Here is a 57671-nt window from a genome sequence, read left to right as displayed (position 1 = left end):
TAACTGCACCAATTAAATTAACCGTTAATCTTAAAGCCCATCCTTCAGGCTTTTCGCGAAGCCATTTTAATACCATCCCTGTTTGAGAAAGTGTAAATGGAATAAATACACCTACTGCATATAGTGGAATTAAATGTTCTGTTTGTCCTTGGAAAGCTACAATTAAAATAATCGAAGCAACTCCAAGTATAATAATACCGTTTGAGTAACCTAGGCGGTCTCCTCTAATCGTAAACATTCTCGGTATGAATTTATCTTTTGCAAGGTTAACCGCTAATAAAGGAAATGCAGAATAACCTGTATTAGCAGCAAGAATTAATATTAAAGCTGTTGTACCTTGTATGAAATAGTACATGAAATTACGTCCAAATGTTTGTTCAGCAATTTGAGAAACAACTGTTACTTCTTTACTCGGAGTCACTCCGTAATAATAAGCTAAAAATACAATTCCTGAAAATAACACAGCAAGTAATGCACCCATTGCAAGCAATGTTTTTGCAGCATTGTTTGGCGCAGGATCTTTAAAGTTCGGAATTGCATTTGAAATTGCTTCAACACCTGTTAAAGCCGAACTACCTGATGCAAATGCTCTTAGTAATAAAAACAAACTAATTCCTGCAACTGGTGTACCAATCGGCGCATGTAAAGTGGGTGAAACATGACCAGTTAAAATATTATATATGCCTACACCAATTAATATAAATAGTGCTAAAACGAATAAATAAACAGGATATGCTAAAACGGAAGCTGATTCCGTTACTCCTCTTAAGTTTAATATTGTAATTAATATAACAAATATAACCGCAATAATGACATTGTGTGCATGTAAGCTAGGAAACGCAGACGTAATTGCATCTGTACCAGCGGACACACTTACCGCAACAGTTAAAATATAGTCAACTAATAAAGATCCTCCAGCAATTAAGCCTGGATTCATTCCTAAATTTTCTTTTGATACAACATACGCTCCCCCGCCATGCGGATAAGCAAAAATAATTTGACGATATGATAAAATAAGGGCTGTCAATAGTACTAATACCCCAACAGCGATCGGAATGGAATACCAATAAGCGATCGCTCCAACACCTGCTAAAGCAATTAAAATTTGCTCTGGACCGTAAGCAACTGATGACAATGCGTCAGAAGATAAAATAGCTAAAGCTTTCGTTTTATTAAGCTTTTGTTCTCCAAGCTCTGTTGATTTTAACGGTCTTCCAATTAAAAATCTTTTAATAGATGAAACCAATGCTGTCCACTCTCCAATAATTTTGTACGAACTTTTCTGCTTGTTACAGCCAGTAAACTATTTCTTCAGAAAACAAAAAATGTCTACAAGCCATAGCGAAATAGACTTGTAGACATTATTTTTTTTGTCGCACAAGCTCCACCTTCCTTCTCAATATAACGCTTACGAGGTTAGCTGTCGGATTCGGGCCTATGAGTAGCCCTACCTTTTTCAAGGATTCACCCCATCGGATTATGTACTAATCCGTAAAAACGGGTCCCCCGTACCATGCGGTTTCAGCGATTTAGAAAATTGAAACTGTGGATTATAATACTCCTTTATTTTCAAAAAGTAAACAAAAATTTTTAATAAGAAAAAAATTAAAATGATTGTGCATAATCCACTGAGAAATATACATAATGAATACTAAAAAATTCGCAAAGGAGACCCATATGTCTAAAGAAAAGAAGCCTATTTTTTCCGATTCATATTTAGATGCAGTAGTAAGTGAAATTAATCAGTTATATGGTAAACGTGAACAGGAAATAAATTTGACAGATAGAACGAAAAGAAATAAATAATTTGTCATACAAACAATAAAAAAGATAGCAATACACTTATATATTGCTATCTTTTTTATTTTTCATACATCTAATTCTATTACAGATCTATTAAAGGTCCTCTCTTCATACACCTTTAAATTTTGATATATAGTGCCTAATAATGGTGCCGCTATAGAAAATTGCTCTGCTACATCCAGTAAATATCCTTGCAAGTGCTTCCCTTCAATAAACGAACTCTTTTCCATATCACGTTGCATCGATGACTTCATATCATACGAAATTTTATCAATCGTTTTCATATGTTCCTGGGCAATATTTTCCTTTATTGGAGCTCCTAATACTCTCATGATTTGTACAGATTCCTCAAACACATTACGGATAAAATCACGGCCGCCTTCACTTTCACGGATTGGTCCAATTGGTGCACGCATTAACGTTGTCACACCTGACATTACAGTAATAAATAAATATTTATGCCACATATCCTGCGTAATATTTTCACTTAAAACAAAACTAGATTTCGTACCTGCAAATGCTTTAGAAATATGCTTTACTCTCTCTGAATTTTGAGACTTAATTTCTCCAAACACAAGTCTGTTGGCAGCGCTAGTTTGTACAATTTCTCCTTGATCGTTTAACGTCGTCTCGATAAAGCATAAACCGCCAATTACTTTTTCTTCGCCGAATTCTTTTTGTAATAGTGATAAATGAGCGATACCATTTAACAATGGAATGATTACAGTACCTTCGCCAACAAACGGCTTCAAATCTTGAATTGCCTCGTTTAAGTGATACGCTTTTGTTGAAAATAAAATGACATCAAATGGAGAAGTTCTCTCTTCCTTCGTTATTAATTTCGGTTGAAAGGAAAAATCCCCGTTAACACTTCGGATTACAAGTCCTCTTTCCTCTAATTGTTTTTTTCGTTTATTACGAACAAGAAATGTAACATCTTCTCCCTTTTCGACTAATCTGCCACCAAAAAATCCTCCGACTCCACCAGCGCCTAATACTAAAATCCGCATACAGCATCCCCCTCTTCAAAATACAATTTTATAACTTTTAGTATACATAACATTATACATGTCCTCTGCTAAATAAGCTGAATTTTCACTCTCAATCGAGTGTAAAACAGTGGTTATTTTCAAATAAATTTGGGCATGTTGTTTCTATAGCATATATGGAAAGGAAACAATGTAGATGGAGGCAATACAAGCAATTGAGGAAAAAGATGTAGCAACAGCTATATTTCAATTTATATTCCCGTTTTCGTTTAAAGCTGGATATGAACAAGAGATGTTCCCTTTCTTACAAAAAAACGATTTTCGTCCTTTTCGGCTCGATCATCTCGATGATGAAAATACATATTATGGGGAGTTTAAAGTTTCACATCAAAATATGGAAGCATACTATCTTTCATTTACCAATAAAATTCTCTTTCCTCACTCAGAGCATCAAAAGGGCTTGCAACGTTATTCAAAGGACCTTAACTTAACTGGACATTTAACAACAAACCTTACTTCAATCCAATTTAATATACACTCTATTGATGTAACACTTTGTCCTTATGAACTTGGCTTCTTAACAATTCGAACAGAAGTAAACACTGCTCCAAACATGAATTTATCTGAAGCAATCGAATTCGCTGCCCGCTTCCGTGTACTTGAAACTAAAAATGATACAAATGAGACTATTTGTATTGAATGTAACGGAAAAAAGTATTCCCAAGTTGAAAAATTCATTTTTGGTTATTTATTTCATGGCGTAACTGATTTCTTTGAAAAGAAGAGATTAAGAAGTTCATACTTTCAAACCTTCCCATTCTTTGAAGACCAAAGAATGTACGTTCAAACTTTATTGTCACTAAAAGAAGGTATGGAACTTAATGAAGTGGATGTTTATCGTACTTCTAGTCTTTCCGGATTAACAAGTGATGGTAAGCCATATGTGAGTGCAAATAACCTTCCTTACATTCATGACTATTTAAAAAAACACGCTTACCAGAGGTGGGCTCCAAATCGTTATTTCATAATGGAAGAACACATTTTTACATGTGTAACAAATGAAGGAGAACGCGAAATTGCTAAACTTGCTAGTCAAATGTATGGGGAATTTTATTACGCTTTATTATTAAATCTATTCCATAAAATTGTTTTATTAAAAATGGCAAACGCCTATGCTGAGCTAAATATTGAACAAGATACTAATGAAATAGAGAAATTAATTTATTCGATCAATTCGTTCACTGCTAATTATTTTTCTTTAGAATTAGTATCCCAATCACAGAGTGAAGATATTTTCTTCCGCTTAAGAAAACTTTTTAATATTGAGGTTCTATACTCGAACGCGAAACAAAATCTTGATAGTTTGTTTAAATATCAAGAAAACGTCGCCTCTAAAAAAGATAGCCTTTTATTATTAATTTTAACGCTCTACTCTGTAGTGGGCCAAATGTTAGGGTTTACTATGATTGACCTTTTAAGAAACACCGATTCAAACAAAATATCGTCACCTCTTGAATTTTTCGCTCTATTAATTGCGATTAGCGGTATTGTCATTTCACTTATTTTAGGAGCCCAAAGTTTATACCAATGGGGTCTACAACATAAACGAAGAAAAGCTTGGGTAAAACAAACTGTACTTTCTGCTGTGAGAGAGAAAGACGATAAGAAGTAAAGAAGATTATTTTTAAACTACAAATACGTAGTACAATTCAGTAAGTGAAATTTTTATCAGCGATTTTCAAATTATATCGGCGCAACTCGAAATATATCAGCGATTTTCAAATTATATCGACGCAAATCAAAATATATCAGCGATTATTTAAACATATCGACTTACCGACAAAAAACGACAAAAAAGAATCGAATATGAAAAAGGCTAATCCAAAATAAAATTTAGATTAGCCTTTTTCCTCTTACTTCCCTGCTTCGATTTGCTCTAATGCAGCAGCTACTTGCTCTTCCGTTAATTCATGTTGTATTACGTAGCGGTTACGTGGACTTACACGACATTCATGAGAACATGCACGTAAATATTTCGCTTCGTTTTCTTCAGAACATAAAATTTTCTTATTACATTCTGGATTTGAACAGTTTACATAGCGCTCACAAGGTTCACCTGTAAAGTGGTCTTTACCAACGATAACATGTTCTTTTTGGTTTACTGGTACAGCGATACGCTCATCGAACACGTAACATTGTCCATCCCAAAGCTCACCTTGTACCTCTGGATCTTTTCCGTACGTTACAATTCCGCCGTGAAGCTGACTTACATCTTCATAGCCTTCACGAACTAACCAACCAGAAAACTTCTCACAACGAATTCCGCCTGTACAATAAGTTAAAATCTTTTTACCTTCAAGTACTTCTTTATTTTCACGAATCCAATCTGGTAATTCACGGAATGATTCGATATCAGGTTTAATCGCACCTTTGAAGTGGCCTAAATCAAACTCATAATCATTTCGTGCATCAATGATAACTGTATCTTCTTGTTTCATTGCTTCATAAAAATCTTTTGGCTCTAAATACTTCCCAGTTATTTCGTGTGGGTTAATGTCATCTTCTAGACGAAGTGTAACTAACTCTGGACGAGGACGCACGTGCATTTTCTTGAATGCATGACCATCAGCTTCATCTATTTTAAATACGATACCGTCAAAACGTGGATCATTGTTCATTGCTTCCATGTATTTCTCTGTTTGTTCTACAGTTCCAGAACAAGTTCCGTTAATACCTTCTTTTGCTACAAGAATTCTTCCTTTTAATTCAAGTGAATTACAAAATGCTAAATGCTCTGCCGCGAATTCTTCTGGGTTTTCAATTGTTGTGTACATGTAATATAGTAATACTCTGTATGGTTTTGTAGTTGCCAATGTATTTCTACCACCTATCTAATTTTTAAAATCATGTATAAGTTAACGTTCATATCAAAACATATATAATAAGAAAATGAATCCCATTTTCTTTTCTTTATACTATTTTCTATCAGTTAACAAAAATAAAAAACAAGATTACACATCAAAACACTATGGTTATGTTGTAATCCCAATATATTATATATCATACAAATGCAATTCCATCAATTAATATGCTGGATTATCGGCTTTATGTTCACATAAATTTCAAAATTGACCCTTTAATTTATTATGTTTCCCTACGTCATCACACCATAAACTCCCAATTTATTTTACATTATCACACCATCCATTGCATAAAGGCATATAATTTGCATTAAGGAAACTTTTGTGTTCAAATGAAATTATCACATAACATATTTAAATGTATTGAAATAATGAGTAAGAATACATACAATAATTTCATCAAGTTAACATTTTAAAGGGGAAAACTACTATGAATAAAGATATAACAAAAGATGAACATCTCCCTTCTGAAAGTACAACTGTACAATCAGCTCACTTAGCTTTAAGTGGAGAAACAAAAGGTTGGAAAAGACTGTTACCATTTTTAGGACCCGCTTTTATCGCATCCGTTGCTTATATTGACCCTGGCAACTTTGCTACAAATATCGCAGCTGGTTCACAATATGGATATTTACTATTATGGGTTATACTCGCTTCTAACTTAATGGCTGTATTAATCCAAACTTTATCAGCTAAATTAGGAATTGCTACAGGAAACAATTTACCCGAAATAGCTCGTGAAAACTTTCCAAAGCCTGTGTCTATCGGTTTATGGATACAAGGTGAACTAGTTATTATGGCTACAGATTTAGCGGAATTTATTGGAGCTGCTTTGGGGCTTTACTTACTATTTGGAATCCCGATGCTACCTGCCGCTTTAATTACTGCAGCCGGATCATTTATTATTCTTGAGTTTCAACGTAGAGGATTTCGTCCACTAGAAGCTATTATTACAGGAATGATTTTCATTGTAGTAATCGCTTTTGGAATTCAAGTTTTTTATGCAAAACCAGAATTAAGTCCCCTTCTTTCAGGACTATTTATTCCAAGATTCCAAGGTGTAGATAGTATATTACTTGCAGCAGGGATTTTAGGTGCGACAGTTATGCCGCATGCAATCTATTTACATTCCGCCTTAACGCAGCGGCGCGTAGTCGGAACAAATGATGAACAAAAGAAAAAGATTTTCCGCTTCGAGTTTATCGATATTATTATTGCAATGGTTATTGCTGGAGCAATTAATGCAAGTATGTTAATTGTAGCAGCTGCTCTATTCTTTAAAAACGGCTTGCACGTTGAAGATTTAGATGTTGCTTACACTCAATTTACCAATTTAGTAGGTCCTGTATCGGCTGCATTATTTGGGATTGGACTTTTATCAGCAGGACTATCTAGCTCTTCTGTCGGTACAATGTCGGGTGATATTATTATGCAAGGTTTCATTCGAATGCATATTCCGTTATATTTACGCCGATTTATTACAATGATTCCACCATTAGTTATTATCGCTTTAGGTGTAAATCCAACTTACGCTCTCGTTATGAGCCAAGTCGTCTTATCATTCGGTATTGCATTTGCATTAGTACCACTTATTATGTTTACAAGTAATAAAAAGATAATGGGTGCACTCGTTAACCACCGCATAACAACATTTATCGCATGGATAATTGCTATACTTGTTATCATTTTAAATATTTTCTTACTGTATCAAACTTTTGTAGGGTAATGAAAAAGGGTATTCCAATTTTAATTTGGAATACCCTTTTTGGATGAAATGATTTTCTTCTAGTTACCACTTATGTATGTCCCTCTTTCCGGCATCATGATACCATTTTCAGTTCGAAAGTAAAGTGGCAATCCTTCCGCAAAAAACATACTTACCTTGGACGGATCTTGCCTTTGATGATGAATATGTAAATGCGGCTCACTTGAACTTCCTGAGTTACCGACTTGAGCAAGAACCTCTCCTTCATTTACATGTTGTCCTTCCCTCACTTTAATTGATCCTTTCTTTAAATGGGCCAGAACCATAAATGTCCCTGATTCATCTAGTCGTAAATAAATATGATTACCCGCCATTGACTGAAAATCATCCTCTCCTGGAACTACATCTTTTTCATCATTATTGATAGATACAACTGTTCCAGAAGCTGGTGCCATTACTTCCGCTCCATATATTCCATAATCCTCTAACTTACTACTTTTCACTTCAGCAGGTGGAATAAGAACATCATATGCCCAGCGTTCATTTGGTTTTATAACATGATAGTTCGTTTCTAATCGATCACCACCCCATCCCACTAATGCTCGTTCATTCAAAGGAAAGCGAACTACTGCTTTAGGATTCATAGAATGTACATCTGCTGGATAAGCAAGTCCTCCTATGTTAGCAAACCACCCTAAAGGCCAAGCTCCAATTATAGAGAAAAGAACGATGAAGAGTAGCGCTCTATCTATTCGCTTTCTGAAAATCCCTTTCCACACAAATAGTAAAACTGATCCTATCAAAATAAAGAGTGATACTATGCTAAAGGCTTGTATACTCCACCAAAAAATGACTGATATAACGCCTTTAGCTACATAAACTAAGATCCAACTTATAATTAAAAAAGAAACTATAATCACTAATAAAAATTTCTTCCACATGTCGCATCCCTACTCTCATATCCTTTTTCTCAATGATACAAAGTAAAAATTACGACATATAAAAGAAGTACTTACGACTTTCTTACTTTTTTATACTGCGGTAATTTCACAGTGAAAACTGTTTCTTTATCGTTACTACGTACAGTTAGATCCCCTTGATGGAGCTCGGCTATACTTTTTGAAATTGCAAGCCCCATTCCTTTCCCACCAGTATAAGAACTACGTGATTTTTCACTACGATAAAATTTCTCAAAAACGTAAGGAAGGTCCTCTTCCGGAATACATTGTCCAAAATTTTTAATTTCTACTTCAACATTCATTGTTTTATTGGAAATTCCAATTGCAATTTCCTTTCCATCTTTTCCATACATAATACTATTACCTATTATATTTTCAAATAGTCTCACTATAAGTGCCACATCAACTTCTACATACAGCACTTCATCACTTTTAATATAAAAGCTCATATTAGCATCATCTAATTGTGGTACAAAGCCAATCATGATTTGTTCAATTAATGCTTTCATATCTACTTCATCTTTATGTAATTCAATCTCTCTATAATTTATTTGACAGTATTCTAATAAATCATCTACTTGATGTTTTAATTCATAACTTTTTCGCTTTAATATACTTACATACTGTTCACATTCTTCTCCATTCGAATGGAGTTTATTTCCTAACAGGTCCGCATAACCGATTAAAGATGTTACTGGCGTTCGTAAATCATGAGAAATATTACTAATCATTTCATTTTTCATTTCCTGTGATTTTTTTTCATTCTCGATAGACTCTTTTAAACTTTTGACCATTCTATTTACATTCGTCGCTAATTCACCAATCTCGTCATTTTTTGAAATAGGTATATGTACTTCAAAATTACCATTACTTATTTCCTTCACGTTCTTATTAATTTCAGACAATCTTTTCATCATTGTTTTTATCATACATGCAAAGTATGTCGTAGTAAAAATCAAAAAAACTATAAAGTATAAAAATGAATATTTTTCTTCTAACGCATTAACATGACTATATATATTTCCAACTAAAATTTGAAGCACTATTATACTTACAGTCGCTAACAAGATGCTACATATGAAAGCTAAAAAAAATTTCGCCCTAATACCCTGTAAAGATCTAATCTTCAATTTTATATCCGACTCCCCAAACATTTTGTATAAACTTCGGTTCTTTTGGATTCTCTTCAATTTTATTTCTTAATCTTGCAATATGAACCATTACTGTATTATTACTTTCATAGGCCCTTTCTTTCCAAACGCTCTCATATATTTCTTCAATAGTAAATACACGATTCTTTACAGCGGCCATTAAGTACAAAATATCATATTCAGTTCTCGTAAGATTGATTGTTTCTCCATATAACATTACAGTTCTAGACACTTCATCTATTTCTAAACCTCTAATGTTTATTTTCTTTTCTATTTCTTGGGCAGCATTTTGATTGAAATATGTATACCTTCTTAATTGAGCTTTCACTCTCGCTATAAATTCAATTGTACTGAACGGCTTCACAATATAATCATCTGCTCCAGTACTAAATCCTATTACCTTATCTACGTCCGATGATTTTGCGCTTAAAAACATAATTGGTAAACTATGTTTCTCTCTAATCCTTCTACACAATTCTATTCCATCCATTTGTGGCATCATAATATCCAAAATAGCAAGTTGAATTCTGTTATTATTTATTATTTCTAAAGCCTCTTCTCCATTATGAGCACTAAAAACTTTAAAACCTTCTTGCATTAAATTTACGTTCACAAATCGAACAATATCTTGATCATCATCTACAATTAAAATTGGATTTTTCTCCATATACAAACCTCTTTTTGAAATATATTCCACAATCAATTTTATCATAAATTAAAACCGTACTTCTCACTTGAATAATCTTTATTTTCAGACTAGATTATATAATAAAAACACATTCTAGTTTCAGAAGAAATGGAGTGAAAGCATGTTTCCTATATTGAAAACCGACCGACTCATTTTACGAGAACTTAAAGAAGAAGATGCACCGAGTATACTACAATGCTTTTCTAATACTGACGTACTGCGTTATTATGGCCAAAAATCATTACAGGATCTTGATCAAGTGAGACAAATTATTCATAACTTTAAGCTGAGTTACAATGCAAGAAGCGGTATAAAGTGGGGAATTGAATTAAAAGGCAAGAAAGAACTCATCGGAACAATCGGATTTCACGATTGGTCTTCTGAGCATAAACGAGCCAATATAAGCTATGCCTTCCTCCCTGAACACTGGGGAAAAGGATATGCGACGGAAGCTGTTTCTGAAGTTATATCGTACGGTTTCCACACACTTCATTTAAAACGGATCGGAGCAATTGTATTTCTTGAAAATGAAGCTTCAAATAAGGTGCTATTAAAATTAGGATTTGAAAAAGAAGGAGTTCTAAAAAATTATATGTATCAAGATGATATCCCCTATGACACGAATTTTTATTCTTTATTAAAATCGGTTTAATAGAATTCATGTGTAAAAAACCTTACTTTTAAAAAGTAAGGTTTTTTGTATTTATTCATTAGCAATATAAGCATTCTTATAAGTATAAATACCACCAAATTGGTGCTTCTCAATTCCTTTTACATAATCCTTTTGTACATATGCTGAGCCAATATGATAGAGTGGAGCTACAGCTGAATCTTCTAATAATACCTGCTCAGCTTCTAGCAATGCTCCCCATCGTTTCTCTGGTTCTAGTACAAAATCAGTTTTCGCTTTCTTCATTAATTCATCGTAATGAGAATTAGAGTAATTCATTTTGTTATTTAGATTACCCGTCGTAAATATCTCTAAGTAACTAATTGGGTCTTTATAGTCAGGTCCCCAATTTGCCATAGTTATATCGTAATCACCTGTTTGTTCTAACTGTAATTTTTGCTTAAATGGCTGTTGTTTAATTTGTATCGCGAGTCCTTGCAAATTCTTTTCTAAATCACCTTTTATATATTCTGCCATCCGTTTTGCATTATCTTGTTCAAACGTTAAAAACTCGAGGTTTACTTGCTCTACTCCAAGTTCTTTTTTCGCTTCTTCCCAAAGCTTTTTAGCATTTTGCAAATCATATGAGGAAATATCGCCGTTTTCTTTTCTAAAATCTTTACCAGTCACTTCATTTACATGACCAACTGGTACAAGTCCACTTGCAGGTTTTGCTCCGTTATTAATAAAGTGAGCAACGAAATCATCTTTATTTAACGCTAATGAAATAGATTGACGCACCTTTTTATTTGCTAACGCGGTATTTTTTTCATTAAAACGAAGCATAGCAATTCCAGGATCACTCGACATATGTAATTCCTTATTCCCTTTATACTTGTCTACAACTTGCGAATTAATAGGTACTCGATCCAAATCTCCGGCTTCATATAAATTTACAGCTGTCATTGTATCCTTTACGATATGAAAGTTTATTTCGTCTAATTTCACTTTCTTTCGATCCCAATATGTAGCATTCTTCTTTAATTGAAACTCTTGTTCATGCTTCCATTTCTCTAATACAAATGGACCGTTATATATGAGATTACTAGGTTCCAATGCATAATTGTTTCCTTGTTCTTTCAAAAATGATTCATGCTGTGGTAAGTATATAGGTAGTGCTAACAACTGTAAAAAATACGGAACTGGCTGTTCGAGTTCAACTTCTAACTTATAATCATTTATAACCGTAACTCCAAGTTCATCTAGAGATATTGCTCCCTTATTAATCTCTTTCGCATTTTTCACATAAAAGAGCATAAACGCATATTGAGATGCTGTTTCAGGGTTAATTGCACGTTTCCACGCAAACATAAAATCGTTTGCTGTTACACTGTCTCCATTTGACCATTTTGCATCTTTACGCAAGTCAAATGTATATTTCTTACCATCTTCACTCCTTTTAAACGATTTTGCTATGGCTGGAGTAGGCTGATCTTGATCATTTAATACATATAACCCTTCAAATATATTCTGCATAACGTGTGCTGATGTACCATCCATCGTTTTAGCAGTGTCCAGAGAAGGAATTTCTTCTGATACTGTTACATTTAACACTTGTTTTTTAACCTCTGTATCACTTTTATTTGCTTTATTATTACAAGCTGTTAATAATAAAGATGTAACAAGTGCCATTACCATTAAATGGATCTTTTTTCGCTTCATGAGTTGTTCTCCTTAAATATAAAATATTATAAAGCGTAATATATTATAGCAGAAATAATAACAGAAAGATGCGACATTCTTTTGAATATTTATTCGTTCAAGAAAAAAGCTATCCTTTTAAAGGATAGCTTTTTTCAACTGCCACATAATTATCTATCTTTGCAAACCTCGTTTATAACGACTTGCTTCAAATATAATACGCTCTTCATCTAACGTTTTACATTCGCCATTCCAAACGACACGGTTTCCATTAATAATGACATCGCTAATATCTTTTCCACTGGCAGCATATACAAGATGCGATAACACTTCATCTGCTGGTTGTAAATGCGGCTTATTAGATGGGTCAATCGTAATAAAATCGGCACACTTTCCAACCTCAAGTAATCCTGTTTGTTTCATGCCGATTACTTCAGCAGCTCCTTTAGTCGCAAGTGTAAGAGCTGTTTCAACTGGTAACGCTGTTGCATCTTGGTGAATACCTTTTTGTAGTAAAGTCGCTATGCGCATTTCTTCAAACATGTCTAAATTATTGTTAGATGCAACACTATCTGTTGCAATTCCTACTTTTATTCCTGCTTCTAGCATCGCTTTTACATTCGCTATACCAGAACCTAGTTTTAAATTACTATTCGGATTATGAGCTACTCGAACGTCATGTTCTGCTAAAAATGCACGCTCATCATCATTTAATACTACACCGTGTGCAATAACTGTTGGGCGTTTAAACAATCCGCAGCTCGCTGCATATTCTACTGGACGTTTTCCGTATTGCGCTTCAATATCACGTACTTCACGGTCTGTTTCAGAAAGGTGGATATGAACCATCGTTTGATTCTCTACTGCAATCCGTGCGCACTCTTCTAACAATTCTGTACTACATGTATATGGACTATGTGGTGCAACCATCGTAGTTAACATGCCACTTTCGTTATAGTAACGCTTCACATATTTCTCAGCTTCTTCAATCGCTTTCTTTTCATCGTCTTTCGTTCCGAAGCTAAATAAAGTCCTTGAAACAGCAGCTCGCATCCCGCTCCTTGATACCGTTTCCATAATTGCATCTTGATCTACTCCAATTGGATTAAACATGTCAGAGAATGATGTTGTACCACTTTTCACCATTTCAAGTAATCCTAGTTCCGTACTAGCGACCGCAATTTGGGGAGTAAATTGACTTTCCAGTGGCCAAATTCTCGTCTCAAGCCATGGTTGTAATAGCATATCATCTCCAATACCTCTTAGGAGACTCATTACAACGTGTGTATGTGTATTTACAAGCCCTGGTAAAACCCATTTTCCTTTCATGTCAATTACTTCATCTACTTCAAAATCATTAGCGAATTCTCCGCTCTTTACATCTATAATTTGATCATTTTCTACAATGATATATCCATTTTCTATCACTTCGTTTTGTTCATTCATCGTTACAATTGTAGCGTTTACATAAGTTGTTTTCAAAAGTATTTCCCCTTTCAACTCTATGAAGTTCCCTTTAATAAGTTACCACCATTATAGTAACTTATTAAAGATTAAGAGTCAAAAGATAATTTTAATTCTTTTGTTATTTTTCCCTTCAAAATGCTATATTGCTTTTCATTTGTATCTGCAAATGCTTCTTCCCGATTTGATTCCACATCCAAATAATTCAGGTTTTCATTGAATTGAACCTCTGTAAAATCAAACCTCTGCCCATCTATAAAGTTATAAAAATGCCACACGCTCCCTATTTTTGTCTTTTTAATTTTCCCTCCGTATATGTCTTGAACGACTAGAGCTGTAACACCACATTGTCCCTTTGCTGGATTTTCAATTGTCCACTTTGAGCTTGTTTCAATCGACCACGATCTTATTAGTGCTTCATATATTTGCTTTCTCTTTACATGATCCATTCTCAGCTTCTCCTACTATTAATTGTTTTACACATCATATTTCAAAAGGGGCAGTAAACGATTCTTAAAAACAGTTGATGGTGTTTCTCCGATTAACTGTGCTCCCATTTTCAGGTAATATCCTTTTGCATTCGGATCACTATCAATCGTAAAACTTTTTAAACCTAGTTCATTTGCTTTTTCTATTACATACTCCCAAAGTATTTTCCCGTAGCCTTTCCCTTTGTATCGGGGATGAATGTACAGGAAATCGAGAGCTTTATCATTACGTAAAAATGAGAAAAAACCAATCTTCGTATTATCGTTTTCTAAAACATATACAAAGTTATTTTTTATGTACTCTTCTGTAATTGTTAAATCTTCCTTACAAGCAAGTATGAATTCTTCACTATAATTCCACGTTGCTTTTGAGTGTAGTGCGAGTTCACTCAATTCATTTGCTTCACTTAATAACGCTTTTCTTATCTTCATGATTCTTTCTCCTCACCTTCGATATATACACTATAAAATGATTCGAAAATTAATTTAAAAAACCTCTTATTTCCGTAAATAAGAGATTACTTTTATAATTCTTCATAATAGATAATAATTTTTTAAAAGAAAAAAACGCCATTCCTGAAAATTGGCGTTCTTTTCTTTCAATCTTTATAGCATATTATTCTAAGAATCATTCTTATATTTCTATACAGTTTCTACTACCGCTTCAAGCATTGTTCCATTTTTAGCATAATTCGTATGCCAAGAAAAAGCTTTTTCTAAAATATGAGGAGTTTGTCCACCTCTTGTTTTTGCTTCTTCGTAATAAGCACGTAGTTGATCACGATACATTGGATGTGCGCAATTCTCAATAATAAGTTCCACTCTTTCTCTTGGCGCAAGTCCCCTTAAGTCGGCATACCCCTGTTCAGTGACAATAACATCTACATCATGTTCAGTATGGTCTACATGCGAAACGAAAGGAACGATACTTGAAATGTTACCACCTTTTGCAATCGATTTCGTAACAAAGATAGCTAGGCGTGCATTTCTCGCAAAATCACCAGAACCACCAATACCATTCATCATTTTTGTACCTAAAACGTGAGTAGAGTTAACATTTCCGTATATATCTAATTCTAAAGCCGTATTAATTGAGATTAATCCAAGGCGACGAATGATTTCAGGATGATTGGAAATCTCTTGTGGACGCATCATTAATTTGTCACGATATTTTTCAAAGTTAGAAAATACTTGTTGCATTTTCTCTTCAGAAAGCGTGATAGAACAACAAGAAGCAAAATTGACTTTTCCAGCATCCATAAGATCAAAAACTGCATCTTGTAAAACCTCGGAATATACTTCTAAATCTTCAAATTCTGAATCTAACACTCCGTGCAATACGGCGTTAGCCACTGAACCAATTCCTGATTGTAACGGCGCTAAACGATTTGTTAATCGGCCTACTTTGACTTCTTCTCGAAGGAATTCTATTAAATGCTGTGCCATAATAACAGTTTCTTCATCCGGAGGAACAATTGTCGATGGCGAATCCAATTGATTCGTAAACACAATTCCCTTCACTTTTTCAGGATCAATTGGAATACCGATTGTTCCAATTCGGTCATCTGTTTTCACAAGCGGAATTGGAAGTCTCTCCCCTTGTTTACCTGGTTCATATAGATCGTGTAGCCCCTCTAATTGCGCGGATTGAGCCATATTCATTTCAATAATAATAGACTTAGCATTTAAGGAAAACGCTAAGGAATTTCCAATTGAAGTGGTTGGAATAATCATTCCGTCCTCTGTAATCGCAACCGCTTCCAAAATAGCAAAATCTATATCCAGAACGTCTGCGCGGAGTAACTCTGCTGTATGAGACAAGTGTTGATCCACAAATAAAAAGTCTCCGTTATTAATTCCTTTTCGCATAGTCGCGTCAGCTTGGAAAGGTAATCTTTTCCCTAAAATTCCTGCCTCAGCAAATAATTTGTCTACATCCGAGCCTAAAGAAGCCCCAGTATAAACATTTACTTTAAAAGATTCATCATTCTTAACTCGGTTTACAAGCGCAAATGGGACTGCTTTTACATCACCTGCACGTGTAAACCCACTTAAGCCTAAAGTCATTCCACTTTGAATCCAAGAAGCTGCTTCTTCAGGTGTAACTACCCGATCTTTTAGACGTTGATCTCTGATTCTATCTAAATTATTCTCCATATGTAATCCCTCTCTCATTGAATATTCATAATTATTTTACACATTAACACTATCAAAATAGGGATTTTAGTATACAATGCCGAAAATTCAGACAGAACAGCAAATCTAGGTTCTAAAGCAGAAAAATTTAGAATCCTAGAAGCTTACGGAAATAACTAGCGTATGATTGACTAACTGGTACTCTCTCACCATTATCCATCGAAAGTACAAAAGTAGAATGGGTATCAGGATAAATCGCTTTAATATGATTAACATTTACAATAAATGAGCGGTGACATCTAATAAATGAATCTTTAGGAAGCAAGTATTCGAATTCTTGCAGAGAGTATTTATGTGTTCCTGATAACTCTTCTGAATTCACATACGTCTTTTTATCTTTAGCCTCTAAATACATAACCTTTGAAAAAGGAACCGGAATCCAGCCGTCTGTTGTTTTTAAAGTAACGACTGACTTTCCATCCGTTAAAGCTGGATAAATTGCCGTTACGCACCCTTCAAGCTTTCCATTGTTGGAAAATGGTACAGCCATTCCATGATAAGGAATACCAAAAACATCCCGATTCATAAACTCAGAGGTTTTTTGATTCATCACCATCGCTTTATGAGCAATCGTTCCTTCCTTTATGGGATCCCCGGCACTAATCTTTAAATCAATTCGTTTACTTGGCCGATAGTAAATATATTCTTTCGTATTCGAAACAGCAATTGAAATTTCATCTGAAAATAATTCCCCAACAACATCTAGTAATAAACCTAATGTTCTATCTTCCATTCTATTAACACCTCATTCACTATTATACTACTATTATGAACAGGCATCTGTTTCTTTATAAATAGTTTGATTTTAAGTTATTTTTAAAATCAGTTTTATTCACTATTACTTCGTTACTACAAAAAACCTCACTTCAGAAAATTGAGGTTTCCTCTCATACAATATTTCTTTATTTTTTAACGACTATAGAATAAGATTTATTTTTTATTAAGTAAAGTGAATTTAAGAATTTATTGCCCGTATTTCTGTAAAATAGATAAGCCCAAACTGTAAACAGTTTGGGCTTATCTTTCTCATTTATTATGCGCATTTAACCACGAAATTAAATCTTTAAATACTTCATCCTTATTTACTTCATGAAACATTTCATGTCTACCATTTTCATATAAACGTAGTGTCACGTCTTTCACACCACATTTTTTATAGTTTTCATATACTTCTTTTACACCTTTCCCCATATCGCCAACAGGATCACGATCACCAGAGAATATATGTATTGGAAGATTCTTTGGCGTCTTCTTGTATTCTTCTAGTTTATTTACTTCTAATACACCAGAAAATAATTCTCGGTAAAAACTCGTCGTACAAATGAAACCACATAACGGATCCGCAATATATTTATCAACTTGATTATTATCTGAAGATAACCAATCGAATTTTGTACGATTTGGCTTAAAGTTCGAATTGAAGTTTCCGAAAGATAAAAAGTTTAACATTGGACTTTTCGTTTTTGCCCCACGCAACTTCATCTCAATTGTTGCTACTTTATGACCAATAACTCCTAAAAGCCCTGGATTTCCACCTGTTCCTGAAATCAAAAATCCATCGTATAGTTCACCCCTAAGTTGTACAGCACGTCTTGATAAAAAAGAACCCATACTATGTCCTAGTAAAAACAAAGGACTTGACTGCTCTTCTTTTATCCTTTCTGAAACAAAGATAACATCCGATACAACTTGATTCCACCCTATATTTGGTTCAAAATGACCATAATCTTCTTCTCTCTTCACCGTTTTCCCATGACCTTTATGATCATGTGCATAAACACCATAGCCTGCTTCTAATAAAGCATCAATAAAGTCTGTATAAACACCTGCATGTTCTGTCATACCATGTGCAATTTGAATAATCCCTTTCGGTTCACCTTCTGGTAACCACTTACGCAAATAAATTTCCGATCCATCCAATGCCGTAACGAAACTTTCCTGTACGTTCATTTCGTCAGCTCCCAACTCTATTATGTATCTTTAAAAATGAATATCCATTCATTATTCTTACTATGTATTATATGCAATTGCCTTCATTATGACAAATGACTCACTTTTCTAATTAGCTCTTAAATTAATATGTTGACGAACCATCCGTAAAATTATATAGTTACTTACATAAAGTAATTATTATATTTTTGGGAGGTTTCTATTATGATGCCATCACTATTTTTAGCACATGGTTCGCCTATGCTCGCTATTCAAGATACAGACTATACACGATTTTTAAAAACACTTGGAGAAACATATAAACCGAAAGCAATTGTTATTTTCACTGCTCACTGGGAAAGTGAAGTATTAACGATTTCCTCATCAGATAACGAGTATGAAACAATTTATGATTTTGGAGGTTTCCCCCCTGAGTTATACGAAATCAAATATCGTGCGAAAGGCTCTTCTAGCATTGCATCTATGTTAGAAACAAAATTTAAGAACAAAGGTATTCCAGTCCATCATAATATGACGAGAGGTTTAGATCATGGTTCATGGACACTTCTGCACCGCATGTATCCAGAAGCAAATATTCCTGTCGTGCAAATATCAGTAAATCCATTCCTTTCTGCAAAAGAACAATTTGAAATTGGAGAAGCATTTAAAGGACTTGGACAAAAAGATATTTTAGTAATCGGTAGTGGCGTTACCGTTCATAATTTACGAGCACTGAAATGGAATCAAACTACACCTGAAAAATGGGCAATTGAATTTGATGATTGGATTATTAAACATATGCAGAATAACGATAAAGATGCATTGTTTAATTGGGAGAAAAATGCTCCTCATGCACAATTAGCAGTACCAAGAGCAGAGCATTTTGTTCCTTTGTTTATTGCAATGGGAAGTGGCGAGAACAGCGGTGAAGTCATTCACCGTAGTTATGAGCTTGGTACATTAAGCTATCTATGTCTTAAATTTTAAAGAAAAGGATGAAGCAATCATTGCTTCATCCTTTTTTCATTCACTTAGTTAACTAACTTCCAAATGTCGTTTCTCTGATACCTCTTCGTTCTTATTATGAAAATAAACCCAGATACATGCAATAAATAATAGTGATGATGTAGAGAGGAAAACATATTGAAAACCTGCATGCGCTGCAATTTGTCCCCCGAGCACTGGACCAATCATATTTCCTAAAAACTGAAATGATTGATTATATCCAAATATTCGTCCCGTAACATGGGTTGGTGTATGTTGTTTTAGTAGAGTTTGTACGGAAGGTAATAATCCTGCTTGTGCGATACCTAATAAAAATCGAAGAATTAATAGTTGCCAAGCTGAGGTTACAAATGCTTGCGGGATAAAAATAATTCCTGCAGCAAACAACGCTACAACTAACGTTTTTTGAGGACCGATATGATCTGATAATCTTCCTAGTCTTGGTGCTGCTAAAATAACTGCTAATCCTGTTGCTGACATAACTGCTCCCGCAATTGTCTCAATATGTGCAGTATGAGGACCTACTAAATTTTTCACGTACAATGTAACAATTGGTTGAACTGACATATTAGCAAGTTGAATAATAAATGTTGTAACAAACAAACTAATAATTAAATGCTTCGCTGGGACCATCGTCCATACTTTTTTCGGCTGTGTTTTTTTTGCTTGAGCAGAGTGATTTTCTTCATGCAGGAAGAAAAAAACGATGAGAAAGGAAAGGAATAAAAAAGCTCCTGTAACAAGAAAGACATGACGCATTCCAATTAATTCAGACAAATAACCTCCAAGTAACGGGCCAAGTAACGAACCGCTCACACCACCAGTTGAAATTGTGGAAATCGCCCAACCTGAATGTTCTTTCGGAGTTTCTGCTGCAATAAATGTCATCGCTGTTGAAAGGAAACCAGATACTGCTCCCATTAAAAATCGTAGTGCGACTAGTTGATACACATCCGTTACAAACCCCATAAGCGTCATAATAACCGCCATACCGAGGCTAGCACGAATAAGCATCAATTTCCGTCCATGTATATCACCAAGCTTTCCCCATATTGGCGATACGATCGCACCCATTAAAAATGTTACACCAAATGCAAGTCCCGACCACTGTGCAATACTTGAAGTGCCAGTTACTCCTAATTCCTCAATATAAAAAGATAAGAAAGGAATTACTAAACTCATACCGGCTGCAGTGGTAAAACAACCTAGCCAACAAATCATTAAATTTCGTTTCCAGCTGGCCATTTTCACACCTTCTTTCTTTAGATACCCATTCTACACCCTTTCTTGTAAAAAGTTTAGTAATCTGCTTTACTCGTAAGATTTACTACAAAACCCGCTATTTTCTAGTAAAAATCACTACATCTCTACATCATTTTCATAATAAAACCAACTTCCCTAGATGAAGTTGGTTACTTATTATCTATCGGTATTAAACGAGCATTACAATTTCTCTCGTAAAACTCAATGGGACCCGCTTGTCCAATAATCGCATATTCATATCCATTTTGTTTCATATTATATAAACAATGATGCAATAATTCTTTTCCTACACCTGTCACACGATTTTGTTTCGCTACGCCCATTGGACCAAATAATCCTTTCTTTCCTCTCACTACATCGTAACAGGCGAAACCAATTATCACTTCCCCCTGCTGTGCAATATAGATAGGTAACTTTTCATTATATGTCCGAAATCCGTAATCAACCGACTGTAACCACCGTTCACCAAATTCATCCGCCACAAATCGTGATAACTTATCAAAATCAGAAGGTCTAGCTCTTCTTACATGACAAAATAATGTGTTATAAGTAGGTTTAAAACTATTTAAATCAACCGCTAAGTCTCTTGGTGCAGCTGTAATACGTAATATATCTTCTTGCATTTGTGTATGTATAAATTCGCCAATATCTGTATCTACACGAAATAATGCATACATAATATGTCCTTCATTGATTACTACTTGCTGAAAGCGTTCCATACGTTTCTTCGCTATTTGTAAAATTTCTATCGCCTTATAAGATAGCTTATATTGCCCTATTTTTTTATACTCTTGATTATGTAAATCGAATCGTTTTCGTAACGAAAGTTTTTCTGAAAAATCTCGACCGACTTTATGAAACAAATACATATATAACTCAGCGCAAACTCCTGTACCTTCTTTACACATACCTATAAACAGGTGGACCGGGTGAATTATGTTATACTCACTCTCTTCTGCTGCAATCTCCAATATTTTATGCACACGTTTTGTAAATTGAAATTCCTCCATATGTATTTCCATCCCCTACTACTTTACTATTAAACTGTAACCATAAATAATTGAAACAATTACACCCACTACCAATATACCTGGAAGTAAATTTGCCACTTTAATTTTAATAAATCCGAGTAAGTTTAATCCGATAGCAGATATCATAATGCCGCCCGCAGCCGTCATCTCCACTATAAATTGGTTCATTAATTCTTCCGGGACAAAACTATTAATTTGTGTTGCAAAAACTGCAATACCACCTTCATATAAAACAACTGGAATCGCCGAAAATACTACGCCAATGCCTAGAGTTGTCGTTAATATAATAGAAATAAATCCATCGATAATCGCCTTTGTAAATAAAATATCATGATTTCCGCGAATCCCACTGTCAAGTGCACCAAGTATCCCCATCGCACCAATTGCAAAAATTAAAGTAGCTGTTACAAAACCTTCTGATATGCTGCCTTTTCCCTTCAATTCAACTTTATTTTCTAGCCAATACCCTAAATGTTTTAACTTTTCTTCTAATTGTAACCATTCCCCAATTACCGTACCAATCACTAAACTCAGTATGACAACAAGAAAGTTTTCACTTTTTAATGCCATTTGAAGCCCAAGCACAGTAACCGCTAAACCAATTGCGTGCATTATCGTCCCTTTCATACTTTCTGGGATCCTACTAAATAATTTACCAAGTAAAGTACCAAATATAATACAAATTCCATTTACAACTGCTCCTAATATAACCATTTCTCATTCTTCACCCTTCGAATTCTTTATTTCTATATTTTGGTTTATACATTGATTTACAGGTTACCTATATGTTAACTTAATATTGAGAATATTAACAAATGTTTTCCACTACATAACCCGCTATTTTTTTTGTAACTTTAATTACCTTTATATAGATTCAGTTTTAATTTAATTGCGGGATAATATTAAAAGGGAAGGGATATATGAAAACTTTACTAAAACGATTTTTGTTAATAGCCTTTTTCATTACACCGATTGTTTTATTAATCAATTACTCTTTTATTTCAAAAGCAAAAGACAAACCCGATTTACAAAACAAATCTAGTAAAACCGCTTCAAAAAGCGAAAAGAAAATAGAAGACCAAGAAATCACACTCACCTTCTCTGGTGATACAATGTTTGATTGGCAATTACGTCCTATAATCGAAAAGAATGGGGCTGATTACCCATTCCAACATGTAAAAGAAGAAATAAAAAAAGCTGATATTTCTTTTGTGAATTTAGAGTCGGCATTTACAGCGAAAGAAAAGAAAGCACCTGGGCAACTGTTTTGGATTAAAAGTGATCCCTCTACACTACAAGCCATTAAAAACACTGGATATGACATCGTAAATATTGGGAATAACCACACACTTGATTATGGGCAAGATGGATTATTAGATACGATTTCTCACGTAGAAAAATTAAAGCTCCCTTACATTGGAGCCGGAAAAAATGCGAAAGATGCATATACAGCACGAGAAATGACCGTAAAAGGGAAAAAGTTTAAATTTCTTTCCTTCGTTCGATTTATGCCTGATTCTAATTGGGTAGCTGGTGAGAATAAACCTGGCGTTGCGAATGGCTATGATTTAAATCTTGTAACAAAAACAATTAAAGAACAAAAACAAGATGCAGACTATTTAATCGTCTATATGCATTGGGGCGTTGAAAAATCAAACCGTCCGGTAGAATACCAAAAACAATATGTACCTAAAATGGTTGACGCAGGAGCCGACGCGATTGTCGGGAGTCACCCACATTGGTTACAAGGGTTTGAGTATTATAACAAAGTTCCTATCGCTTACTCATTAGGTAACTTTTTATTCCCAAGTTACGTGAGCGGGAAAAGCGCCGAAACTGGCGTATTAACTTTAACTTTTAAAGGAAAGGATGTTCAAATGTCATTCAATCCTTACATCATTCGCAACAACCAAATCTCCCCTATAAATAAGGAAGAAAAGAAAAAAGCTCTACAATATTTACAAACGATTTCAACTGATGTAGAAATTGATGATACAGGGAACATAAAAAACAAACGAAACTAGACAACGCAAGATCTATTTTTCTGTAACATACTTTACAGAATAGGTGATGAACATGCTGAAAAACTTATTAGAAAATGTAAGTTTGTTAGAAAACATTTATAAAATATCTATAGCCGTTCTACTTTTATGTTCATTTTTCTCTGTTAGACTTCTAAAAAAAATAAAACGCGAGCGAAAACTTACTACCTTTGAATTTACTATGTATGTAATCATTCGTATTGCGATACTCTTTTGGTTAACTAGCTTTATCCTTCTTGAATATGGAAAATAATTAGTTTAACTATAAAAAAGATAGAACAAGCAGCATTTCCCTTGCTTGTATCTATCTTTTTTTATTTGGATGCTAACTCTTTCCTTCTATTAAATAAGTAAATCAAACAAAACAGGGTTTTTATTAAGCTCCATAAATTGAATGTTATTTTCTTTAAAACGAGTAATTAATTGCTCATAATCCTCTTTATGTTTCAACTCTACGCCGACTAACGCTGGACCATTTTCTTTATTATGTTTCTTAATGTATTCAAAGCGCGTAATATCATCTTCTGGTCCTAATCCTTTATCAAGAAATTCTCTTAGCGCACCTGAACGCTGCGGGAATTCAATGATGAAGTAATGTTTTAATCCTTCGTAAATGAGCGAACGTTCTTTTATTTCTTGCATTCTATCAATATCGTTATTTCCACCACTTAGCGTACATACAACTGTTTTACCTTTTATTTCATCTCTATATAAATCAAGCGCTGCAATAGATAGGGCACCAGCCGGTTCAGCTACAATTGCATTTTTCTTATACAGTTCTAAAATCGTCGTACAAACTTTTCCCTCTGGTACTAAAACAATGTCATCAATTACATCTTTACAAGTTTCAAATGTTAACTTTCCGACCTTTTTAACAGCTGCCCCATCAACAAAACTATCTATTTTCTCTAATGCGACATTTTCATTTTGAAGAAAGGCCTCTTTCATAGAGGCAGCTCCCATCGGCTCTACACCAATGACTTTTGTAGCAGGACTAACACCTTTTACATATGTACCAACACCTGATGCTAATCCACCACCACCAATTGCTGTAAAGATATAATCCACTGGTTTCTCCATATCATGCATAATTTCAACTGCCACTGTTCCTTGACCAGCAACTACATACGGATCATCAAATGGATGAACGAACGTCATCCTATTTTCTTCACAATAGCGCTGTGCTTCTTGGAACGAACTATCAAATGTATCACCAACTAATACAATTTCCGCAAAATCGCCACCAAAAAACTGTACTTGCGATACTTTTTGTTTAGGTGTCGTTGTCGGCATAAATATCTTTGACGGAATCTTCAATAAATTGCACGTATAAGCAACTCCTTGTGCATGATTACCAGCACTTGCACAAACAACGCCGTTTTGTAATTGTTCTTCCGATAAACTTTGAATTAAATTGTACGCACCACGAATTTTGAAAGAGCGAATCAATTGTAAGTCTTCTCGTTTTACATAAACGTCACAATCATATTTCTCAGATAAAACTGTATCACGTTGTAACGGTGTTTTAATAATGATATCTTTCATGCAATTATGTGCCATTAAGATCTCTTCAATTTTCACTCTCTCCTTTACCTTCTGCACCATTATATATCATCCTTATCTTTTTTAAATTGGCTCAATCAAAATCCGGGATTTTTAGAACTGCACCTGTATTCGCCGATGTTACCATTTGTGCATAACGTCCAAGCCAGCCAGTTTTCACTTTCGGTTCTGGTCTTTTCCACTCTTTTTTACGCTTATTTAATTCTTCATCACTCACTCTTACTTCTAACAATCTTTCCTCAACATCGATACAAACGATATCCCCTTGTTCAAGAAGCGCAATCGTTCCGCCCGCAGCTGCTTCTGGTGAAATATGCCCTACTGAAATACCACGTGAAGCACCCGAGAAACGACCATCCGTTAATAGCGCAACATCTGCACCTAATCCCATACCAGCAATCGCTGACGTTGGTGCTAACATTTCTGGCATACCAGGGCCACCTCTTGGTCCTTCATAACGAATGACAACTACATCTCCTTTTTTCACTTTCCCAAGCATAATGCCAGCAAGTGCCTCATCTTGTGAATTAAAAATAACGCAAGGTCCTTCAAAACGCTTTACCTCTGTTGCACCGCTTTTAATAACAGCTCCATCTTTCGCAAGGTTTCCTTTTAATATACGCAATCCTCCTTCCTCACTATGAGGGTTTTCAAGAGAGTGAATAACTTCCTTATCTTTAATCTCTGCCTCAGCAATATTTTCTCTTAATGTTTGCCCAGTAGCAGTTATTCGATCAAGATGAAGTACTCCTTCTTTCCGGCTCATCTCTTTCAAAATTGCACTAATCCCGCCCGCACGATCAATATCTTCCATATGCCAATTTGAGGCTGGACTTACTTTACATAAATGAGGTACACGTCTTGAAACTGCATCAATACGATTCATATCATAATCTAGTCCTGCCTCTTGTGCGAGTGCTAGCGTATGTAATACTGTATTCGTTGATCCACCCATCGCCATATCAAGTGCAAAAGCATCGTCAATCGCTTCTTCTGTTACAATATCACGCGGCTTAATATCTCTTTCAATTAAAATTTTCAATTTCTCTGCTGCTTGTTTAATTAACTCTTCACGTCTTGGATCAATTGCTAAAATACTCCCGTTACCAGGAAGAGCTAAACCTAACACTTCACATAAACAATTCATAGAGTTCGCGGTAAACATACCCGAACAAGAGCCACAAGATGGACAGCCATGATCTTCAATATCTTTTAATTCTTCTTCTGAAATTTTCCCAGATTGATAAGCTCCTACTCCTTCAAAAACGGAACTTAAATCAACAACTTCTCCTTTAGATGTTTTTCCTGCTGCCATCGGGCCGCCTGAAACAAACACAGTCGGAATGTTAATACGTAGTGCAGCCATCATCATACCAGGTGTAATTTTGTCACAGTTTGGGATACAAATCATGCCGTCAAACCAGTGTGCATTTACAACCGTTTCTACTGAATCTGCAATAATTTCACGACTCGGAAGAGAATAACGCATACCGATATGTCCCATCGCAATACCATCGTCAACTCCAATTGTATTGAATTCGAATGGTACCATACCTGCCGCGCGAACTGCCTCTTTTACAAGTTTCCCAAACTCGTTCAAGTGCTTATGCCCTGGAATAATTTCAATAAAAGAATTACAAATCGCTATGAAAGGTTTATCAAAATCTTCATCTTTCAAACCAGTTGCTTTTAATAAACTACGGTGCGGCGCTTTATCAAAACCTTTTTTAATCATGTCACTTCTCATCTTGTCAAATCCCCTCTTACATATTTTTCATTTATACTCTCTTACTCTATTTCCTTACTAATTCTTTCGGTGCATGAATCCAGCTCATCATTTCACGAAGCTCTACTCCCACTTTTTCTAATTGATGATTTTGTTCTGCTTTTTTCATTGCGTTATACGTCGGACGCCCTGCTTGATTTTCTAAAATCCATTTCTTCGCAAATTCACCTTGCTGAATTTCTGTCAAAACACGCTTCATTTCTTTCTTCGTTTCATCTGTAACAATTCTCGATCCTGTTACATAATCTCCAAACTCTGCCGTATCTGAAATAGAATGGCGCATAGTCGTTAATCCACCTTCGTACATTAAGTCAACAATTAGCTTTAATTCATGCAAACATTCAAAGTATGCAATTTCAGGACGATATCCACCTTCCGTTAACGTTTCGAACCCGGCCTTCACAAGTGCAGTTACCCCGCCGCAAAGTACAGCTTGCTCACCGAATAAATCCGTTTCAGTTTCTTCTTGGAATGTCGTTTCAATTACACCCGCACGTGTACACCCTACACCTTTTGCATACGCAAGTGCTACATGTAATGCTGTTCCCGTTGCATCCTGATGTACTGCGACTAATGCCGGAACACCATTTCCTTCTTGAAATACACGGCGAACGAGATGACCTGGACTTTTTGGCGCAACCATCGCTACATCTACATAACTTGGCGGATTAATTTGTCCGAAGTGAATGTTAAATCCATGTGAGAAAAGTAACATTTGTCCTTCACGAAGATTCTCTTCTACCTCTGCTTTATACACATGAGCTTGCTGTTCATCTGGCAATAACATTTGTACAACTTGTGCGGTTCGAACCGCTTCTGAAACAGACATTACTTCAAACCCATCCGCTTTCGCTACTTCATACGACTTACCAGGACGAACACCAACTACAACTTCTACACCAGAATCACGTAAATTTTGTGCTTGCGCATGACCTTGTGATCCATAGCCAACTACTGCAACAGTTTTCCCTTGTAATAACTCTACATTTGCATCTTTCTCATAATACGTTTTCATATTCCATACACTCCTTATAATTTATTTACTTGCAGAACATCAATTAATTTTTTCAACTGACTAACAAGTAATGTCGCTTCATTTTCAGTACAAACTGCTGTGAGTTTCATTTCAGAAACACCACTAGTATCTCTTTCATTTAAGTGTAAAGAAGAAATATAATAACCACGCCGAGCAAAAACCCCACTTATACGTAATAAGACACTTGGCTCGTTATGAATAACGAGTGAAAAAGTATGACTCATTCTTCCCACCTCTTCATAATCATTTCGTTATTCCCTTTGTTTGGCGGAACCATCGGAAATACGTTTTCACCTTCTTCTACACAAAAATCAACTACGACAGGACCTTCATAAGCAAAAGCTTCTAACATCACTTGTTTCGCCTCGGTTGAATTTGTTGCTCTTAATCCCTTCACTCCATAAGCTTCTGCTACTTTCACAAAATCTGGCGATCCAATTTTTGATTCTGATAAACGATTTTCATAAAACATTTCTTGCCATTGCCTTACCATCCCTAAAAATTTGTTATTTATAATAAATACTTTTACAGGGATGTTATTTTCAGCAATTGTTTGTAGTTCTTGAATGTTCATTTGAAAAGAAGCGTCACCTGCAATACAAATGACAAGTTCTTCTTTTTTAGCTAACTGAGCACCAATTGCTGCTGGAAACCCAAACCCCATCGTACCTAATCCTCCAGAAGTAAGGAACGTCCGAGGTTTTCTTGCTTTATAGAAGTGAGCAGCCCACATTTGATGCTGTCCTACTTCTGTTGTGACAATCGCTTCACCATTCGTTAATTCACTTACTAAGTTGATCACATGCTGTGGTTTTAACTCAGATTCTTTTTGCTTATAAGAAAGTGGATATTCTTCTTTCCATGTCTTTACTTTCTGAAGCCATTCGTCTGTTTGTGTATAAATAGACATATGTAACAACATGTGTAACGCTTTTTTCACATCACCAACAATCGGATGCTCTACAGTTACATTTTTATGAAACTCAGAAGGATCAATATCAATATGTACTTTTTTCGAGTGTGGAGAAAAAAGTTCTAATTTTCCTGTTACACGATCATCGAAGCGAACACCTAATGCAAGTAGTAAATCACATTCTGTTACCGCCATATTAGCAGCGTATGTCCCATGCATACCAAGCATCCCTAGAAACAATGGATCCCCCGGTGGATATGCACCAAGTCCCATTAAAGTTGAAACGACTGGAATACGGTTCTCCCTTGCGAATCCGAAGAGTTCATCGGATCCACCTGAATGAATGACACCTCCTCCAATATAAAGAAGTGGACGCTTTGATTTTGAAATTGCTTTAGCTACCTCTCTAAGTTTCATGCTGTCTGGTACAAGTTCTGGTTTGTACCCCGGAATATCAACTTCTTCATTAAAGAAACTGGTGACTTTTGCATTTTGAACATCTTTTGGAATATCGATTAATACTGGTCCCGGTCGTCCGCTTTTGGCGATGTAAAAAGCTTCTTGCATAACTTGTGATACATGATTTACATCACGAACTTGGTAATTATGCTTCGTAACAGGTACTGTAATTCCGACAACATCCGCTTCTTGAAATCCATCTTTACCAATTAAAGGCGTTGCAACTTGGCCGGTAATGACAACTAAAGGAATCGAATCCATATAAGCGTCTGCTAAGCCCGTAACTAAATTTGTCGCCCCTGGACCAGAGGTAGCAAAGACTACCCCGACTTTTCCAGAAGCTCTCGCATATCCTTCAGCCGCATGAATGGCAGCTTGTTCATGACGAGTTAAAACATGTTTCAAACCACTTTCGTATAACGCATCGTATACTGGTAAAATCGCTCCGCCTGGATAGCCGAAAATGGTCGTTACACCTAATTTCTTTAAACATTGAATCACGTGCCCAGCGCCTGTCATTTCTTCATACTGTAACTTCTCATACGCTGTATACTGCTGCTTCATTTCAATTAACTCCTCTCCTTATTTATGCTAAGCTTTCCGTCAGCCCGGGAACACGTACTCCTCTTTCTCTCGTTAATTTTTTAAATTCTTCAGTCAATTGTTTCGTTACATTTCCTGGTTTCCCATCTCCAATTTCTCTCGAATCAACTTTTACAACTGGAATTAACTCCGCTGCTGTTCCTGTTAAAAATACTTCATCCGCTACATATACATCATGGCGAGTGAATGGTCTTTCCTCACACGGAATACTCAGTCGTTCACATAGCTCGATAACACTATTTCTCGTAATACCTTCTAATGCTCCTAAATAGGATGGCGGGGTTAATACTTTTCCATCTTTCACAACGAAAACATTATCGCCAGAACCTTCACAAACATATCCTTGTTGATTTAACATAAGAGCCTCTAACACTCCTGCTTGTGCCGCTTCAATTTTTACAAGTACGTTATTTAAATAATTCATTGACTTAATACGTGGATCTAACGCGTCTGGCGTATTACGTCTTGATGCAACAGATACAACACTTAACCCATTATCATAAAATTCTTGTGGGAATAAATTTAATTGTTCTGCAATAATAATTACGCTCGGCTTCACACAACTTCTCGGATCGAGCCCTAAGTCACCTTTTCCTCTTGAGACAATTAAGCGAATGTAAGCATCAGCATATTCATTTTTTTGGAGTGTATGTAAAACCGCTTCTTCCATTTCTTCTACCGTCATTGGAATTGTTAGTAAAATAGATTTCGCTGATTCATATAATCGTTTCACATGTTCTTTTAAACAAAATACATTTCCTCCGTAACTACGAATCCCTTCAAATACACCGTCTCCGTATAAAAAACCGTGATCATAAACTGAAACAACTGCCTTTTCTTTTTCTACAAATTCCCCATTCATGTAAATGTACTGGTTTCCCATCTCACATCGCTCCTCTTTTTTCTCTATTTTTGCAACCTATTTCTACATCGATTGCTGAGATGAGTATTTTTAACAGAATATTCAGTATATAAACCTTAAAAATATACTCGTCTCAACAATCGATTACATACATACTTGTAGCGATCCATTGCTGAGACGAGGGAATCGTGGTACCACTCAGCTTCCTTATACTTCTCACGAAATATAAGCTCTGCAAGTCCAATTAGACTTTTGTTTTTCTATCGGGAACAACCCCGCTACTTTTTACTAGTTTTCAAAAGTAGTGCTCCAAGGTGATTTTCAATGAGTGAATCGTTACCACCCTCACAGCCTCGGGGCAGCTCTCTGAAACAATCTTTATCATTTACTCTCCTCTTCTACGCATTCTCTTCTTCTATTTTAAAAAATAAAAACTCTCGCCTCAGCAATCAACTACTACAATTTAGTAGCTTTGATTGCTGAGGCGAGAGTTTCGCGTTACCACTCAGCTTCCTTATACTTCTCACGAAATATAAGCTTTGTAGGTCCAATCAGACCTCCGTCCTTTTACCGGAGACGATGCCGCCGCCCTCTACTCAGTTTCCCTTTCGCAAGCGATGCTCCGAGGTGATCTTCAATGATTCGATTGTTACTACCCTCACAGCCTTGGAGTAGCTCTCTGAAACGATCATAATCATCTACTTTCCTCTTCTTTGCATATACAATATATAAAGTTAGAAAATTCTTAATTAACTTTTATTTGTTACACGTATTATAGGACGTTGTTCTTTTCGTTGTCAACATGTTTTTTCGAAAAAATCAAAATTCATTCTATTTATTTTTTCTCAAATCAAAATTGGAATGCATTACTTACATACACTCATATATTACTTAAGTATGTTTGCATTACTACATAAAGAAAAACTTATAAAGTTTATGAGGAGATGAGGAAACTATGTTAAAAGGGAAAGTAGCGTTAGTTACAGGAGCAAGCCGAGGAATTGGACGAGCGATCGCTAAACGTTTAGCAAATGACGGTGCATTGGTTGCTGTTCATTACGGTAATCGAAAAGATGACGCTGAAGAAACTGTTCATGAAATTCGATCAGATGGTGGCCAAGCTTTTTCTATCGGCGCAAATCTAGAATCCTTACACGGTGTAGAAAACCTTTATAACGCTTTAGATACTGAATTACAAAAGTGCACTGGTGAAACACAATTTGATATTTTAATAAACAATGCTGGCATTGGTCCTGGTGCTTTTATTGAAGAAACGACTGAACAATTTTTTGATAGAATGGTTTCAGTAAATGCAAAAGCTCCATTCTTTATCATTCAACTAGCACTACCACGTTTACGTGACAATAGCCGAATTATTAATATTTCATCCGCTGCCACCCGCATTTCTTTACCTGATTTTGTTGCATATAGTATGACGAAAGGCGCTATTAATACACTGACTTTTACACTAGCAAAACAGCTTGGAGCACGAGGAATAACGGTGAATGCAATACTTCCAGGATTTATTAAAACAGATATGAATGCAGAACTCTTGAGCGACCCAATGATGAAGCAGTACGCTACTACTATTTCCGCTTTCAATCGCTTAGGTGAAGTAGAAGACATTGCCGATACTGCTGCATTTCTTGCTTCTCCAGACAGCCGCTGGGTTACTGGACAATTAATTGATGTGAGCGGAGGATCTTGTTTATAAAAAACATATATTTTCAAATCTTTTTTATTGCGCAATAAAACAATTTATATAATACTATATAAAACATATACATTTAGGAGGATTACAGCAATGTCCGAAAAAACATACGAACTCGCAACCTTCGCAGGCGGTTGCTTTTGGTGCATGGTAAAACCATTTGATGAACTTCCTGGTATTCATAAAGTACTTTCTGGCTATGCAGGAGGTCATGTAGAAAATCCAACATATGAACAAGTAAAAGCTGGAACATCTGGACATTTAGAAGTTGTTCAAATTACATTCGATCCTTCTATTTTTCCTTATCAGAAATTACTAGACTTATATTGGCCACAAATCGATCCAACTGATGATGGCGGACAATTCTTTGACCGTGGTCCATCTTATCGCACTGCTATTTTTTATCATACTGAAACACAAAAAGAGCTTGCTGAAAAATCAAAACAATCTCTTGCAGAAAGCGGTATGTTTAAAGATCCAATCGTAACTGCAATTCGCCCGTCTGCACCTTTTTATGAGGCTGAAGAATACCATCAACATTTCTATAAAAAGAACCCAGAGAAATATGCTACTGAGCAAAAAGAATCTGGCCGTGAAGACTTTATAAAAGAAAATTGGCAAAAAAAATAATAAAAACGCATCGTGCTTTTTTAGTACGATGCGTTTTTATTTTTGATAAAAGTACCATACAATGATGAGAACAACCGCTGTTAATGCCCAAAGCGCTACTTCATTTTTCACTCTACTCTTTTTCTTAGTCATTTCATCTCCTCCTAATAGCAATACAACGTATTCAAGATTTCCTCTGTTTCATTGTCCACCTTATATACATAAATACATCCTTACCAATCCTTATAACAAGACCACAAATGATTCCGATTGCAATTGAAATTATTAACATCTGTACAAAACTAAGAGTAGTTGTGTATGTTATGTAGATAACAATGCATACAAGTAAAACATCCGGTAAAGAAAGCAAAAACTTTTTAAGTATTTCTTCAGCTCTCCTATGTCTTATTTATCTCTTTTGCTGTAGCTTTGAAATAAAATTTATTTGAAAATCCCATTTAGACCTTCATTTTACAGAAAAGAATCCCCCCCTTTTGAAAAGGGATTCTTATGTACATGTTCTATTCCATAATTACTCCTAAAATAGAATAATATTACTAATGATTTGTTGTACATTAACTATTTGCCAGGCAATCGGATGTTGCGCCAACTACCTACATCGCATTGACCGTATGTATTATCACCTACTGCTACCACGGTGCCATCTAATTTTAGACCGACCGTATGCGCACAACCAGCCACTATCGCTACAATATTACGCCAATCGCTTACATTACATTGACCATACTCATTCCACCCGACTGCCACCACGGTACCGTCTGATTTAAGTCCGATTGTATGATTCGTACCAGCTGCTATTGCCATAATATCTTTCCAGCTGCTTACATCACATTGACCAAGTTTATTATTTACCCACTACCAATCTAATTTAAGAGCAACGGTATGACCACAACCCGCTGCTATCGTATCTTTAGACCACCGTTTCGCTTTTAACATTTCTTCTTCCGGTGAAATGTAATTCATATTTACCTCCTTCAAAATAAGCAACTATTTCAAAGAATATCTTTTATCAAACTTTATTTCATTATCAAGACCTAAATCGTAAAAAGTCATAAATAATAAAGAGTGATACATATTAGTCATCGATAATATGTATCACTTTTCACTACTTTTTCCGCAATCTCGCCCTTTAATGGAATAATAGATTACTTATAACTGGTTTGTTGAAATATTATAACCAAAATATTTTTGTTGACTGTGACACTGGTGTCATACTTTAGAATTAAGTTTGAACATCTGAAAGGAGGCATTTTCATTGAAGAAAAATGACCAAAGTGAGAAAGAACAAAATATCAGTCAAGTATCAAATACAGATGTATCTATGATGGAGAACCCGAACCGTTCACCTGTTACAGTTATTGGCTTGGGTCCGATGGGCCAGGCGCTGGCTGGTACATTCCTGATGAACGGCCACCCTACGACATTATGGAACCGAACTGCCGAAAAAGCCGATTATCTTGTTTCTCAGGGGGCGATTCTTTCGAATTCAGTTATCGCCGCGGTCTCTGCAAGTCCCCTGGTGATCATTTGTGTTCTGGACTACAATATCGTCCGTGAAGTCCTTGCCCCTGCGGGAGATGCCCTGAAGGGACGGACACTGGTGAACCTCACTGCCGACTCGCCCAAACGTGCCCGTGAAATGGCCACATGGGCTGCCCAACACGGAGTCGATTACCTCGATGGGGCGATTATGACCCCTACTCCAACCATCGGGACGCCTGCGGCTTCCGTCCTGTATAGTGGACCAGAATCCATCTTTAAGGCCCACCAACCGACCTTGGCAAGCTTGGGTGGCACTACTTCTTATCTTGGGGCGGACCCTGGCCGGGCAGCGGCATATGATGTGGCCCTGCTCGATCTCTTTTGGACATCCATGAGCGGTTACGCTCACGCTCTCGCCCTTGCCACTGCCGAGAATATTCCGGCAAAGGAGTTCGCTGTTTATGCCCAGGGTATCATAGGCATCTTGCCCGACATCATGGCTTATTTAGCAAATGAAGTAGACTCGGGTCACTACCCTGGTGACAAGTCCAATATCATCTCGGCCTCGGCAGGAATGGAGCACATCATCCATGCTGCTCAGCACCACGGCCTCGACGTCAGCGTTCTGAGTGCTGCAATGGCCGTAACCCAGCAGGCCATCAACGAGGGCTACGGAACCGACGGATTCTCTCGCTTGACCGAACTGCTAAAGAAACCGTCTGCATAACATCATAGTCTTCTGTAAAGATCCCGGATTCCGCCATAATCGCGGACTGGGATCTTCAATTATTTCGTTGTTTCAACTAAGAGAATTTCCATTTCTCATTCTTCTTTTATCCGTCATTTGCATGATTTGTTTTTCCAACCGATGCTTTACAACGTCCAATACACTGATTTGTCTGTTAATTTGATCCAGCTTCACTTGATAAGTTTCCAGCATTTCTTCACAAAATTCATAGTCTTCCGGACCATTATCCTCGCATTTCAATATTTCCTCAATTTGTCCCGTTGTCAGCCCCAAACCTAAATAAAGTTGAATAATTCGAATACGTTTGATGGCGGATTCATCGAACTCGCGATAACCATTTTCAAGGCGTACAGCGGTAATTAGATTTTTTTTCTCATAATGCCTTATGGATCGGATACTTGCACCTGTCTTTTTAGACAGCTCACTGATTTTCAATAGAAACGCCTCCCTATTAAATGTTCGAAAATCTTATCTTATAATATGACATTAGTGTTACGGAAAATAATAACATATAGGTTTTTGTTTCATTGAAGTTGTGACGTAAGTGATTCAGTTTTTCAAATAATCGTTCTAAAACTGATTGGGAGATACGGTTATAAGGTTTCGTTTTTGATTTCCGTTTATCTATTGAACTAATTATCCTCTAATAATCATAGTACAGTTAAATTTTTAATCTACTTCTTCAAAAAATAAAAACCTCCAGTTTAAGTACTAGAGGTCTTCCATTTTATTTCTTTAATCGCTCAATAAAATCCTGTAATTTATCAAGTGATTTCATGTTCTGATTACAAGCTACACCATCTTTGCAAATATAGTTTCCTTTTTTTACGAAAGTTCCTGGTACATCGCCTTTAATTTCAACTAAAAACATCCCAACTTCTTCATGTCCATGACATAACGAACAAATGCTTTTTTTATTTAAACTTTGGAACGTTCCTTGCAGACCAACAAATTTATTTTTATCATTTTTCGCTATAATAAATTTCCTGCTTGATCCCTTATCAATCCAGCTTAAATAAGATATTTCTTTCATATCTATTTCTTCCATATCAGGAAGTTTTAACTTTTTCGCTTTAGGAAACAATTTTTTTAATGTTTGTGCTGTAACTTCTTGAAACGGAATTACATACGGATTTATTTTCATTAAAAATGATTCTGCATCTTCTCTATTTTGAACTGTTAATACCGTATCAATTAACTCTTTCTGTTCATCCGTTAAATTCTCAAATACATGTATTATCTTTTCAATCGCAAGCGATTTTAACGCTTGAATTACACCTCTATCATTTGCGGTTGCATGCCCGTTTGCTAAAATATAAGCTTGTGATTTTATAAAATTATATTGATCACTTCTAATAAACGCTTCCATCTTTATCACTCCATACAAATTGTTGATCTAGTTTTATTGTATACAATGATTACGTTTTTTGATATGTAAAAGATAACTTAGAAACAAACATTACATATATCACTTATTCTCTACCGCTGCATTTCCTGACAAAAGAAGCCATCATCTGCTTTCCATTCCGCATATAATACGTCTTCAAATTTAGTAATTCCTTTTTGCTTTATTTGTTTATAAAGCCACCCTTCATCAAATCCTGCTTCCCTCAAATTATCCTTAACTACTTTCCCATCACTAATTAATGAAATTGGTAAGTATACAGGCTTATGTTTTAAACTTAAATCATTTATAGTAGGAGATTCGTATTTACTTTTTTTCAGAACGCTTATGTTTCCATTAGGTTCCAATATCATATATTCAACTTCTCGGATTGAAAATATATCTTTTTGTTGTCTTAACATTTGTTGTAATTGGTTAATATCCAAATGATTTGATTTTAATTGTTCTCTATCAATATGCCCATTACGAATGATAATAGAAGGGTATCCTTCAAAGAACTTTCTTGTCCTTCTAAATTTTTGTGTTATTGCTTCTATTGCGTAAATTAATATTACCCATACAAAAACAGCGTATAAAATAGACCATACTCTCACCTCAGGATCATATACAGTGTTTCCAACTAGTTCTCCGATTACAATCGCAGAAATAAAATCAAAAGGGGTTAGCTGTGATATTTGTGTTTTCCCTAATATTTTAGTAGCAATTAATAAAACAAAAAAACCAACAAAAAGTTCTATCGTTATTTGTCCAAGATGATTCATATATTTTCACCTTTCTGTAATATGAAATATAAAGTTTTTATTCCTATTCACATTTCTATACAATACTATTGCGATTCATTTTTTCTATTATCATGCCCATTCACACCCTATATATCCAATACATACAAAGCAAAAAGAGTCTAGTTCAAAATAATATTTGAACTAGACTCTTTTATGCTCATTTAGAATATACAATCTTTTTAATCGTTTCCCCAGAAAGAAAATATTCTTCTGCAAGTTGATGAATAGCAATCCCACTTTTAAACGCTTCTTTAATCGCTTTATTTCTTTCATCTAGTTGTTTTCTTCCGCCAGATCGTGTACCCCATTTATAATGTTTCGTTTCTTGTTTCGGAATATAAATTGTTTCACCTTGTATATACTTTTGAATTTCAGTAATTAAACTTTCTGGTAAAACCGTCGCGGCTTTAACGTATTTCATTTCTGCTCGCCCCTTATTTTTTATAGTTCATTTCAATAAGGTGCAAAGCCAAATATAAAAAATGATACGAGCTCATTTAGGCGATTGTATATTACTTGTCTACCTCACGCAAAGTATCGCCATTTCCATACTTGGCTTTGCATGAGACGTTGCAGTGTCTGGCAATTGAATTGTAATCGCCATTTAAACACCTCCTAATATACCTTTTGCATTTTATTATATGATAAATCCCTTCCCCTTGCATCCACATCCTTTTTAAAGCGTGAAATTACTTAATTTGATATAATACTTATTAATTGAATCAAAAATCATTGTGAGGTTACATTATGAGGAAAAAAATTATCATTACAACCGTTACACTATTCTTTATTATCACGGCATTATTTGGAACATACAAATTGATGAACGCAAGAAGCTTTCAATTATTTGGAGATTTAACACAACGCGTAGAAACAAATGAAAAAGTGATTGCTTTAACTTTTGATGATGGCCCTACTAACAATGTAAAACAAATATTACCGCTACTAGATAAATACAACGCTAAAGCTACTTTCTTTTTAATTGGAAATGAATTAGAGAAAAATTTATCGTTAGGAGAAGCTATTGCGCAATCTGGGCACCAACTTGGAAACCATACATATTCTCATAATAGAATGGTTTTCAAAACACCTTCTTTCATTAAAGGTGAAATAGAAAAAACGAATTCATTAATCCGCCAAACAGGATTTACAGACGAAATTGATTTTAGGCCTCCTAACGGGAAAAAATTAATTGGACTACCCTATTATTTAAATAAAAATAATATCGAAACGATTATATGGGATCTTGAGCCCGATACTTTTTATAAATCTACGGCTGATAAAATTGAATATGTTAATAAAAATGTAAAACCAGGTTCTATCATTTTATTGCATTCTATGTATGATGAGTCTAATGAAAATTTACAAACGATTGAAGGTATTTTAGATTCTTTATCTAAGAAGGGCTATCAGTTCGTAACAGTAAATGAATTGCAAAAAAGAGCAAAATAAAAAGGTAGCGTATCTTTGTATGATACGCTACCTTTTTATATAATGCCAAGTACATTTAAGAATACGATAATAATCGCAATTGGTGCGATATACCGAAGTAAGAATAACCATAATACGAATAGTTTATAACCTTTATTTTTACTTACACCTAGCTCTTTCATTAATACATCTTTCTTCATTTTCAAAGGAACAAAGATAGAAACTAATAATACACCAAGTGGCATTAATACGTTACTTACTGCATAGTCCGCTAAATCAAAGACTGTCTTTCCGAAAATCTTCAGATCACTTAATATACCGAATGATAATGCTGATGGTACCCCAACAACGAAGATTAATAACCCTACGATTAAGGCCATTTTTTCACGTTTCCCTTTACCTTTTGATGTTAACGACGCAACACTAATTTCTAACATCGAAATTGCTGATGTAATCGTAGCGAAGAAGAATAGTAATAAGAAAACGATGAAGAATAATTTTCCAAATGCCATTTTACTGAAAATAGCTGGCAATACGATAAATAATAGTCCCGGTCCTTGAGATGGTTCCATTCCGAATGCGAACACAACTGGGAAAATTGCAAGTCCTGCAAGTAATGTAATAACAAGAGTTAATGCTACGATAGAAAATGCTGAACGTGGTAAGCTTTCTTCTTTCGGTAAATACGAGCTATACGTTACCATAACGGCTACCCCGACAGATAACGAGAAGAACGATTGCCCCATTGCGTATAAAATAACTTCTGATGTTACATGTGAGAAATCAGGTTGTAAGAAGAAACGAACGCCTTCTCCGGCACCATCTAACGTAAGTGCACGAACTATTAATACAAAGAATAAAACAAATAGTGCTGGCATGAAATATTTATTTACTTTTTCAACACCATTTTGTACACCTTTACTTACGATAAAAATAGTAATAAGGATGAATAATAGCTGTGATCCAACTGCTAAATATGGATTGGAAATGATTTCACCAAACGTAGCTTCGTATGCTCCATTTCCTTCCCATAGTCTACCTGTAATTGCATTCCATAAATATAATAAAATCCAGCCTCCTACAACACTGTAGAAAGAAAGTAATATGAAACATGTTACAATTCCTAATTTACCTAACCAAGGCCATAACGTTTTAGGAGCAATCTCTCTATATGCATCAACAGCCTCTTTTTGTGTACTTCTTCCAATAACAAATTCAGCTAATAATAGCGGTAAACCAATTAATAATGTGAAACCGATGAAAATTAGGAAGAATGCTCCGCCTCCTCCAATGCCGGCCATATATGGGAATTTCCAAATCGCCCCAAGACCAATTGCCGAACCTGCTGCAGCTAATACGAAACCTAATTTCGATGTCCATTGCTGTGAATTCATTTATTAATCTCCTCTCTATCTCTTCTTTTTTGTTACAATTCGGTATTTATATTGTTCTATCAATACTCTTTTCTAATACGTTCACTTCCTCCCTAATAATAAAAAACGCCCCTACGTAAATACGTAGGGACGACAAAAATATCGCGGTACCACCCTAGTTGTGAAGAACACTAAGAAACCACCTAAATAAAAACGCCCCTACGCAAAAACGTAGGGACGATAAAATATCGCGGTACCACCCTAGTTATGAAGCCACACCAAAGTTAGGACCTAAATAAAAAACGTCCCTACGTAAATACGTAGGGACGATAAATATCGCGGTACCACCCTAGTTGTGAAAAAATCTTCACCACTTTATTTGATAACGGTATAAACTACCGTCTTTCATTTCCTCATAATGCGAGATTTATGAAAGATGCTCCAGGACGAACTTCATGAATAATCTATATACTGATTCACACCAACCATCAGCTCTCTGAAATAGGGAGATATTCACTACTATACCCTTTCATTGCCCAAATATTATTTTCCGAATTGATTACTATCATTTTTATCACACATTAAAAATAGTGTCAACTTATATTTTGAATTTTTATGTATTACAATCTATTTAAAAATTCAAAATATAAGTTTTAGTTTAGAAAACAAGTAGATTAGTACATAACGAATTCTAACAGGCAATAGAAAAAGAATTACGTATTATTGATACTTATTCCAGAAGAAAAATCATCTAGAAACATAACCTATCTCTATCTGTATTAGTTTTTAAGAGTTTGATGGATACCAAGAAAATTCCGCATCACTATCCAGTGGTCTATTTTTCGTTTCTTCTTTAATTACACGAAACCATTCATTTAAAATTTGAGTTTTTGGCAATTGAGCAGCAAGGTTATCTTCCCAAATTATATGTGAGAACCAGGCTTTCGTTTCCCATTCAAACTGCAATTGTGCGAACGAAATTATAGGGTGATCAGCTTCACGAAATTGCTCATTTACTGCATTTGAAACTTCTGGAGCTTGCGGTAACAACTCGTTCTGAATTCTATTTTTTATCGTCTCATTTTCTAGCTGATCCCAGAAATACAATTGTCCGTTTATTTGATAAAAAATATCAAATGAAGCCTCACCTTTCTTCAAATTCAATAATACGAAGGCACGTTCCACATCATTGTCAGCTGCTTTTACAGCATTAATAATTATATTTTGTGCCATTGATACCCAGTAACTAGTCGCTTCCTCTACCGGTGATTCAACATACAATTCTTCACTTAATTCATGAAGAGTGGCCTCTTGCTCATTCACTTTTTCAACTTTTTTAAAAAACCTATTAAAAAACCCCATAACTTCCCCCTTATTACTATTTTCTATTTCACAAAATAAAAAATAGATTTTTCTTGCTCATCCACATTTACTCCTGGCGCGTATGTATGAACTTGTTGCAATACTTCTTCTATTAGCAACTCTAACTCCTGCACACTATTTTCTGGACTCCCTATTAATATATCTGCCATACGTTTATATAATTTTTCAGGTTTAATAGTCATTCGTTCCACATTATTAGGCATCCATTTAAACGCTGGATGATGCACGTACATTTTATTCAAACCAAATAAAACACCAAATACATTCCTTTGTACTTCACAAATAACGTCATAAAGCATAAGCCAATCTTTCCGTTTTAAAAGCGCCTTTCGATTGTGCCAACGATTACTTAACCATAGATTTTCTGAAATCATCCGTTTTGCTAGTTCATCTGGATATGCCGCTACTCTATCTTTTAATTCATTCACTTTCCCTTCTCCATACAAACTAACACCATCATGAACAGATGATACAATACATTGTTTTTCATAACTTATATCATATTGATCCACCACATCCGAAATCACTTTCTCTACTGTCTCTGTTAAAAAGTTACTAATCTCTAATTTAATTCCCTCTTTCGTTAAATACGTTTCCGACCATTCTTCTTCCTCATACGGATGATACGATAATATTTTCCCATCAATATGATAAATAGGGGCCCTACGATCCTCATCTTCCGGCGGTGTTGACCATAAAATATGTAATTCTATATCTGAATGTTCATCTTCAAGTTTTCTAGCTACTGAACCCGCTAAAATAATAGCTTCCACTTTCGGATTTTTCCTATAAATCTCTGACATCTCTATCGCTTTCTCTTTTAATCCCATTTCATTTCCCCCTAAAATTGCAGTAATCCCTTATATTTCATTTATCTATTTCGATTTTACAGCTTGCATTACCTTTTCAAATTCCTACTACATCATATTTCTATCCAATAGCGCTGAATAACTTCACCAGTACGAGAAGAAACTACTTCATTTTCTAACACACCGCCAACCTTTTGAATCGTTTTAGCAGAACCGATATTGGATTTATCGCAAGTTATTAACACTTTCTGTAATCCTAATTTTTGTGCTTCAGCTAATGCAAGCTTTAGTTGTTTCGTAGCGTAACCGTGGCGACGTTTATTTGGATGGACACTATATCCAATATGACCGCTTTCCCGTAATAATTCTGGATTTAATCTATGTCTAATATTCACAAAACCTATAAGTTCCCTTTTTTCAAAACTTAAAAACTGGCTAGATGGCACTCGATTAGCTAGTATATTTTCTCCTAGTTCTTGTTTACTCACTTTTTCAAACCATTCATCAAGAGAATCAAAGTTTTGTAAAGAACTACTTCCATGTGGTTGTTCCCCTGATTGTAAAAATGCCTGTCTATACGCCGTAATATGCTCACTATATTCATGGATTGGTTTTAATAGTTTCATTGTTCTTCTCCCCCTCTTCATTCCATAAACCAAACACCTTAATAGCAGCTATTCACTATTAAGGTGTTTCTATCCTTTTTTATTCAAATAACCCCATGCTCAAATAACGTTCACCTGTATCAGGCGCAATACATAAAACTTTTTTACCAACGCCTAGACGTTTCGCTATCATAATCGCAGCGTAAACAGATGCTCCAGAAGATGGCCCAACTAATAATCCTTCTTGTCTAGCTAAATTTCTCATTGTCGTTAAAGCCTCTTCGTCTGCAATTTGAATAATTTCGTTATACACTTCTGTATTTAAGTTTTTCGGAATAAATCCTGGGCTTGTTCCTACTAGTTTATGAGGACCTGGTACACCACCTGATAAAACGGGAGATCCTTTCGGTTCCACTACTGCAATATATAAGTTTGGTAATTTCTCTTTTAACGTTTCACCGGTCCCTGTAATCGTTCCGCCTGTTCCTGCCGTTGCAACAAAGGCGTCAAGCTCTCCATCCATTTGTTCATAAATTTCAAGCGCAGTCGTATAGCGGTGAATATTCGGATTAGCTGGGTTTTCAAATTGTTGCGGAATAAAACTATTCGGTATTTGCTTTTGCAATTCTAACGCCTTCGCAATTGCTCCTGGCATTCTTTGTTCTGCTGGTGTTAAAACTACTTCTGCTCCGTATGCTTTCAATAAATTAATACGCTCTTTTGACATATTATCTGGCATAATTAAAATCGCTTTATACCCTTTAGCTGCTGCATTCATCGCTAAACCAATCCCTGTATTCCCGCTTGTCGGTTCAATGATTGTATCTCCTGGTTTGATGAGACCATTTTCTTCTGCAACGTGAAGTAAATTATAAGCAGCACGGTCTTTCACACTGCGCGATGGATTAAACATTTCTAGTTTCACATACACATCTGCTGCGTCTTCCGGAATAAATTTAGATAATCGGACGACAGGTGTATCGCCTATTAATTCTGTTACGTTTTCACATAATTTCATAGCGCATCCCCTATTCTATCGTTTTCTTATCACTTGGCAGTAACCATGAAGTGAGTCCAATTAATGGTAGACAACTACATAATAGCATAATAAATTGCAGGCTATATATATCTGCTAATTTCCCAAGAACTACTGCACCTAATGCTCCAAGTCCAAACGCAAGACCTACTATTAATCCTGACACCATTCCCACTTTTCCAGGTACAAGCTCTTGTGCATATACAACAATTACACTAAAACTACTTGAACTAATAAAACCGATACATAAAAATAACGGTACGACCCACACAAGTGAGACATGTGGTAATAACAGTGCAAGTGGCGCTGAACCTAACATTGAAAATACGATGATATTTTTCTTACCAAATCGATCTGCTAACGGTCCTCCGAAGAAAGTGCCTAACACACCAGCAATCATAAATGCGAATACGAAATACTGGGCATTTTTTATAGATAAACCATAATGCTCAATTAAGTAAAATTGATAGAAATTCCCGATACCTGCACCGTACCAAGAGCGCACAAAAGTAAGAAAAACAAGAAGTATAATTACGAATTTAATATGTGTACTTACAATTGCATTTTCCGCCTCAAGCGCAGCTCTCTTCTTCCTTCTTACAGCGCCGGTTGCTAATTCATTTTTGTACCAATTCGATACGAAAATTAATAATGCAATTCCTACTGCTGCAAATGCTGTAAAACCTAATGAACCAATTTGACCGAGTGGAACGAAAATTAGCGCTGTAAAGATAGGAGCTAAAGAATTCCCCGTGTTTCCCCCAACTTGATAAATCGCTTGCGCTAACCCTCGTTTTGCACCTGCCGCCATATACGCAACACGAGCGCCTTCTGGATGAAAGACTGCGGAACCTAAACCAATAAATAAAACAGAAATAATAACAATAATAAAGTTTGGTGCAAACGCGAGTCCAATCATTCCAAGCATACTTGAAAACATGCCGAGTGGTAATAAAAATGGTGACGGCTTCTTATCTGAATACATACCAAACACCGGTTGCATAATCGATGACGTCATATTTAACGCAAACGCAATCCACCCTACTTGCATATAGGATAAATTCATCGTTTTTTCCAAAATAGGAAACAACGCCGGTACAACTGCTTGCATCGAATCATTTAAAAAATGTCCAAAGCTAATCGCAAATAATATTCGATATATTGTCGGTGTTTCTACTGTGTTTTTTTGCGAAACTGCCTGCATATGTGAATCGCTCCTTTCTGTACAAAAAATATATTTATTACAGTAGGTGTAATAAATTCTGACTTTTGAAACATTTCTATTCTATACTGCTTTCATTTCTTTTTCCAGAAATATAACTTAACTCCCGTCATTGGCTTGCATCCTTGTAACTTTCAGCCGTAAAACATTATAGAAAAAGGCAACCCAATCACAAACTGGGTTGCCTTTTACATTAAATTGCAAAACGCTTATACTTCTCGTAATCGCTCGTCTTACATTCCACTTCTAGTTTCGTACCTTCATTTTCATAACTCGTTGATAAAACGTGCCCATGATTATTGAAATACGAAACTACCTGTCCTTGATCATATGGAATTAACATTTCACACTTCGTATATTCTTTATAGATGTGTGAGCGAATCATTTCTACAAGTTCTTCAATTCCAACTTGTTTCTTCGCTGATAAATAAACACGATCTTCTTGCACTTTCGGAATTTCAACATCTACCATATCTGATTTATTATAAGCATAGATCGTTGGAATATTTTCTACTCCAATTTTCTTTAACGTTTCATTTGTAATATCAATTAATTGTTCATATTTTGGATTTGCGTAATCTACGACGTGAATAAGTAAATCTGCTTCCGCTACTTCTTCTAACGTTGAACGGAACGCTTTCACAAGATGATGTGGTAATTTACTTACAAATCCAACTGTATCTGTTAATAAGAATGATTTATTATCTGGTAAATCAATATTTCGTACAGATGTTTCTAACGTCGCGAATAACATATCTTTTTCAAATACTTGCTTTTCTTCTGTACCATTATAAATTTCAAGCATTGCATTCATCGTCGTTGACTTTCCTGCATTCGTATAACCTACTAATGCTACAACAGGTATTTCATTTTTCTTACGCTGCTTTCGCTGCGTTTGACGCTGGGCAACGAGCGCTTCTAAATCTTTATTTAAAACTGAAATTTGTTCTTCAATTTTACGACGGTCTAACTCTAACTTCTTTTCACCGACACCTTTATTTTTCGTACCAACGCCGCCGCTCTGTCTTCCTAACGATTCACGAAGACCGATTAAACGAGGCATCATATACTGAAGATGGGCTACTTCTACTTGTAGCTGTGCTTCTTTCGTTTTCGCACGTTGCGCAAAAATATCTAAAATTAAAATGGTACGATCAATTACCTTACAATCTAAATCCTCTTCTAAATTTCGAATTTGTGAAGGAGATAATTCATCATTAAAGATAACCATATTCGCATCTATTTCTTGTACATACGCTGCAACTTCTTCAATCTTTCCTTTTCCGATATAATGCGATGGATTTACTCGTTGTAAATTTTGCGTTACTTGCCCAATTACCTCTACATCACAAGCTTCCGCAAGATTTGTTAACTCTTCCATCGAATATGCAAAATCATCTTCATTACCTACATTTACTCCAACTAAAACTGCTCTTTGTAATACTTCTTCCATATATTTATTCCTCCATTTCGATTACGTAAAATAAAAAACACAGGTCGCTGCCTGTGTTTTCGTAAACGGATAAGGGTTCACCAAAGAAATAGAAGAAAGCTATGCTTTCATCCTATTTTATAGTCAAAAAGTCCCAAGATTGTATACGTATCCACAATAAGTGTTCACCTATACAATCCCATTCTATTTATAAAGGCAAAACAAAAAGAGGGCGTATTCGTCCCTCCCTCTTTTTCACATATAAGCTTAATAAAGGGTTCCTTTAAAATAGGCAGACCAATCCCGTTCACTCTGTACACAGACAGAGCCTTTGAGCGCTATTCAATTATTGGCACAAAGTATTGAGACGTAATCTGATTAAGATCAAAGGAAGCCCCTCCGTTCATTTTAAGTTACATAAAGTGTAGCATAAGTAATTCGCTTTCACAAGGTTTAACAACCTATATCACACTAAAGAAAATCGTTATATTTTTACTTTAATCGTCATTTTTTGCGAGTTTTTTCACAACAAAAATAACAAAAGCAATTATCAATTTTAGAAACTTCTCGTATATTATTTTTACAGCACTCGCCAAATTCCTTCATAGTAAGTTAAGTATTATCGTTTTAATACAACAAAAATCTTTATTAACATTTTTATAACCTGATATTAGTATCAGGTTATAAAAATAAAAGTTAGGAGATGTTTCTATGCATTCTAAATCTCGTATTACTGCAATTGGTACTTATGTTCCAGATCAAATATTGTCTAATAACGATTTAGAAAAGATGGTCCATACGAATGATGAATGGATTTTACAAAGAACAGGAATGAGGGAAAGAAGAATCGCTAGCGAAGAAGAATACTCCTCAAACTTAGCCATTAAAGCAATTAAAAATTTATGTACAACATATAAGAAAAACTTAGAAGATGTCGACTGTATCATTGTCGCTACTACTACTGCTGATTACGTTTTCCCTAGTGTTGCTTGCCAAATACAACAATACTTCAACATACCTCATACACTAGCTTTTGATTTAAATGCAACTTGTGCTGGTTTTACATATGGACTACACGTCGGTAATAGCTTAATCACTTCTGGATCACATGAAAAAGTAGTTGTCGTAGCGACAGAAACATTATCTAAAGTTACTGATTATAGCGATAGAACGACCTGTATTTTATTCGGTGATGGTGCTGGAGCTATTTTATTAGAAAGAGATGAAGACACCCCAAGCTTTATCGCTGCTCACATGGGAACAAACGGTGATGGCGGCATTCATCTATATAGAACAAACTTATCTACTACTATGAATGGCACACCACTGCAAACAAATGAAAAAATCGTTCAAAATGGAAGAGAAGTATATAAATGGGCAACACGTACAGTGCCAAAAGGCATAAAAGATTTAATACATACCGCAAATATGCAAGTAGATGATATAGACTGGTTCATACCCCACAGCGCTAACTTACGAATGATCGAATCTATTTGCGAAAAATCTCAAATTCCAATACAAAAAACATTAACGAGCGTGGAATATATGGGGAATACCTCTTCAGTCACCATTCCACTCGCTCTAGATTTAGCTATAAAAGAAGGAAAGTTAAATAATGGAGACACACTTTTACTATACGGATTCGGTGGAGGACTTACGCATTTAGGACTTATTTTAGAATGGAATTTAATTTAAGTGTATAAAAAGAGGCTCTAGTCAGTAACTAGAACCTCTTCTTCATTTAATTTCTTACCCCTTTTCGAGACCATATCACAACAGGAATAAGTAATAACGCTAACACGCCTCCAGCCAATGACAATGCCGCATAACTTGAATTCGCTACTACCATACCTGACATCGCTCCACCAGAAGCTCCAGCTAGCGCAATACAAACATCTATTTTCCCTTGTGTTTTAGCACGTGTAGACGGTGTTGTGGAATCAACGATTTGTGCTGTACCACTTATCAATCCGAGGTTCCATCCTAGCCCAAGTAAAGAAAGAGCAACGATTAATAATAATAAAGAATCACTTGGCGCTATCGCAGCTATGACACCCGCTGCAAGTAAAATCACTCCACCAGCTATACTCATTGTAGTTCGGCCAATTTTATCAATTAACATTCCTGTAATGAGAGATGGAAGATACATTGCACCTACATGAAAACCTATCACAAGTCCTACTGCACTTAAACCGTGACCGTGGTGTCCCATATGAACTGGCGTCATCGTCATAATCGCAACCATCACGATTTGCGTAAGTATCATTACGATTGCTCCAACTGTAATACCTCGTTTATTTTCTTTCGCTTCTTCTGTTATTGGTTGCCCTTTATATGTATGTTCCTGTTTATATCTTTCTATTATGTTAGCAATAATTAACGGATCTGGACGAAGCATAACAAAAAGAACTAGCCCCGCCAGCATAAATGCTGCTGCCGATAGTATGAACGGACCTGCAAGTTTAGGAACTCCAATTGAATGAGCAAAACTACCCATTACTCCTACTAAATTTGGTCCTGCAACTGCACCGAAAGTCGTCATTACCATCGTAATACTAACAGCCGTTGCTCTCTGCTTCTTACCTGCTAAATCTGTACCTGCATAACGAGCTTGTAGATTCGTGGCTGTACCGGCACCATATATGAGTAAAGAAATAAGTAAAAGAATAATGCTATTCGTTAAAGCTGCCATTACAACACCAATTGCTCCAAATCCGCCTACTATAAACCCTGTTGCAAGACCTATCCGGCGTCCATATCGTTGCGAAAGCTTCCCTACTATGAAAGCTGCTAATGCTGATCCCAATGTAAACATAGCAGTCGGTAATCCTGCAAATGCATCTGTTCCAAGCATTTGCTGCGCAAGAAGTGCTCCCACTGTAATACCAGCAGCTAGTCCTGCACCGCCAAACATTTGTGAAATGCTGACGATTATTAACGTTCGTTTGTATAGTTTTTGTTGCTCCTCTTCTGTGTACACATGATTATCTATTAAAGCCCCTGCCTTATCTAGCAATTCCCCATCCTCCTTTTAAAATTAATCCCTCTTGTTAATGTACTATGTATAATGTTACATATTCAATGGCATTTTCCATTCATACCTTTCATTCAAAAAACTTTCTAATCATACTCGACTTATCCCATGCTATATTAAAAATACTACTATTCACAATACGCAAGGAGAAAACAATGAAAAAACAGGCTAATAGCAGCCTGTTTCCCTTTACACTTCTTCTACTATCCTTCCCCTTCTCTTTTTACTCAAAGCTCTTCCTTCCCAAAACAACAAACTTACGAAAGCACAAATTAATATAATTGGCACACTTGCTTTATATAAATCTGTAAAACTCATAGCCATCTGATTCTTGGCATAATGATTCACATCATTCGAGAATGTGAGTACCTCTTTCTTTATACTTTCCTCTTGTTTTTCAACTTCTTTTGTCACTTGCCTCATAACTTCTTCTCTTTTTACATCCCTATATTCTACTGGAACTTTTCTTAATATTTCATCCGTCTTGTCGCGAATCAATTCTTCCTTCTTCTCTTTACTTAATCCCATTGTCATTGCATTTTGTTTCTTATTTATATTCGATTCTAAACTTTGATTCTCTATTTTTTCTTTAGTTATTTGTAAAATTTCAGTTTGCTCAGTACTATTCACATGAATATTCCGCACCTTTTCTTCTGCATAACGATATACTTTTTCTTTATTTACAGTTAAATTATGAGTTAAGTTAGAGACAAATATTGCAACCGCCAATACAATTCCAACTTGTCGTAACATTGATACAACACTTTGAGAAGCAGTTAACAGTTCTCCTTCAAATGAAGAAGCACTTAAAACTGTAATTGGCCCCACTACTAAACCATATCCAACACCTAATATCATACACGGAATAATAATTTCTATATTTGTTGAATGAACATCAATCATTTGCAACCAATAATAGGAAATCCCTATAATTTGGTTTCACCAATTCACAGGGCCATTTTCTTATTTACTCTTTCACACCTACATCTTGCAAAACTTCAATATCCTCTTTCATTTCATAATAATAAGAAGGCAATTCTATACCATGTTCTAAGAAATAATCCTCTATGAATGAAATAATGATTTTTAACGTTTTCACACGGGCATACAATTTATCGTTACTTTCAATAATATGCCACTTCGCATTTTGCTTACTTGTTTTTTCAAACATGTCTTCCATCGCTTCAACATACTCATCCCATTTTTCACGATTACGCCAATCTTCGTCTGTAATTTTCCATCTTTTCAAAGGATTTTTCTCTCTATCTTTAAATCTCTTTAACTGTTCCTCTTTACTTATATGGTAGAAGAACTTCCCTATTATGTAATGGTCATCTGTTAGTAGTTTTTCAAAACCATTAATCTCATCGTATGCTCTCATCCACTCTTCCTTTGTAGCAAAACCTTCAACACGCTCAACTAACACTCGACCGTACCATGAGCGATCAAAAATGGTAATTTGCCCGTACTGTGGAATTTTGCGCCAGAAACGTTGCAAATAATGGTAACGTTTTTCATGAGGTGCAGGCGCTCCAATTGGATTTACTTGGAACCCACGCGGGTCAAGATGTTCCGTCACCCGCTTAATTACCCCACCTTTACCAGCCGCATCCCATCCTTCCATAACAAGCATAACCGCGATTTTTTCTTCTTTCAAAATTTGCTGTAATGCTAATAAGCGCCTTTGATATTTTTCGAGTTTCTTGTTGTACTTAGATTTTGATTCAATTTTTTTCGTTAAATCTACTTTAGCAAGATGTCCATTTTCCATAAAACGAATCCCCCTTGTTGTATGATAATGTTATTTTAACATATTTTTGGTAATTTTTTCATATCCTAAAAAGCTGTGTAGAAACATCTCTACACAGCTTCCTTCTCTAATTTCACATCTACAAGCACATTTAACTACATTAAAATAAATAATTTATACGGAACTCTTAGTATATTTTTTTTAAAACGTAAAAATAGCTCTTTTAAAAAGGGCAGCAATCTAAATATAAAAAAACAAATTTATTCTTTCTTACTACATACGTAATTATGCCAGCTATAAGAGTAGTGAATAAAATATTGATTCACTACTCACAATAGCCACCTTACATTATATGGTATATTTACTCGTAAAGAGAAGATAATAACAAGTAAATCTATTAAAGAATGGGAGCTCTAAAAAAATGAAACGAAAAATATTAACTCTCTTTACACTTTTATGCTTAGCACTACCAATACAAGCTAGTGCTTACACATTTCAGTCACTACCGATTGCGTCAAAGTCTAAACAATGGTATGTCGAAATTGATAAATCTCATAACTCAAACAAGCAAGCAATCCAGCCAAAACAAGGTGTATTTGATACGTATAGTTTACTCGTAAAAAACATCGGTCATGATGTATCAAACGTATCTGTGGAAATACTTGATAACAATCCTACCTCTAAAGCTACCTTTAAACCTACTACACCTAATGAAAATATTTCTAAAAGTCATACAAGCTTTGACTACATGGTATTCCCATTAGACTTTAATAGTCATAATTTTAAAGTTGTGATTACTTGGGAAGAAAAGAATTTCTCTTATAACGGCCATCCGGTAAATGAAGGTAAAAAAATGAAACAAACATTTGTATTTAATGAAGAATAAGTCCTAATTTCTTTAGGGCTTATTCTTCTCTTTTGAAACCCTCTTGTATCGCTTCCGTCACTTCTTTTGTAATTTCCAATTCTGTTGCTTCCATACTAATTTTCTTGTGCCAAATATGTACGGACGGTTTTTCATTACAAAGATGTTTTATTAATACTAATTGATTATATGCTAGATTATTTTCTATATGGGTAGCGATATAGACTGTAAAATTGTTCGCTTCAAAGACCTTTTCTTCCAAAATGTATTTACTCTCTAATTGCCTCGTTACTATATCTTTCAAGTTTTCTATAGTCATGCATATCACCCCCTTTTCCCATATAATCAATTAAATCGACGAATACTCGGTACAGACAATGCGATTCCAATTGTTAAAATTACTAAACTAGCTAGTGTTATAATAGTTATCTCGCCACCTATGACAGTAGCTAACCAGCCTACAACTACATACCCTAATGGCAATAAAGCAAAAGAACCCAACATATCAAGGCTTGCCACTCTTCCGAATGCTTCTTCTGGTACAAGTTCCTGTAAACTAGTTTCCCAAATGAGTCCAAATATCATCATGCCAAATCCTTCAATTACCATTAAGAATATTAAGGCGGGTGCCCAAGAAATGAATGGCATAATTAATAAAGCAATGCCACTAATTAAAACACCTCCATAAGCCAGTAATCCTCTCTTATGCCACCGCTCTTTCCCACCAAATATTAATGCGGCAATTACAGCTCCACCACCAGAAAAGGCCATGCCAAGTCCATACACGTAAGCTTCAAAATGATGATGAACATTAAATAACCACGGAATTAATACGACGATAATGCCGGCATAACAAATATTTATAAAAGAAAAAACTAAAATTGTAATCCACAGCCACGGATGACTTTTTAAAACTAAAACACCTTCCATAAACTCTTGTTTGTAATTAAGCTTACTCTTTTCAATGGGTTTTACTTTTTTAAACTTAATTTCTTTTAAAAATAATAAACATAAAAATGATAATAAGTACGTTACTGCATCTAGGCCGAAACCTATCCCTGCAGACGCAACCGATACGATTAACCCACCAAGTGCTGGCCCAATTAATCGTATACCTTGATTACTCATTTGAGTGAGTGCGTTAGCTGCATTACGAATTTCAGGAACGAATACTTTCGCCCTTACAGCAGAATATGCTGGTTGGAATATCCCTTCCATAAGTCCGTATAAGGCAACGAGAATATATAAAACTGTAATTGTTAATAAATCCATAAATATAAGCGATGCAAGTAATAGCATTAATATACAGCGGAGTATATCCGTAAATAACATTAATTTAACCCGATCAATTCGGTCTACAATTAAACCTGCAAACGGTAAAGCGAGAATATTAGGTAGCATGTACATTGCCATTGTCATCCCCATCACAACTGTTGAGCCAGTTAATGAATACACAACAACTGGAAGTATGACCATAGTTATCGAACTACCTAAGGCCGAGAGTAATTGTCCAATCCATAAAAATTTAAAATGTGGTGACTCTTTAACTGGCGATAATAATTTACCAACATACCCTAAATCTTTTTCTCTTTGTAATTCCCCTTGCATCTTTCTCTCCTCTTTTCAAATGATTATAGACTTCATAATAAAATGCCGAAAATTAACAATATTCTATTTTAATTATATAAGAAACTATTATGTTATGGTAAAATTATCAAGAAAAATAAAGGAGAATACATTACAATGCCTTCAAATTCACATAACATCGAGCACCGCATCTATACAATGTGTATGATCCAGCGCAACAATGAAGTTTTACTCATAAAACGCCCCAGCCATCGAAGTTTCCCTGGCTACATCGCTCCTGGCGGCAAAGTAGATTTTCCCGAAAGTATCGTTCAAGCCGCTATAAGAGAAGTAAAAGAGGAAACTGGATTACTTGTTTCGAATTTAACTTTTAAAGGATTAGATGAATATGTAAATCCGAAAAGTAATGTTCGGTACATGGTATTTAACTACTGGACAGACTCATTTGAAGGTGAACTTCTTTTAAACCCTCCTGAGGGCGAATTATTATGGATACCAATCGATACAGCACTACATCTTCCTATGCAAGATTGGTTTAAAGAGAGATTCCCATTATTTTTTGAAACAGGCACTTTTGAAATTCAACGTGTTTGGGATAATGAGCTAGATAAACAAATTGCTATAACAATTACACATACGTAAAAAAGCTTGAAATCTCTCCAAGCTTTTCTTACTTCTCCTCTACTTTCTTAATCTTATAATCAATTTCTAAAAACTTAACTCCAAATATCCACATTCTATGATTAGCTTCTAGTATGTGATCCGTGCGCTCTTTTATAATAAAAGTCTCTGCTAATGGTAAACGTATTGTTAAGAACCGAGTATGTAAATAAATCCCCTCATCTCCCTGACCATTTTCTCTTAACTTACTAGTAATGATTAAATCATGACTATCATTATATATTTTCAAAATACCAGTCATATTCGAATAAGGTAAAGGTAAGGCGATATTCATATATGTCTCATTCTTATTTGTATGCTTTGAATAAAGAGCTACAAAAATAGATTCACCTGCTTCATTTTTCCTTAGCCAAGCCCTTACATTCTCTCTTCCATCTTTCTCATCTATTACATTAATGATAGAGCCATGCATCGTTTCCCAATTGCCGCCCATTCCTAAATGTATTTGTCCCACACGCTTACTCATTTTCTCATAACAAAATGCAAATGGGCGGAACCAACGAGCCCATTTAATATTTGATTGCAACTCATACTCTGTTGTATTTTCATAAAAACGAATAATACTTAAAGGTACCTTCGTCACGTCAAATGACTCACTATGAAAATCAGTTATTTGATCAACTAAACCGTTGTATTCCTTACTGCCTACTAAATTGCCGCTATATAAAAAAGCCTCACCAATTGCCACACTTCCTCTTAATTTACTCATTGGTTTCCCATAGTATTTATAATTCGGAACACTCTTTTCGATCATCCAGCCGACAAATGCCGGTAACGCTACTCCAATTCCATTGACAACACCATGAATCCAAACCATTTGAGCAATTGTAATCGTCATTACATGCTTCAAATTCCCGTATGAGTATATAAGTGAGAACATAATTGTAACCATGAGTGTACTAGACGAAACGATTAGAAAAATCTTTGCACTGATAGCATTAAATTTTGCTCTCCAAACGTAAAATCCATACCCATAAATCGCACATAAATATAGAAACACTGCAAAAAATTCAAATATTCTCGAGTATGTAATTCCTATTGCGACTGTCATAGGTGAAATCATGATGATAAACATAATAACATCATATACTTTACTTCTCTTTTCTCTTTTTCTCCCTATTAAACCAGCTGATAATGGCAATAGAAACGCCGAATAATGAAAATGTGCAGCTGTGAGTAAAACAATGTCAGAGCTAAACTGCATAATTGAAAGTTTTGCTACTGAAGCAAAAAACCAAAAACCACCTAAAAACAAATAAATAAACGCACTATCTATGGCGGTCTCTTCTAACGGCTTCCATCCTCTTTCTAGCAATCTACTTACACCAAATAACGCAACAATTCCTGTATATACAAACCAAACTAGCGCAAATACATAGTGATTTGTGACGAAAGCTAGCATTGCACAAATTGCTGCAATTGGATATAAAAACGATACGAATTTATAAAATAATAAATACGATCCATCTCTTTTTCTTTTATCAATAATACAAAGTGACATTGGTATAAATAATAAAACAGATAATAATATAATTGCTTCAACAGGATTTATATTCGACCGCTCACATAATAGAAAAACAACATAACAAGCAAGCCCAAATATTATATTTTTCATATCGTTTATTTCCTTTCCACAAATGTTCCCTTATATGAAAAAAGCGAGCCAATTAACGGGTTTCGTACTTGTACATGAATTCGAAAACACTGTAGTGTTGCATCATAACTTTCAACAATTTTTGCTTCACCATACAAGAATTTTGGCAACGGAATTTTTCTTCCAAACATATAAAACCATTGTTTCTTTGAAGCAATATGCATTGCCCCTAACTCATCGATATGAAAATGTAGTGTAGAAACGAGTAAATGTGGTTCGCCAAAATAATCTACAATTTCATTTTCGTTTTCATCCAATTGCATAACTGCGTTAAAATATCTTTTCTTATTATGAAAATAAAAAGTACGGTTCCACCTTACTAATTCTTGTCCATATTCATCTCGCTCAGCTATGTTTTGTATCGTAAATGGAATTTCCTCTCCTCGTTCCGAGAAAAACATTCGAAACTTCGATGCATTTTTCAATATAAATTTCACGAAAAAAGAGCCACCGTAAATTTCATCCATCTTTCCTTCCCCTGTAAAACTATTCTCTTCTGTAATGGCATAACGCTTCTGCAATTCAGGATGAAGATTTTTATAGGTATCCCCTAATAATCGTTCATACATATTAGCCATACACTTATCCCTTTCTCGCCCTCTTGCAATTTTTCGCGCTTGGTAAATCGAAACTATTTATATAACCGACAATTGATAACCCCATTAGAAGAACATTTAATGTAATCGGATTAAACGGCCCTGTAAAGCTTGCGATATTCGTAAATCCTGCCGCTAACGTTAAAACTAGTAATACAATAATATGCAGTATAAATAATTTTCGTTTTGTTAGTGGCAACAGCCATACGACACCGAAAATTATTTCTAACACCCCAATTATTTTAAGTATATATACACTACTTTCATTTGAACCAATTAATACAGAAA

55 protein-coding genes, 2 pseudogenes, 1 riboswitch and 2 other annotated features (2 of these 60 running past the window's edge) are annotated in these 57671 nt (G+C 35.3%); of the genes and pseudogenes, 14 read left to right on the top strand and 43 right to left on the bottom strand.

The window, feature by feature from the left end:
- Positions 1-1246 carry the 5' portion of an APC family permease gene (locus ACTFRH_RS05495; RefSeq protein WP_000254887.1) on the bottom strand. It extends 581 nt beyond the left edge of the window, so only the first 1246 of its 1827 coding nucleotides appear in the window; its start codon is at positions 1244-1246; the stop codon falls past the left edge of the window.
- 144 nt (positions 1247-1390) lie between these two features.
- A riboswitch (cyclic di-AMP (ydaO/yuaA leader) is annotated at positions 1391-1537 on the bottom strand.
- A gap of 140 nt (positions 1538-1677) precedes the next feature.
- On the opposite strand from ACTFRH_RS05495, the gene ACTFRH_RS05490 reads away from it, so the two are divergent.
- Positions 1678-1806: a hypothetical protein gene (locus ACTFRH_RS05490; protein ID WP_000031874.1), complete on the top strand. Its 129-nt coding sequence runs from the start codon at positions 1678-1680 to the stop codon at positions 1804-1806.
- A 62-nt stretch (positions 1807-1868) separates the two neighbouring features.
- On the opposite strand, the gene panE is transcribed toward ACTFRH_RS05490, so the two are convergent.
- Positions 1869-2813 (bottom strand): 2-dehydropantoate 2-reductase, encoded by a 945-nt coding sequence (gene panE / locus ACTFRH_RS05485; protein WP_001221872.1) that lies wholly within the window; start codon positions 2811-2813, stop codon positions 1869-1871.
- A 175-nt stretch (positions 2814-2988) separates the two neighbouring features.
- Between panE and ACTFRH_RS05480 the strand changes: the two genes are divergently transcribed.
- Positions 2989-4464 (top strand): hypothetical protein, encoded by a 1476-nt coding sequence (locus tag ACTFRH_RS05480; RefSeq protein WP_000387417.1) that lies wholly within the window; start codon positions 2989-2991, stop codon positions 4462-4464.
- Between the two features lie 241 nt (positions 4465-4705).
- On the opposite strand, the gene trhO is transcribed toward ACTFRH_RS05480, so the two are convergent.
- Positions 4706-5665, bottom strand: coding sequence for an oxygen-dependent tRNA uridine(34) hydroxylase TrhO (gene trhO / locus ACTFRH_RS05475; protein WP_000246214.1), 960 nt, complete (start codon positions 5663-5665; stop codon positions 4706-4708).
- A gap of 478 nt (positions 5666-6143) precedes the next feature.
- Between trhO and ACTFRH_RS05470 the strand changes: the two genes are divergently transcribed.
- The gene (locus tag ACTFRH_RS05470) at positions 6144-7439 is read left to right on the top strand and encodes an Nramp family divalent metal transporter (RefSeq protein WP_001030680.1); all 1296 of its coding nucleotides are present in this window, start codon (positions 6144-6146) and stop codon (positions 7437-7439) included.
- A gap of 59 nt (positions 7440-7498) precedes the next feature.
- Here the strand turns inward: ACTFRH_RS05470 and ACTFRH_RS05465 are convergent, their stop codons facing one another.
- The 3 genes from ACTFRH_RS05465 to ACTFRH_RS05455 form a co-directional block, all read right to left on the bottom strand.
- On the bottom strand, positions 7499-8359 hold the full coding sequence (locus tag ACTFRH_RS05465; RefSeq protein ID WP_000265529.1) for a M23 family metallopeptidase: 861 nt from the start codon (positions 8357-8359) through the stop codon (positions 7499-7501).
- 71 nt (positions 8360-8430) lie between these two features.
- Positions 8431-9531, bottom strand: coding sequence for a sensor histidine kinase (locus tag ACTFRH_RS05460; protein WP_157464234.1), 1101 nt, complete (start codon positions 9529-9531; stop codon positions 8431-8433).
- Positions 9497-10195 carry a response regulator transcription factor gene (locus tag ACTFRH_RS05455; protein ID WP_000414476.1) on the bottom strand — a complete coding sequence of 233 codons (699 nt, stop codon included), beginning with the start codon at positions 10193-10195 and terminating at the stop codon, positions 9497-9499. Before ACTFRH_RS05455 ends, ACTFRH_RS05460 begins: the two co-directional genes overlap by 35 nt.
- A gap of 142 nt (positions 10196-10337) precedes the next feature.
- Here ACTFRH_RS05455 and ACTFRH_RS05450 point away from each other — a divergent pair, with 142 nt between their 5' ends.
- A complete protein-coding gene (locus ACTFRH_RS05450) occupies positions 10338-10868 on the top strand; it encodes a GNAT family N-acetyltransferase (RefSeq protein ID WP_000483963.1) in 531 nt (176 codons plus the stop codon).
- A gap of 51 nt (positions 10869-10919) precedes the next feature.
- Here ACTFRH_RS05450 and ACTFRH_RS05445 read toward each other — a convergent pair whose 3' ends face one another.
- The 7 genes from ACTFRH_RS05445 to ACTFRH_RS05415 form a co-directional block, all read right to left on the bottom strand.
- Complete coding sequence (locus ACTFRH_RS05445) at positions 10920-12548, bottom strand: peptide ABC transporter substrate-binding protein (protein WP_000823422.1); 1629 nt, start codon at positions 12546-12548, stop codon at positions 10920-10922.
- Between the two features lie 153 nt (positions 12549-12701).
- Complete coding sequence (locus ACTFRH_RS05440) at positions 12702-14027, bottom strand: bifunctional S-methyl-5'-thioadenosine deaminase/S-adenosylhomocysteine deaminase (protein ID WP_003300808.1); 1326 nt, start codon at positions 14025-14027, stop codon at positions 12702-12704.
- A 53-nt stretch (positions 14028-14080) separates the two neighbouring features.
- Positions 14081-14440 (bottom strand): YunG family protein, encoded by a 360-nt coding sequence (locus tag ACTFRH_RS05435; RefSeq protein WP_000350133.1) that lies wholly within the window; start codon positions 14438-14440, stop codon positions 14081-14083.
- A gap of 27 nt (positions 14441-14467) precedes the next feature.
- Positions 14468-14911, bottom strand: a complete 444-nt coding sequence (locus ACTFRH_RS05430) for a GNAT family N-acetyltransferase (protein ID WP_000702233.1) — start codon at positions 14909-14911, stop codon at positions 14468-14470.
- A 210-nt stretch (positions 14912-15121) separates the two neighbouring features.
- Positions 15122-16636: an acetyl-CoA hydrolase/transferase family protein gene (locus ACTFRH_RS05425; RefSeq protein ID WP_000429816.1), complete on the bottom strand. Its 1515-nt coding sequence runs from the start codon at positions 16634-16636 to the stop codon at positions 15122-15124.
- Positions 16637-16763: 127 nt separating this feature from the next.
- Positions 16764-17408: a LytTR family DNA-binding domain-containing protein gene (locus tag ACTFRH_RS05420; protein ID WP_000390207.1), complete on the bottom strand. Its 645-nt coding sequence runs from the start codon at positions 17406-17408 to the stop codon at positions 16764-16766.
- A gap of 293 nt (positions 17409-17701) precedes the next feature.
- Positions 17702-18625: an alpha/beta fold hydrolase gene (locus ACTFRH_RS05415; RefSeq protein WP_001102594.1), complete on the bottom strand. Its 924-nt coding sequence runs from the start codon at positions 18623-18625 to the stop codon at positions 17702-17704.
- Positions 18626-18829: 204 nt separating this feature from the next.
- Here ACTFRH_RS05415 and ACTFRH_RS05410 point away from each other — a divergent pair, with 204 nt between their 5' ends.
- Entirely contained in the window at positions 18830-19591 is a 762-nt protein-coding gene (locus tag ACTFRH_RS05410; RefSeq protein ID WP_000982906.1) for a DODA-type extradiol aromatic ring-opening family dioxygenase, read from the top strand.
- 48 nt (positions 19592-19639) lie between these two features.
- On the opposite strand, the gene ACTFRH_RS05405 is transcribed toward ACTFRH_RS05410, so the two are convergent.
- From ACTFRH_RS05405 to ACTFRH_RS05395, 3 genes are all read right to left on the bottom strand, one after another.
- Complete coding sequence (locus tag ACTFRH_RS05405) at positions 19640-20854, bottom strand: multidrug efflux MFS transporter (RefSeq protein ID WP_000179321.1); 1215 nt, start codon at positions 20852-20854, stop codon at positions 19640-19642.
- 167 nt (positions 20855-21021) lie between these two features.
- Complete coding sequence (locus ACTFRH_RS05400; RefSeq protein WP_000390848.1) at positions 21022-21882, bottom strand: GNAT family N-acetyltransferase; 861 nt, start codon at positions 21880-21882, stop codon at positions 21022-21024.
- Between the two features lie 18 nt (positions 21883-21900).
- Positions 21901-22617 carry a DUF554 domain-containing protein gene (locus ACTFRH_RS05395; RefSeq protein ID WP_000236037.1) on the bottom strand — a complete coding sequence of 239 codons (717 nt, stop codon included), beginning with the start codon at positions 22615-22617 and terminating at the stop codon, positions 21901-21903.
- A gap of 206 nt (positions 22618-22823) precedes the next feature.
- Between ACTFRH_RS05395 and ACTFRH_RS05390 the strand changes: the two genes are divergently transcribed.
- Positions 22824-23927: a CapA family protein gene (locus ACTFRH_RS05390; RefSeq protein WP_000854530.1), complete on the top strand. Its 1104-nt coding sequence runs from the start codon at positions 22824-22826 to the stop codon at positions 23925-23927.
- Between the two features lie 52 nt (positions 23928-23979).
- Complete coding sequence (locus ACTFRH_RS05385) at positions 23980-24198, top strand: hypothetical protein (RefSeq protein ID WP_000916801.1); 219 nt, start codon at positions 23980-23982, stop codon at positions 24196-24198.
- Between the two features lie 89 nt (positions 24199-24287).
- Here the strand turns inward: ACTFRH_RS05385 and ilvA are convergent, their stop codons facing one another.
- Genes ilvA through ilvE form a run of 6 tightly spaced genes read right to left on the bottom strand, consistent with a single transcriptional unit; the run spans position 24288 to position 31188 of the window.
- Positions 24288-25550: a threonine ammonia-lyase IlvA gene (ilvA, locus tag ACTFRH_RS05380; RefSeq protein WP_000250358.1), complete on the bottom strand. Its 1263-nt coding sequence runs from the start codon at positions 25548-25550 to the stop codon at positions 24288-24290.
- Positions 25551-25581: 31 nt separating this feature from the next.
- Positions 25582-27255 carry a dihydroxy-acid dehydratase gene (gene ilvD, locus ACTFRH_RS05375; RefSeq protein WP_001255812.1) on the bottom strand — a complete coding sequence of 558 codons (1674 nt, stop codon included), beginning with the start codon at positions 27253-27255 and terminating at the stop codon, positions 25582-25584.
- Positions 27256-27301: 46 nt separating this feature from the next.
- A complete protein-coding gene (gene ilvC, locus ACTFRH_RS05370; protein ID WP_000861145.1) occupies positions 27302-28309 on the bottom strand; it encodes a ketol-acid reductoisomerase in 1008 nt (335 codons plus the stop codon).
- A gap of 14 nt (positions 28310-28323) precedes the next feature.
- On the bottom strand, positions 28324-28554 hold the full coding sequence (locus ACTFRH_RS05365; protein WP_002163928.1) for an ACT domain-containing protein: 231 nt from the start codon (positions 28552-28554) through the stop codon (positions 28324-28326).
- Positions 28551-30266, bottom strand: coding sequence for an acetolactate synthase large subunit (ilvB, locus tag ACTFRH_RS05360; protein WP_000813476.1), 1716 nt, complete (start codon positions 30264-30266; stop codon positions 28551-28553). The genes ACTFRH_RS05365 and ilvB overlap by 4 nt, the downstream gene beginning before the upstream one ends.
- Before the next feature lie 22 nt (positions 30267-30288).
- Positions 30289-31188 (bottom strand): branched-chain-amino-acid transaminase, encoded by a 900-nt coding sequence (ilvE, locus tag ACTFRH_RS05355; RefSeq protein WP_046945413.1) that lies wholly within the window; start codon positions 31186-31188, stop codon positions 30289-30291.
- Positions 31189-31337: 149 nt separating this feature from the next.
- Positions 31338-31577: a binding site (T-box leader), on the bottom strand.
- Positions 31578-32122: 545 nt separating this feature from the next.
- Between ilvE and ACTFRH_RS05350 the strand changes: the two genes are divergently transcribed.
- Positions 32123-32881, top strand: a complete 759-nt coding sequence (locus tag ACTFRH_RS05350; RefSeq protein WP_000911806.1) for an SDR family oxidoreductase — start codon at positions 32123-32125, stop codon at positions 32879-32881.
- A gap of 90 nt (positions 32882-32971) precedes the next feature.
- Complete coding sequence (msrA, locus tag ACTFRH_RS05345) at positions 32972-33508, top strand: peptide-methionine (S)-S-oxide reductase MsrA (RefSeq protein WP_001291891.1); 537 nt, start codon at positions 32972-32974, stop codon at positions 33506-33508.
- A gap of 163 nt (positions 33509-33671) precedes the next feature.
- Here msrA and ACTFRH_RS05340 read toward each other — a convergent pair whose 3' ends face one another.
- Both ACTFRH_RS05340 and ACTFRH_RS05335 read right to left on the bottom strand, forming a co-directional pair.
- Positions 33672-33872 (bottom strand): hypothetical protein, encoded by a 201-nt coding sequence (locus tag ACTFRH_RS05340; RefSeq protein ID WP_033672568.1) that lies wholly within the window; start codon positions 33870-33872, stop codon positions 33672-33674.
- Positions 33873-34066: 194 nt separating this feature from the next.
- A pseudogene (locus ACTFRH_RS05335) lies at positions 34067-34357 on the bottom strand (chromosome condensation regulator); the annotation flags it as partial.
- 475 nt (positions 34358-34832) lie between these two features.
- On the opposite strand from ACTFRH_RS05335, the gene ACTFRH_RS05330 reads away from it, so the two are divergent.
- Entirely contained in the window at positions 34833-35717 is an 885-nt protein-coding gene (locus ACTFRH_RS05330; RefSeq protein ID WP_050552471.1) for an NAD(P)-dependent oxidoreductase, read from the top strand.
- 72 nt (positions 35718-35789) lie between these two features.
- On the opposite strand, the gene ACTFRH_RS05325 is transcribed toward ACTFRH_RS05330, so the two are convergent.
- From ACTFRH_RS05325 to ACTFRH_RS05310, 4 genes are all read right to left on the bottom strand, one after another.
- Complete coding sequence (locus tag ACTFRH_RS05325; RefSeq protein ID WP_000703061.1) at positions 35790-36173, bottom strand: MerR family transcriptional regulator; 384 nt, start codon at positions 36171-36173, stop codon at positions 35790-35792.
- 292 nt (positions 36174-36465) lie between these two features.
- Positions 36466-37107: a FusB/FusC family EF-G-binding protein gene (locus ACTFRH_RS05320; RefSeq protein WP_000387065.1), complete on the bottom strand. Its 642-nt coding sequence runs from the start codon at positions 37105-37107 to the stop codon at positions 36466-36468.
- A 110-nt stretch (positions 37108-37217) separates the two neighbouring features.
- Positions 37218-37904 (bottom strand): DUF421 domain-containing protein, encoded by a 687-nt coding sequence (locus tag ACTFRH_RS05315; protein ID WP_001015963.1) that lies wholly within the window; start codon positions 37902-37904, stop codon positions 37218-37220.
- 178 nt (positions 37905-38082) lie between these two features.
- Positions 38083-38346, bottom strand: coding sequence for a CD3324 family protein (locus ACTFRH_RS05310; protein ID WP_000878308.1), 264 nt, complete (start codon positions 38344-38346; stop codon positions 38083-38085).
- Between the two features lie 326 nt (positions 38347-38672).
- On the opposite strand from ACTFRH_RS05310, the gene ACTFRH_RS05305 reads away from it, so the two are divergent.
- Entirely contained in the window at positions 38673-39377 is a 705-nt protein-coding gene (locus tag ACTFRH_RS05305) for a polysaccharide deacetylase family protein (protein ID WP_001227583.1), read from the top strand.
- Positions 39378-39412: 35 nt separating this feature from the next.
- On the opposite strand, the gene ACTFRH_RS05300 is transcribed toward ACTFRH_RS05305, so the two are convergent.
- From ACTFRH_RS05300 to hflX, 7 genes are all read right to left on the bottom strand, one after another.
- A complete protein-coding gene (locus ACTFRH_RS05300) occupies positions 39413-40750 on the bottom strand; it encodes a sodium-dependent transporter (protein ID WP_001088187.1) in 1338 nt (445 codons plus the stop codon).
- 298 nt (positions 40751-41048) lie between these two features.
- Positions 41049-41271, bottom strand: a binding site (T-box leader).
- Positions 41272-41515: 244 nt separating this feature from the next.
- A complete protein-coding gene (locus tag ACTFRH_RS05295; protein WP_000505538.1) occupies positions 41516-42091 on the bottom strand; it encodes a hypothetical protein in 576 nt (191 codons plus the stop codon).
- A gap of 23 nt (positions 42092-42114) precedes the next feature.
- Positions 42115-42942, bottom strand: a complete 828-nt coding sequence (locus ACTFRH_RS05290; protein ID WP_000523176.1) for a DUF4037 domain-containing protein — start codon at positions 42940-42942, stop codon at positions 42115-42117.
- Positions 42943-43034: 92 nt separating this feature from the next.
- Positions 43035-43547, bottom strand: coding sequence for a GNAT family N-acetyltransferase (locus ACTFRH_RS05285; protein WP_000771275.1), 513 nt, complete (start codon positions 43545-43547; stop codon positions 43035-43037).
- 79 nt (positions 43548-43626) lie between these two features.
- Entirely contained in the window at positions 43627-44544 is a 918-nt protein-coding gene (gene cysK, locus ACTFRH_RS05280; RefSeq protein ID WP_000762273.1) for a cysteine synthase A, read from the bottom strand.
- Between the two features lie 10 nt (positions 44545-44554).
- Complete coding sequence (locus tag ACTFRH_RS05275; protein ID WP_001149412.1) at positions 44555-45766, bottom strand: MFS transporter; 1212 nt, start codon at positions 45764-45766, stop codon at positions 44555-44557.
- Between the two features lie 211 nt (positions 45767-45977).
- Positions 45978-47237 (bottom strand): GTPase HflX, encoded by a 1260-nt coding sequence (gene hflX, locus ACTFRH_RS05270; RefSeq protein WP_000393279.1) that lies wholly within the window; start codon positions 47235-47237, stop codon positions 45978-45980.
- A gap of 690 nt (positions 47238-47927) precedes the next feature.
- Here hflX and ACTFRH_RS05265 point away from each other — a divergent pair.
- Complete coding sequence (locus tag ACTFRH_RS05265; protein ID WP_000555747.1) at positions 47928-48911, top strand: ketoacyl-ACP synthase III; 984 nt, start codon at positions 47928-47930, stop codon at positions 48909-48911.
- Positions 48912-48957: 46 nt separating this feature from the next.
- On the opposite strand, the gene ACTFRH_RS05260 is transcribed toward ACTFRH_RS05265, so the two are convergent.
- From ACTFRH_RS05260 to ACTFRH_RS05250, 3 genes and pseudogenes are all read right to left on the bottom strand, one after another.
- Entirely contained in the window at positions 48958-50232 is a 1275-nt protein-coding gene (locus ACTFRH_RS05260) for an MFS transporter (RefSeq protein ID WP_000884520.1), read from the bottom strand.
- A gap of 207 nt (positions 50233-50439) precedes the next feature.
- Positions 50440-51183: pseudogene (locus ACTFRH_RS05255) on the bottom strand (MFS transporter); the annotation flags it as partial.
- 34 nt (positions 51184-51217) lie between these two features.
- A complete protein-coding gene (locus ACTFRH_RS05250) occupies positions 51218-52021 on the bottom strand; it encodes a polyphosphate kinase 2 family protein (RefSeq protein WP_000427325.1) in 804 nt (267 codons plus the stop codon).
- A 400-nt stretch (positions 52022-52421) separates the two neighbouring features.
- Here ACTFRH_RS05250 and ACTFRH_RS05245 point away from each other — a divergent pair, with 400 nt between their 5' ends.
- Complete coding sequence (locus tag ACTFRH_RS05245) at positions 52422-52886, top strand: hypothetical protein (RefSeq protein ID WP_000823344.1); 465 nt, start codon at positions 52422-52424, stop codon at positions 52884-52886.
- 19 nt (positions 52887-52905) lie between these two features.
- Here the strand turns inward: ACTFRH_RS05245 and ACTFRH_RS05240 are convergent, their stop codons facing one another.
- Positions 52906-53184: a hypothetical protein gene (locus tag ACTFRH_RS05240; RefSeq protein ID WP_000151372.1), complete on the bottom strand. Its 279-nt coding sequence runs from the start codon at positions 53182-53184 to the stop codon at positions 52906-52908.
- A 26-nt stretch (positions 53185-53210) separates the two neighbouring features.
- Positions 53211-54473: an MFS transporter gene (locus ACTFRH_RS05235; RefSeq protein WP_001161202.1), complete on the bottom strand. Its 1263-nt coding sequence runs from the start codon at positions 54471-54473 to the stop codon at positions 53211-53213.
- A 135-nt stretch (positions 54474-54608) separates the two neighbouring features.
- Here ACTFRH_RS05235 and ACTFRH_RS05230 point away from each other — a divergent pair, with 135 nt between their 5' ends.
- Positions 54609-55094, top strand: coding sequence for an 8-oxo-dGTP diphosphatase (locus ACTFRH_RS05230; protein WP_001139829.1), 486 nt, complete (start codon positions 54609-54611; stop codon positions 55092-55094).
- Positions 55095-55122: 28 nt separating this feature from the next.
- On the opposite strand, the gene ACTFRH_RS05225 is transcribed toward ACTFRH_RS05230, so the two are convergent.
- The 3 genes in view from ACTFRH_RS05225 to ACTFRH_RS05215 are tightly spaced (at most 5 nt apart) and all read right to left on the bottom strand, a layout consistent with a single transcriptional unit that may run on beyond the window.
- Positions 55123-56748 carry a YndJ family protein gene (locus tag ACTFRH_RS05225; protein WP_000789393.1) on the bottom strand — a complete coding sequence of 542 codons (1626 nt, stop codon included), beginning with the start codon at positions 56746-56748 and terminating at the stop codon, positions 55123-55125.
- Positions 56749-56753: 5 nt separating this feature from the next.
- Positions 56754-57365 (bottom strand): DUF4166 domain-containing protein, encoded by a 612-nt coding sequence (locus ACTFRH_RS05220; RefSeq protein ID WP_000002655.1) that lies wholly within the window; start codon positions 57363-57365, stop codon positions 56754-56756.
- A gap of 4 nt (positions 57366-57369) precedes the next feature.
- A protein-coding gene (locus ACTFRH_RS05215) for a DoxX-like family protein (protein WP_000823952.1) crosses the window boundary here: on the bottom strand, positions 57370-57671 show its final stretch. Its footprint extends 607 nt past the window's final position; 302 of the gene's 909 nt are visible here — the last part of the coding sequence; its start codon lies off the right edge, out of view; the stop codon is at positions 57370-57372.

The organism is Bacillus cereus group sp. MYBK216-1, from assembly GCF_051916495.1.
GTDB classification, from domain to species: domain Bacteria; phylum Bacillota; class Bacilli; order Bacillales; family Bacillaceae_G; genus Bacillus_A; species Bacillus_A thuringiensis_K.
Note: the sequence above shows the minus strand (reverse complement) of the source record. Positions and strands in the feature narration are given on the sequence as shown.

What these genes read in the sequence shown, in the direction of transcription:
- msrA (WP_001291891.1), top strand. Translation starts at nt 32,972, where the DNA reads ATGTCCGAAAAAACATACGAACTCGCAACCTTCGCAGGCGGTTGCTTT.
- ilvB (WP_000813476.1), bottom strand. Translation starts at nt 30,266, where the DNA reads ATGAAGCAGCAGTATACAGCGTATGAGAAGTTACAGTATGAAGAAATG.
- ACTFRH_RS05275 (WP_001149412.1), bottom strand. Translation starts at nt 45,766, where the DNA reads ATGCAGGCAGTTTCGCAAAAAAACACAGTAGAAACACCGACAATATAT.
- ACTFRH_RS05230 (WP_001139829.1), top strand. Translation starts at nt 54,609, where the DNA reads ATGCCTTCAAATTCACATAACATCGAGCACCGCATCTATACAATGTGT.
- ACTFRH_RS05405 (WP_000179321.1), bottom strand. Translation starts at nt 20,854, where the DNA reads ATGGCCAGCTGGAAACGAAATTTAATGATTTGTTGGCTAGGTTGTTTT.
- ACTFRH_RS05315 (WP_001015963.1), bottom strand. Translation starts at nt 37,904, where the DNA reads ATGAATCATCTTGGACAAATAACGATAGAACTTTTTGTTGGTTTTTTT.
- panE (WP_001221872.1), bottom strand. Translation starts at nt 2,813, where the DNA reads ATGCGGATTTTAGTATTAGGCGCTGGTGGAGTCGGAGGATTTTTTGGT.
- ACTFRH_RS05480 (WP_000387417.1), top strand. Translation starts at nt 2,989, where the DNA reads ATGGAGGCAATACAAGCAATTGAGGAAAAAGATGTAGCAACAGCTATA.
- ACTFRH_RS05250 (WP_000427325.1), bottom strand. Translation starts at nt 52,021, where the DNA reads ATGGAAAATGGACATCTTGCTAAAGTAGATTTAACGAAAAAAATTGAA.
- ACTFRH_RS05435 (WP_000350133.1), bottom strand. Translation starts at nt 14,440, where the DNA reads ATGGATCATGTAAAGAGAAAGCAAATATATGAAGCACTAATAAGATCG.
- ACTFRH_RS05290 (WP_000523176.1), bottom strand. Translation starts at nt 42,942, where the DNA reads ATGGGATTAAAAGAGAAAGCGATAGAGATGTCAGAGATTTATAGGAAA.
- ACTFRH_RS05350 (WP_000911806.1), top strand. Translation starts at nt 32,123, where the DNA reads ATGTTAAAAGGGAAAGTAGCGTTAGTTACAGGAGCAAGCCGAGGAATT.
- ACTFRH_RS05410 (WP_000982906.1), top strand. Translation starts at nt 18,830, where the DNA reads ATGATGCCATCACTATTTTTAGCACATGGTTCGCCTATGCTCGCTATT.
- ilvA (WP_000250358.1), bottom strand. Translation starts at nt 25,550, where the DNA reads ATGGTGCAGAAGGTAAAGGAGAGAGTGAAAATTGAAGAGATCTTAATG.
- ACTFRH_RS05390 (WP_000854530.1), top strand. Translation starts at nt 22,824, where the DNA reads ATGAAAACTTTACTAAAACGATTTTTGTTAATAGCCTTTTTCATTACA.
- ACTFRH_RS05225 (WP_000789393.1), bottom strand. Translation starts at nt 56,748, where the DNA reads ATGAAAAATATAATATTTGGGCTTGCTTGTTATGTTGTTTTTCTATTA.
- ACTFRH_RS05400 (WP_000390848.1), bottom strand. Translation starts at nt 21,882, where the DNA reads ATGGAGGAATTTCAATTTACAAAACGTGTGCATAAAATATTGGAGATT.
- ACTFRH_RS05245 (WP_000823344.1), top strand. Translation starts at nt 52,422, where the DNA reads ATGAAACGAAAAATATTAACTCTCTTTACACTTTTATGCTTAGCACTA.
- ACTFRH_RS05425 (WP_000429816.1), bottom strand. Translation starts at nt 16,636, where the DNA reads ATGGAGAATAATTTAGATAGAATCAGAGATCAACGTCTAAAAGATCGG.
- ACTFRH_RS05470 (WP_001030680.1), top strand. Translation starts at nt 6,144, where the DNA reads ATGAATAAAGATATAACAAAAGATGAACATCTCCCTTCTGAAAGTACA.
- cysK (WP_000762273.1), bottom strand. Translation starts at nt 44,544, where the DNA reads ATGAAATTATGTGAAAACGTAACAGAATTAATAGGCGATACACCTGTC.
- ACTFRH_RS05490 (WP_000031874.1), top strand. Translation starts at nt 1,678, where the DNA reads ATGTCTAAAGAAAAGAAGCCTATTTTTTCCGATTCATATTTAGATGCA.
- ACTFRH_RS05450 (WP_000483963.1), top strand. Translation starts at nt 10,338, where the DNA reads ATGTTTCCTATATTGAAAACCGACCGACTCATTTTACGAGAACTTAAA.
- ACTFRH_RS05300 (WP_001088187.1), bottom strand. Translation starts at nt 40,750, where the DNA reads ATGAATTCACAGCAATGGACATCGAAATTAGGTTTCGTATTAGCTGCA.
- ACTFRH_RS05295 (WP_000505538.1), bottom strand. Translation starts at nt 42,091, where the DNA reads ATGGGGTTTTTTAATAGGTTTTTTAAAAAAGTTGAAAAAGTGAATGAG.
- ACTFRH_RS05445 (WP_000823422.1), bottom strand. Translation starts at nt 12,548, where the DNA reads ATGAAGCGAAAAAAGATCCATTTAATGGTAATGGCACTTGTTACATCT.
- ACTFRH_RS05465 (WP_000265529.1), bottom strand. Translation starts at nt 8,359, where the DNA reads ATGTGGAAGAAATTTTTATTAGTGATTATAGTTTCTTTTTTAATTATA.
- ACTFRH_RS05240 (WP_000151372.1), bottom strand. Translation starts at nt 53,184, where the DNA reads ATGACTATAGAAAACTTGAAAGATATAGTAACGAGGCAATTAGAGAGT.
- ACTFRH_RS05415 (WP_001102594.1), bottom strand. Translation starts at nt 18,625, where the DNA reads ATGAACGTACAGGAAAGTTTCGTTACGGCATTGGATGGATCGGAAATT.
- ACTFRH_RS05460 (WP_157464234.1), bottom strand. Translation starts at nt 9,531, where the DNA reads ATGTTTGGGGAGTCGGATATAAAATTGAAGATTAGATCTTTACAGGGT.
- ACTFRH_RS05320 (WP_000387065.1), bottom strand. Translation starts at nt 37,107, where the DNA reads ATGGAAGCGTTTATTAGAAGTGATCAATATAATTTTATAAAATCACAA.
- ACTFRH_RS05455 (WP_000414476.1), bottom strand. Translation starts at nt 10,195, where the DNA reads ATGGAGAAAAATCCAATTTTAATTGTAGATGATGATCAAGATATTGTT.
- ACTFRH_RS05235 (WP_001161202.1), bottom strand. Translation starts at nt 54,473, where the DNA reads ATGCAAGGGGAATTACAAAGAGAAAAAGATTTAGGGTATGTTGGTAAA.
- ACTFRH_RS05220 (WP_000002655.1), bottom strand. Translation starts at nt 57,365, where the DNA reads ATGGCTAATATGTATGAACGATTATTAGGGGATACCTATAAAAATCTT.
- ilvE (WP_046945413.1), bottom strand. Translation starts at nt 31,188, where the DNA reads ATGGGAAACCAGTACATTTACATGAATGGGGAATTTGTAGAAAAAGAA.
- ilvD (WP_001255812.1), bottom strand. Translation starts at nt 27,255, where the DNA reads ATGAGAAGTGACATGATTAAAAAAGGTTTTGATAAAGCGCCGCACCGT.
- ACTFRH_RS05430 (WP_000702233.1), bottom strand. Translation starts at nt 14,911, where the DNA reads ATGAAGATAAGAAAAGCGTTATTAAGTGAAGCAAATGAATTGAGTGAA.
- ACTFRH_RS05365 (WP_002163928.1), bottom strand. Translation starts at nt 28,554, where the DNA reads ATGAGTCATACTTTTTCACTCGTTATTCATAACGAGCCAAGTGTCTTA.
- ACTFRH_RS05395 (WP_000236037.1), bottom strand. Translation starts at nt 22,617, where the DNA reads ATGGTTATATTAGGAGCAGTTGTAAATGGAATTTGTATTATATTTGGT.
- ACTFRH_RS05305 (WP_001227583.1), top strand. Translation starts at nt 38,673, where the DNA reads ATGAGGAAAAAAATTATCATTACAACCGTTACACTATTCTTTATTATC.
- ACTFRH_RS05310 (WP_000878308.1), bottom strand. Translation starts at nt 38,346, where the DNA reads ATGAAATACGTTAAAGCCGCGACGGTTTTACCAGAAAGTTTAATTACT.
- ACTFRH_RS05385 (WP_000916801.1), top strand. Translation starts at nt 23,980, where the DNA reads ATGCTGAAAAACTTATTAGAAAATGTAAGTTTGTTAGAAAACATTTAT.
- ACTFRH_RS05285 (WP_000771275.1), bottom strand. Translation starts at nt 43,547, where the DNA reads ATGAAACTATTAAAACCAATCCATGAATATAGTGAGCATATTACGGCG.
- ilvC (WP_000861145.1), bottom strand. Translation starts at nt 28,309, where the DNA reads ATGAAAACGTATTATGAGAAAGATGCAAATGTAGAGTTATTACAAGGG.
- ACTFRH_RS05420 (WP_000390207.1), bottom strand. Translation starts at nt 17,408, where the DNA reads ATGGAAGATAGAACATTAGGTTTATTACTAGATGTTGTTGGGGAATTA.
- hflX (WP_000393279.1), bottom strand. Translation starts at nt 47,237, where the DNA reads ATGGAAGAAGTATTACAAAGAGCAGTTTTAGTTGGAGTAAATGTAGGT.
- ACTFRH_RS05265 (WP_000555747.1), top strand. Translation starts at nt 47,928, where the DNA reads ATGCATTCTAAATCTCGTATTACTGCAATTGGTACTTATGTTCCAGAT.
- ACTFRH_RS05330 (WP_050552471.1), top strand. Translation starts at nt 34,833, where the DNA reads ATGGAGAACCCGAACCGTTCACCTGTTACAGTTATTGGCTTGGGTCCG.